The sequence below is a fragment of the Shimia sp. R11_0 genome (genome assembly GCF_017744035.1).
Lineage (GTDB): Bacteria > Pseudomonadota > Alphaproteobacteria > Rhodobacterales > Rhodobacteraceae > Shimia > Shimia marina.
Window position 1 is genome coordinate 56,297 of the sequence record NZ_JAGHQY010000003.1, and the last position, 54,873, is coordinate 111,169.

Below are 54,873 nucleotides of genomic sequence, written 5' to 3' on the forward strand. Positions count from 1 at the left end.
CAAGCCGGGTGCCGATGATGGTGGCGGCGCCGCAGATGCAGCCGGGGCTGGTGACAACGCCAGTGAGCAATATCGACGTTTGCCCCACGCTGTGTGATCTGGCGGGGGTGAGTATGGAGGAGGTCATGCCCTGGACCACGGGCGAGAGCCTTGTGCATCTGGGGCAGGGCGGCACGCGGGACACGCCGGTGGCGATGGAATATGCTGCGGAGGCTTCTTATGCGCCGATGGTCTCGCTGCGCTATGGCAAGTGGAAATACAATCGCTGTGCGCTGGACCCCGATCAGCTGTTTGATCTGGAGACCGATCCCCATGAGTTGACTAATCTGGCCGAAGTGGCGGACCATCAGGGCACGGTGCAGACGTTGCGTGCCAAATCAGAGGCACGCTGGGATCTGGCGGCGTTTGATGCGGCCGTGCGGGAAAGTCAGGCGCGGCGCTGGGTGGTTTATGAGGCGTTGCGGCAGGGGGGATATTACCCTTGGGATTATCAACCGCTGCAGAAAGCCTCTGAGCGCTACATGCGCAACCACATGGATCTGAATGTCGTGGAAGAAAACCAGCGGTTCCCGCGCGGAGAATAGCGCGACGGGCGACATCACCCAATCTTAAAGGGTTTGCGCTTAGGCTCCGACCGGCCTGTCAGAGGAGAGCGCAAAGATGGAGGAATTAGGTGTATGGATGGTGTCAGCCATGGCCGCTTGGGCGGGTGGGGCTGAGGCGCAGATGGTGATAGACAGTGGTATGCAGAGCGGGACCTATGGTGAGCCGCTGGAGGATGTGGTGCTGTTGCAGGGCTGTGTGTTTGAACAGGAGGTGCCCAGCTGTGAGCTTGCCAGCAATGGGTTTACCTATTGGGTGAGCTGGGATGACCCGACGCCGGGATATGTCCTTGAGGCCATGGCGGCGCTTTATGTGAATGCACCGCTTTGGATCCGTGCGGATATTGTCTCCATGGGGGATATGTCTGCGGAGATTGCAGTGCATGCGCTGCGCCATGATGCGGCGCTTGATCCTTTTGCTGAGATCCGGGCCAATTTGCAGGGTAGCTGGGTGTTTGATGCGGATCCGGCCTATACGTCGCGTGTCTGGGGAGATCGGGTCACTGAGGAGATCAACGGGGATTTTTCTGCGGAGTATACGATGCAGATTGCGGAGAGCTGTGAGGCGTCACAGGGGCAGGGGCCTGTGCTGATCGCCCATATGGATCCATGGAGCACGCCGCCCTGTATGATCCTTGAGGCAGTGACGCCACAAAAGCTGATTCTACAGATGGCGGGTGGGGATGGCACGCTGTTCAAATACCGGCGTCCGTAGCGCGCGTAGGTTCTGAAAGAATGGATCAGCTGGCGAGGCCTGTTTGCAGATGACAGCCATGGTTTTCCAGCATGAGAGCCGCCACATCGCGGGCCTCGGCACGGGCCTGCGCTGGGTTAAGTGGCGTGTCAGACTGCGCGGCTTCCAGCCAGACCCCATCCATGTAGCATTGCAGCGCTTCGCGGAGGGTCTCGCGCCGCTCTTCGGGCACAAGGGCGCGCAATTCAGCGCGGAAATGCGCATTCACGCGGGAGCGGTTGATGCGATGCAGGCGCTGCAGGCTTTGGGAATAAGGGGCATTGGCCCAGAACTGCATCCAGAGTGAGCATTGCTCATTGGTAAAGAGCCGGTCTGAAAAGTTGGCGTCGAGCACTGCAATCAACCGTTCATGTGGGGTTTTGGCGGTCGCGTAACGCTCCAGCATGGCGTCTTTGAGCAGGGACAGGAGACGGCGCATCGTCGCCTCCATCAGTTTTTCCTTGGAACCAAAGTAATAGTTGATCGAGGCAGCGGAAGCGCCTGCCTCGGCAGCGATTTCCGCCATGGTCACAACGGCATAGCCGCGCTTGTGCACCGCCGTGATGGTGGCGTTGATCAACTCTTCATGACGGATATCGCGGATACGTGTACGGCCCATGACGCCACTTTAACGTGCCCGGCGTCAGGAGCAATATCGTTGTTTCATGAAAAAAATGAAATGGTCATTTAAAAAATAATAAGCCAGTGCTAGTCTGCCTCTCAAATTGAGATTCCGTGCCTTGAGCGCGGGCGAAAAAAGGAACGCGCCATGCAATTGCAACCGACGGCCAGTCACTTCATCAACGGCGCCTATGTGGAAGACACCGCAGGGGCGCAAATTGACATCATCTACCCGGCCACAGGCGCGGTGATCGGCAAGGTGCATGCGGCAACGCCAGCGATTGTGGAGCAGGCTCTGGAAAGCGCCAGAGCAGGTCAGAAGATCTGGGCGGCGATGACGGGGCGGGAGCGTGGCCGCATCATGACCCGGGCGGCAGCCATGATCATGGAGCGCAACCATGAGCTTTCCGTGCTTGAGACCTATGACACCGGCAAGCCTTATCAGGAGACCAGCGTCGCGGATGCCACCAGCGGGGCTGACGCGCTGGAATATTTCGGCGGTCTTGCGGGCAGCCTGACCGGGGAACATATCCCGCTGGGCGAAGACTGGGTCTATACGGTGCGCGAGCCGCTGGGGGTTTGTGTGGGCATCGGGGCCTGGAATTACCCGACGCAGATTGCCTGCTGGAAAGGCGCGCCTGCGCTGGCGTGCGGCAATGCGATGGTGTTCAAACCTTCGGAAACCACACCGATGTGTGCCTTGAAAGTGGCGGAGATCCTGCATGAGGCCGGTGTGCCTGCCGGGGTCTACAATGTCATTCAGGGGATGGGAGACGTGGGGGCCGCGCTGGTCAATGATCCGCGTGTGGACAAGGTGAGCCTGACCGGATCTGTGCCCACCGGCAAAAAGGTCTATGCGGCGGCGGCGAGCCATATGAAACATGTGACCATGGAGCTTGGCGGGAAATCTCCGCTGATCATCTTTGACGATGCGGATGTGGAGAACGCCGTGGGCGGGGCCATTTTGGGCAATTTCTACAGCTCTGGTCAGATCTGCTCCAACGGCACACGGGTGTTTGTGCAAAAAGGCATTAAGGAAAAGTTCCTGGCGCGGTTGGCCGAACGTCTGGGCACGGCGGTGATTGGCGATCCGCTGGATGAGGCCACGAGCTTTGGACCGTTGGTCTCTGAGCGTCAGATGAACATCGTGCTGGGCTATATGGACAAAGGTGTGGAAGAGGGCGCGCGGCTGGTGTGCGGCGGCAAACGTGTGGCACGGGAGGGGTTCTATCTTGAGCCCACCGTCTTTGCAGATGTCACCGATGAGATGACCATTGCCCGTGAGGAGATTTTTGGCCCGATCATGTCGGTGCTGGATTTTGAGGACGAGGACGAGGTGATCGCCCGGGCCAATGACACGGAGTTTGGGCTTTCTGCTGGGGTGTTCACCGCCGATCTGTCGCGTGGTCATCGGGTGATTGGCAAGCTGGATGCAGGCAGCTGTTTCATCAACTCCTACAATGATGCGCCTGTGGAGGCCCCTTTTGGCGGGGTGAAAGCCTCCGGTGTGGGCCGCGAAAACAGCAAGGAAGCCATCAAGCACTACAGTCAGGTTAAGTCGGTCTATGTGCGCATGGGCGACGTGGAAGCGCCTTACTAACAACGCGCTTTTGCGGCGCTCCCGCCCACCCACCCCGCACCGCCAAAGCGCGTTGGGGTTGGGTGCTGGCGGCTCTGTCAGAGAAAGAAGATCATGCAGGCAGATTATGTGATTGTGGGCGCCGGTTCGGCCGGCTGCGCGATGGCCTATCGGTTGAGCGAGGCCGGGAAGTCGGTTTTGGTGATTGAGCATGGCGGCACGGATGCCGGCCCGCTCATTCAGATGCCTGCGGCGCTGAGCTATCCGATGAATATGCGCCTGTATGATTGGGGCTATAAATCTCAGCCGGAGCCGCATCTGGGTGGGCGGCGTCTGGTGTGTCCGCGCGGCAAGGTGATTGGCGGCTCCAGCTCCATTAACGGCATGGTCTATGTGCGCGGCCATGCGGGGGATTATGACCATTGGGCCGAGAGCGGCGCGGATGGCTGGTCTTATGCGGATGTGCTGCCCTATTTCAAGCGGATGGAGACCTGGCACGAAAGTGGTCAGGGGGGAGACCCGGATTGGCGTGGGAATGGTGGCCCGCTGCACATCTGCCGCGGCCCGCGCAACAACCCGCTGCATGCGGCATTTGTGGAGGCCGGACGTCAGGCAGGCTACCCTGTGACCGATGATTACAACGGGGAGCAGCAGGAGGGCTTTGGCCCAATGGAGATGACGGTCTACAAAGGCCGTCGCTGGTCTGCCGCAAATGCCTATCTCAAGCCCGCGCTCAAACGCCCCAATTGTACCCTGATCAAAGGTCTGGCCCGCAAGGTGGTGCTGGAAAATGGCCGTGCGGTGGGTGTGGAGATCGAACGCGGTGGCAAGGTGGAAGTGATCCGCGCCAACAGCGAGGTCATTCTGGCGGCCAGCTCGCTCAATTCGCCCAAGCTGCTCATGCTCTCTGGCATTGGGCCTGCGGCGCATTTGGCGGAACATGGCATTGAGGTGGTCGCAGATCGCAAAGGTGTGGGCCAGAACCTGCAGGATCACCTTGAGGTCTATATGCAGGTGGCCAGCAAACAGCCGATCACGCTGTACAAATACTGGAACCTTTTTGGCAAAGGCATGATTGGGGCGCAGTGGCTTTTCACCAAGAAAGGGCTTGGGGCCTCCAACCAGTTTGAAAGCGCCGCCTTTATCCGCTCCCGTCCGGGCATTTCTTATCCGGATATCCAGTATCACTTCCTGCCGATTGCCGTGCGCTATGATGGGCAGGCGGCTGCCGAAGGGCATGGGTTTCAGGCGCATGTGGGGCCGATGCGCTCGCCCTCACGGGGGGCGGTCACGCTGGCCTCCAACGATCCGAAAGCGGCCCCAAACATCTTCTTCAACTACATGTCCACTGAGCAGGACTGGGAAGATTTCCGCGCCTGTATCCGCCTGACGCGGGAGATCTTTGCGCAGGAGGCCTTTGCGCCTTATGTCAAGCATGAGATCCAGCCGGGCGCGGATTTGCAGAGCGATGATGAGATCGACAGCTTCATTCGCGAACATGCAGAGAGCGCCTATCACCCCTGTGGCACCTGTAAGATGGGGCGCGCGGATGACCCGATGGCGGTTGTGGACAGCGAATGTCGGGTGATCGGGGTTGAGGGCTTGCGGGTAGCGGACAGTTCGATCTTCCCGCGCATCACCAATGGCAACCTCAATGGGCCGTCGATCATGACCGGGGAAAAGGCCTCAGATCACATTCTGGGCCGTCGCCTGCCGTCGTCGAACGCGGCTCCGTGGTTTCATCCGGAGTGGGAAAATGCGCAGCGGTGATGCGCCTTTTATTCGGCGGATTTGATCGGAGTCAAAGTGGCGGCAAAACAGAGCGGGATAGGGTGTGTTCAAGCAAGACAAAAGGAGCGAACACATGTCCCATACCCCTCATGAGCTGGCCGAAGAATTCCCTGAATTCGTTGAGAAAATGAGCGAGCTGAAAGTCAGCGATGCACATTTTGCCAAGATGGCGGCAGAGTATCACGAGTTGAACCGCAAGGTGCACAATGCGGAGACCAATGTGGCCCCGCGCGAAGAGCTGGCGGAAGTGGATCTGCGCAAGCGGCGTGGCGTTCTCAAAGATGAGATCTACGCCTATCTGAAAGCCAATTAAGGCTTAGGGCACGCAAAAAACACGCCGCCAAGGGGACACTTGGCGGCGTGAAGTTGCATTTTCAGGCAGGCGGGGCGCTCAGGCCTGAAAACACCGAGGGAAAGACCCGGTCAGAGACCCGGACGTCTTAAAACTTGAAGCGCACCCCAAAATTCACAGATGTGTTGGAGATGTCGTCAGAGACACTTGCTGTGGTGCCATTGGGGGCGGTGCGGGTGCCGGTGACGTCAAAGCTGCGGGCGTAGCGCACATCCCCAAAGAGCGACGTGGTGTCGTTGAGCGCATAAGAGGTGCCCGCGATCAGCTGTGCGGTAAAGGCTTCGTCATCACCACGGATGGTGACGTTGTTGTTGGCGCCATAGACCACGTCTTGATCAATGAAGCCCACGCCGATACCGCCGCCCACATAGGGGGTGAATTTGCTGTTGGTTTCAAAATCCACGATGGCATTGGCCATCAGGAAGGTGGAGCTGATGTCGCCGCCCGGGTTGGCTTCGGCCCCTGCGCCATTGCCGGAGAAGTCCACGGCGTCGATGTCGTTGGAGCGATAGGAGAGTTCGATCTCACCGCGCAGGGAGGCACCGTTGCCGATGCTGCCAAAGCCGCGCCCAACGGAGATGCCGAGGTTCAGGTCTTCGTCAAAGTCGGTGGCAACAGTATTCGGGTTGCCGCCGATATTGCCTGCGAATGTGGCGTCATCGGCATAGGAATACCCAAGGAAGCCCTGCACGTACCAGTCTTCGGCAAAGGCAGGGGCGGCGAGGACGGCGGAGGCGATGAGTGTGGCGCTGAGGAGGGTGTGTTTCATGAGGGATGGCCTTGTGTGATAGGTTGCGTTTAATGTTGTTCGCAACCCACCACGCGGGCCGAGCGATGTCATTTCACAAGGACAAAAGACATCGTGTGGCCCTGTCAGTGAATAAAAAAGCACAGACAGGCGTTAGGATTTTAAGTTTTTGTTTTAATTCGATTTAATTTATCGTGCGCCCGTCAGATGGGCTCACATCGCGCGCAGGGGGGCTTATCTGTTGCAAAAAACCTCACGCAAAGCGGAGCGGGTGTGAGCCTAGCCAACATCATAGGGCAGCACGTCACGGGTGTTTTCATTAATGGTCAGGCGGCGTTCCAGGGGCGGCACGGAGCGTTGGTGGCAATGGGTGCGCTCGCAGATGCGGCAGGAGATGCCGATGGGTTCAAAGGCCTGCGGATTGTCCAGCTCCATATGGTCGGCATAAACCAGAGCGTCGGCATGGCGGATTTCGCAGCCCAGAGCGATCGCATAGCGGCGCACCGGGGCGCCGAAATGGCCGCCTGATTTGGACACATCTCGCGCGAGGGAAATATAGCGGACACCGTCCGGGGTTTCGGCCAGTTGGCGCAGGAAGCGGCCCGGCGTTTCAAAGGCGCGGTGCACGTTCCAGAGCGGGCAGGCCCCGCCAAAGCGGGCAAATTGCAGGCGGGTGGCAGAGTGACGTTTGGTGATGGTGCCGGCCTGATCTACGCGCACAAAGAAGAAGGGGATCCCTTTGTTGCCGGGGCGTTGCAGGGTGGACAGGCGGTGGGCGACCTGTTCGATGGAGGCCCCAAAGCGATTGGAGAGCAGCTCCAGATCATGACGGGTTTCCCGGGCCGCTTCCAGAAAGGTCATGTAAGGCATGAGCGCGGCGCCTGCGAAATAATTGGCGAGGCCAATTTTTGCGATGGCCCGCGCGGCATCAGATTGAAAGCGGGCGAAATCCAGTGTGGCTTCCAGGAGTTTGCCATGTTGCAGTAGAGCAACCTGCAGGAGGAGCTGAAAGGTCTGGGTTTCCGGCTGTGCATAGCGCGAGATTTGGAGGCGCTGGGTTTCGGCATCAAAGATGCGGAGTTGCTCGATGTCGGTGAAGGCCACGGCGATGCCCGTGTCATGCAGGCTGGCGACGGCGGCGGCGCGGATGCCGCCATGGTCGATGGCCTGCTGGGCAAAGCGCTCGGCGGCATGATCGACCGCGTCAATGTAGTTGTCACAATAGTGGAAGAAGTCGCGCACCTCGTCCCAGGGGCTGGCCTGCATCTGAACGTCTTGCCGCCCAAGCGCCTCGTCCAGCGATGCGAGCCGTTCATGTGTCTGGCGGTAGGCGCGGTGCAGCTCCAGAAAGGCGCGGGCCAGTGCCGGGGCATTGGAGGCCGTCAGGCGCAGATCGGCCAGCGGTGCGGAGGTGTCTGCCAAGACCGGATCGGCAAGGGCTTCGCGCATGTCAGAGACCAGACGCTCGCTGTCGCCGGTGCTCAGCTCTGTGACATCGAGGCCAAATTCCTGTGCCAAGGCGAGTACAACCGTGGTGGAGACCGGGCGGTTGTTGTTCTCCATCTGGTTCAGGTAGGGCAGGGAGACCCCGAGCTTTTGGGCAAAGTCTTTTTGCGTCAGTGTCAGCCGCGTGCGGATTTCGCGCAGCTTGGCGCCTGCGTAGAGTTTCTGCGTGGGCATGGCTGTCCTCTCGGTTGCATAGCTGCAAAGATAGCTTTGCAAACTGCTGGAGGCCAGAGCAAGAATGCGGGCCGGTGCGTTACAGGCCCAGCATCTTCTCGCGGCGGATCACCATGGCAATGGCCGTGACCCCCAAAACGGAGGTGGCCAGCATCAGCCAGAGCAGAGGGAAGGCCCCGGTTTCGGTGGTGAGCAATGCGCCGGCCAGTGCGGAGAGGGCCGCACCGCCGCCAATCATGATGGCACCAGAGAGTCCGGCAGCTGTGCCAGCGAGATGAGGGCGCACGGACAGGGCGCCGGCGGTGGCATTGGGGATGGCGAGGCCATTGCCTATGCCGACAAAAGTCATAAAGCCGAAGAAAATGTCTGCAGATCCGAGACCGGTTGCAAACAGGGAGAGGGATGCCGCAACGCCCAGCCCGCAGATGGTACAGCCGGTGAGCACCATATTGTTTACGCCAAATCGGGCAGAATAGCGCCCGGACAGGAAGTTGCCGATGAAGTATCCGACGGCGGGGGCGCCAAAGTAGACGCCCATTTTGGTTGCGCTCATGCCGAAAAATTCGGTGGCCACAAAGGGGGCGCCGCCGAGGTATGCAAAGAAGGCTCCGGAGGTGAAGCAATTGGCCAGAGAGTAACCCCAGAAGCGTGGGGAGGTCAGCAGCTCGGGGTATTCCCGAAACTGTTGCGGCAGTGTGAGGCCGGATGAGGTTTTTGTTTCGCCCAGATCGCGGTAGGTGATCCAGAAGATGGCGAGCCCCAGTAAAAAGAGCATCCAGAAGCTGGCCTGCCAGCCAAAGGTCGCATCCAGCAAGCCGCCAAGCGCGGGGCCGATCATGGGCACCACGGTCATGCCCATGGTGACATAGCCGATCATGGAGGCGGCCTGATCTGTGGGCACCATATCGCGCACCACGGCGCGTGACAGCACCATGGCGACGACCACGGCGGCCTGTAGCATGCGGAAGGTCAGAAAGATGGCGGCATTGGGCGCGTAGATGCAGCCAAGGGTCGCCAGCAGGAAAATCGCCATTCCGCTCAGGATCACCGGGCGGCGGCCAAATTTGTCAGAGATCGGGCCAACGACGATCTGAAGCACCGCATTCACAGCGAGATAAACCGCGATGGACAGCTGCATGACGCCATAGTCTGTGTCAAAGTAGGCCGTCATGGAGGGCAGGCTGGGCAGGAAAATATTCATGCATAACGCAGAGACCCCTGCCAGCAGGATCAATGTGAAGATATTTGGTGGCGACCGGCGGTCCAGAAACTGACCCCGTGGCGATGTTTGTGAGCTCATGGCGTAAGAGGTAGGAGGCGGCGGGCGGAATGTCCATCGACAAGATTAAACTGTGAAGTATTTGCTAATTTGCAATTCGCAACCCCTTTATTCTGTTCGGTTTGCAAATTTGCTTAATAAGTCTTTTGCCGAGTCGGTCTGGCCCCTATGATAATTCAAAATCCGCCTAATTCGGGGGCATTTGCGCCTTAGGTGGGGGAAGAGATCAACGAGAGATCATAGAGAGATCACGGGGAACCGCCATGAAAGACATTTTGGAACAGTTGGAAGAACGCCGCGAGATTGCCCGTTTGGGGGGTGGTCAGCGCCGCATTGACAGTCAGCACGCCAAGGGCAAGCTGACGGCGCGTGAGCGGATCGAGCTGTTGCTGGATGAAGGCAGCTTTGAAGAGTTTGACATGTTCAAAACACACCGCTGCACCGAATTCGGCATGGAGCAGGAGAAGCCTGCAGGTGATGGTGTGATCACGGGCTGGGGTACGATCAATGGTCGTGTTGTTTATGTGTTCTCTCAGGACTTTACCGTGTTTGGTGGCTCTCTGTCTGAGACCCACGCCCAGAAGATTTGCAAAATTCAGGACATGGCGATCCAGAACGGCGCGCCCATCATTGGTCTGAATGACTCCGGCGGTGCGCGTATTCAGGAGGGTGTGGACTCTCTGGCGGGTTATGCCGAAGTGTTCCAGCGCAACATCATGGCCTCGGGCGTGGTGCCGCAGATTTCCGTGATCATGGGCCCGTGCGCCGGTGGTGCGGTGTATTCGCCCGCGATGACCGACTTCATCTTTATGGTCAAAGACACCTCCTACATGTTTGTGACCGGTCCTGACGTTGTAAAAACCGTGACCAATGAGGTTGTGACCGCCGAGGAGTTGGGGGGGGCGTCTACGCATACCAAGAAGTCCTCTGTGGCAGATGGGGCGTTTGAAAACGATGTTGAGGCGCTGGCCGAAGTGCGCCGTCTGATCGACTTCCTGCCGCTCAGTAACCGTGAAAAGCCGCCCGTGCGCCCGTTCTTCGATGAGCCGGGCCGGATTGAGAAAAGCCTCGACACGCTGATCCCTGAGAACCCGAACACGCCTTATGACATGAAAGAGCTGATCACCAAGGTGGCAGACGAGGGCGATTTCTACGAAATTCAGGAAGATTACGCCAAGAACATCATCACCGGTTTCATCCGTCTGGAAGGGCAGACTGTGGGGGTTGTGGCCAACCAGCCGATGGTGCTGGCGGGCTGTCTGGATATCGACAGCTCCCGCAAAGCGGCACGGTTTGTGCGCTTCTGTGATTGTTTTGAAATTCCGATCCTGACGCTTGTGGATGTTCCGGGCTTCCTGCCGGGCACCTCACAAGAATATGGTGGCGTGATCAAACACGGTGCGAAGCTGCTGTTTGCCTATGGTGAAGCAACCGTGCCGAAGGTGACTGTGATCACCCGTAAGGCCTATGGTGGGGCCTATGACGTGATGGCCTCCAAGCACCTGCGCGGTGATTTCAACTACGCCTGGCCAACTGCGGAGATTGCGGTGATGGGCGCGAAAGGCGCAACCGAGATTATTCACCGTGCGGATCTGAATGATGCGGAGAAGATTGCGGCGCACACCAAAGATTATGAAGACCGGTTTGCAACGCCATTTGTGGCGGCAGAGCGGGGCTTTATCGACGAGGTGATCATGCCGCAGAGCACACGCAAACGCGTGAGCCGTGCCTTTGCGTCATTGCGCAACAAGAAGCTCGAAAACCCGTGGAAGAAGCACGACAACATTCCGCTGTGATGTCATAAGGTTGGATTCGTTAGGAATTCAACACAAGGAAAAGTTGAAATGCGTTTTGCTTCTCTCGCACTTTGCGCCATGATTGCGCTTCCGGCAGCGGCCCACAGCCAAAGTTGTCGTGGCGATAAGGCTTTTGATTTGGGCGGCGGTGTCAAAGGCTGCGTCGTCACCATTGAAAAAAGTGCGATTACAACAACGCTCTCGCGGGATGACGGGGCGAGCTCGTCATCCCGGCGCGTGGTGCAGCCTATGGCTGCTGCCGTCATGACTGGCCCAGTCCCGGCCAATCGCGGCCAAGTCAAAAAACAGATGATGGCGATGTGCAAATTTGTACAAGCGGATGTTGCTTCCACTTTTGCAGGCACCAAGTACAATCGTATCATTCTGGTGATGGATTGGCGTGAGGCCGGGGGTGAGCTGCAGAGCGGCTTCTCTTCCGCCAAATGCAAAGGGTTTCGGTTCTTTGGCACATCCTGACGTCATAGGTCTGATGCCATGGGTCGTGGCGGATACCACGTGGACGGAAGTGTCCACGTGAGCCGCAGCCGGTGGCATATCTTGCGTGAGGGCAATGCACTCATCATGACGCGGCGGTTGCCGGTGCGTTGGGATGTTGAGGCGGAGACCACGCTGCCGGATGGTGGCCTGTTGCGGACAGCGCAGCAGGTGCGCCAAGACATGTGGCGGGCCTTGCAGGATCTGCGCGGCTTTGCGCCGATTGTCGAGGTGCGCCGGTCTGGTGGGCAACTACATCTGCGCGCCGGAGGTGCGGTGGATGGGAAGCTGGCCCAAGCCCATGTGGAAACGGTGATTTCTGAGCTTCTGAGCTGTTCAGATCGGCGGGCACGCTGGTGCCGTCATGCGCAACACAGAAAGGTTGTGGCATGATGATGCAGCCTGAAAATGCGCGGTTTGATCAAAAAACTCCTGCTGAGTGCACAATTTTTGGAGCTTTTACGAAAAATCTGTGCAAGCCTGCGACTCACGTTGCAGTTTCCGCCGCGTTAGGAGGGGCCCTTTCGGGCGCGGCCACGGCTGGGGTTTTGGAGGAGACCCCGGCCGTGCCCTCGGGCAACGAGATCCATCTTCAGGAAATGCTGTTTGAAACCCGTGCCGATGACACACGTGTGGCGCGGTTCCGCTATGTGATGCCCCTCATGCGTCAGGGGATCGACTTTACCGAGATTGAGGAAGATTTCTTTCACCTGTGCATCGGCGTCGCAGTGCCTTATTTGGCTGTTTCTGAAGAAACAGTCGATCAGGTGATCATATCCATGGCGGACAGAGAAACAGACTTTGGTGTGACAACACATCTCGCAAAGCAATATTTTGAAGCATTCAGCGTGCAAGATGGCACCTGCATCTGGGAGGGTTTCTGATGACACCACTAGATGTTGTCTCCGCATGCGCACCCGCGGAGCGCAATGCGGCTTTGCAGTCACATCAGGTCAACTTGGGCCTGTATCTGTATCTTTTTGCAGAACAAACCCCTATCCTGCGCCCATGTCACAGTTCTGTGGCACAGAGGCAGGCAGGGTCAACGCGCCCTGCTTCACGTCAAAACAATAAGTGGAGAAACAGATGTCCAAGAGCATCAAGACATTCCTCGCGGTTGGCCTGGTGGCCGTGGTTGCCGCATGCGGTCAAAGCGCCCCAGTTGAAGAATACGTTGTGGTCGACCCAGAGCCGATCTCTTCCGAGCCAACCTACACCGGCAAATACAAGTAAGGCGCTTTGCCTCACTGGTTCTAAGACCGGCGGGCAGGCTTTGCGGCCTGTTCGCATTTCACACGGCGCAGCGCCCCTCCCAACCAACGAAGGAGGCGTGGCATGCTAAAGCACCGTGGCTTCCCCGGACGTCTTCCGGGCACAGATTTTCAATTCACCATTCGTCGCGCCAACCCCCGTGGGGTGACAGCGATCACGCGCCGTGAGCGGTTCAAGGATCGCAAGCCAGCGGATCGCCGGGCTGATATCGCCTTCATGCAGGCCCTGTGGGAGCATTTTGGAGATCAGCCTTTTGAGCGTGGCAATCTGGATGCCGGGCGGCTGAGCTGGCTCTTCGGGCGCGAAGTGATCGCAGCGGAAGAGGATTTTGATCCTGAAAGCTATGACGCGCTTCTGGTGATTGATGAAGCGGTGGCGCGGGCGTCCTTCCCGGATGCGTTCGAGGATTTCTGATGGTGCACACGGGCGCATATGACATGGCGACCGCCTTGGGCGTGGCCCCACCCGCAGAACTCTGCGGGCAGGGCCATGGCTTTGGTGCGTTGTGCGATGATCTGCGCCCGGCGTCAGAAGTTCAGCTGAACCGCCAGTTGAATGCGGTCGGCATCAAACGTCTGTCCGGTGTTCACATCGTTGCGTTCACCGATGAAGTATTCTGCGCTCAGCGTCAGATCGTCGGTGACTTTGTAGAACGCGTTGAGATGGAGCGATTCCAGATCCGTGAAGGCCAGGGCACCGGTGCTGGTGGCGAGGTCGTATTCCTCCCGACCATAGGCAATGCCGACGTTCCAGCGGTCGCCAATGTCCTGACGGAATTCCAGCGTGTAGCCGGTGACATCATTGGCGCGCCCACCAACAGCTGCGCTGCCCCCCCCGTTCAGGATGGAACCGAGCGCTTCACCGTCCACATAGGTGGCCTGAAACAAGCCGCCTTCCCACGGGCGCACGGCGCCGGAGAGGGTGAAGCCGCTCTGGTCGATGTCGGTGTTGCCGACAAGCACGCTTCCGGTGAGGGCCGCGACGCGCGCTGTGAAGAGATCGGTGTCATAAGACAGGGCCGAGGTGAAGGTCGGGTCATTGGACGCGGCGTTGTTTTCTTCGATCGAGGCGCTGAAGGTCAGGTTATCCCAGCTGTGGGTGTATCTGATCTGCGGGACGCGGGCGAAGGAGATGCCGACCGGGCCGGTGAATTCCACTGTGGTGGGGAACTGTCCGATGGGCATGAAGTTGGTCCAGTCCTGACCAATCAACCAGTGATCGCCAATCTGAACGCTGGCATGGCGCAGGCGCAGTTCCGCGGTGCCGTTGGAGCCAAACAGGTCCAGTTCGAGGCGACCGGAGACCGTGCCGATACCGGTTTCCGTGCTGGTGCGGAAGCCCAGTCGCGACTGGCGTGCGGTGGCGCCAAAGCTGCCATCGGTGGCATTGGTGGGTTCGCCAATGGCGCTGACGGAGGCAGAGTCGCCTTGGCGGAAGTCATTTTCATAGAAGAAGTCGGACTTCAGGTAGCCGTAGATGTCGACGCTGGTGCCACCGACATTAAAGTCGCCGCTGCCTGTGCTGCGCGGTTCGCTGCCGGCCTCAAGAGCTTCTACACGGGCGCGCAGAGCGTCCAGCTCGGCTTGCGCCCCTTGATCCTGTGCCTGCGCCACAGTGCCTGTGGCAGCTATGGCCAAAGTGGCGACAGTCAAGAGGTGATGTCTGGTTATACTCATTTGGCGGGTCCTTTCCGTGACGTGCTACACCTCATGGGTTTCACGGCTTTGCGCATTGGCGAAATGACGTCACCGAGAGGGCGCGTGAGCCAAAACGCCCTGCTTTGTGATTGGGATGTGAAATGGGGGTCTTGCGCGGGACTTACCTTGGGTAAGTCGTTGGAATTCCACGCCACGTATCTGTTTGATCAAAGTGATCATCAGGGTCTTGAAATTACACTTGTGTACCAATCGGTTCCTAATTTTCGCGGGTTTGTGATGGTCGGTGAGCGCCACGCGGCGCAGATCTGTCTGCGTACCGTCGGCAGGAAGTCGCCTTGGGTGGAACAGATTGGGCAAAATGCGGCCTATGGTGGCACCGCGCGGCAAATGCCGCTTTGGATTCAGCATTTTGATGGCAGTATCCAATTCATGGGGCTGTGCTTTTTACCTCGCGGTCCCCGTAACAGTGTATTCCGTTACCCTTCCCCTGACGGGCGGTTCCTGTGTGTCCCTATGGAACCGTCCGATTTTTTCCTGAAGTCCCGTTTTGTGGTGGCTGAGGTCTGTGGTACGGAATGCGCGGTAGCAACAGCGGACAAGAGATCCGCGTCATCATCGGAAACAGGCACATGCGTATCAAAGCAACACTCATCGGACTTTTTGCTCTCTCAACACTTGCCGCCTGCGGCGACACCTTTGGTGAGCAAGCGCTCATCGGTGCAGGTGCGGGCACCGCAACGGCAGCAGTCGTTGGCGGTAACCTCGCAGCGGGCGCCGTTGTCGGCAGCGCGGCCAATGTGGTCTACTGCAAAGAGTTCCCTGAAAAGTGCTAATTCTGTCGCGGCGCGCCCTCTGCATGCGGGCCTGCGTTGTGATCTAACCCCTCTGGCCGCAGCGCGTCCAGACCCGAAAACGAAGCCATCCCTCCGCGCGCGCGGACGGGTGGCTTTTTTATTGCCAAACCAGACCGCACTTGCGGCCTGACAAGACCAGAAGGACGAGACGATGTTCGATAAGATCCTGATTGCCAACCGGGGCGAGATTGCCTGTCGCGTGATCAAATCTGCCCGTAAGATGGGCATCAAGACGGTGGCGATTTACTCTGACGCCGACAAGCAGGCGCTGCATGTGCAGATGGCGGATGAAGCGGTGCATATTGGCCCGCCCCCTGCGAACCAATCCTACATCGTGATCGACAAAGTCATGGATGCCATCAAGAAGACCGGCGCGCAGGCGGTGCATCCGGGCTATGGTTTCCTGTCTGAAAACGCGAAATTTGCCGAAGCGCTGGAAGCGGCTGGCGTGGCCTTCATCGGCCCCCCTAAAGGCGCAATTGAGGCGATGGGGGACAAGATTACCTCCAAAAAGATCGCACAGGACGCCAATGTGTCTACCGTGCCGGGCTATATGGGCCTGATCGAGGACGCGGATGAGGCCGTGAAAATCTCCAACGAGATTGGCTATCCGGTGATGATCAAAGCCTCCGCTGGTGGCGGTGGTAAAGGCATGCGGATTGCGTGGAACGATGAAGAAGCACGTGAGGGTTTCCAATCGTCCAAGAACGAAGCGGCCAACAGCTTTGGTGACGACCGTATCTTCATCGAGAAATTCGTGACCCAGCCGCGTCACATTGAAATTCAGGTGCTGTGTGATGCGCATGGCAACGGTGTGTATCTGGGCGAGCGCGAATGCTCGATCCAGCGCCGGAACCAGAAAGTTGTGGAAGAGGCACCAAGCCCGTTCCTTGATGAAGCCACCCGTAAGGCGATGGGTGAGCAATCTGTCGCGCTGGCGAAGGCGGTGGGCTATGCCTCTGCCGGGACCGTGGAGTTCATCGTGGATGGCGAGAAGAACTTCTACTTCCTTGAGATGAACACCCGTCTGCAGGTGGAACACCCTGTGACCGAGCTGATCACCGGTGTTGATCTGGTGGAGCAGATGATCCGCGTCGCTAATGGCGAGCCGCTGAGCATCACGCAGGACGATGTGAAGCTTCAGGGCTGGGCGATTGAGAACCGTCTCTATGCGGAAGACCCTTATCGTAACTTCCTGCCCTCCATTGGCCGTCTGACCCGTTACCGCCCACCAGCGGAGACCAAAGCCTACACCCCAGGCACCCAACCCGGCGATGCGGGCGATGAGGTCGTGCGCAATGATACTGGCGTCTATGAAGGCGGCGAGATCAGCATGTATTATGACCCGATGATCGCCAAGCTCTGCACATGGGCGCCGACCCGTGATGCGGCGATTGAAGCGATGCGCGTGGCGCTGGACAGCTTTGAGGTGGAAGGCATTGGCCACAACCTGCCGTTCCTGTCGGCGGTGATGGATCACCCGATCTTCATCAAAGGCGATATGACCACAGCCTTCATTGAAGAGCAGTATCCGGAAGGCTTTGACGGTGTGGAGCTGCCAGAGGCGCAACTCAAGCGCGTGGCGGCTGCTGCGGCGGCGATGTACCGCGTGGCGGAGATCCGTCGCACCCGTGTGTCGGGCCGCATGGACAACCACGAGCGCCGTGTGGGCAAGAAATGGGTTGTCTCTCTGCAGGGGCAGGAATTTGCCGTGAAGGTGAAGGCCGATAAGGATGGCTCTACCGTCAAGTTTGAAGATGGCAGCAAGCTGCGTGTGGCCTCTGACTGGACACCGGGTGATCAGCTTGCTGAGGTCGATGTGGATGGCCGTCTGGTGCTGAAGGTTGGCAAAATCTCCGGGGGGTTCCGTTTGCGCACCCGTGGTGCAGATCTGAAAGTGCATGTGCGCACACCGCGTCAGGCTGAGCTTGCCAAGCTGATGCCAGAGAAGCTGCCGCCAGATACCTCCAAGATGCTGCTCTGCCCAATGCCGGGTCTGATCGTAAAGGTCGACGTGGAAGTTGGGGATGAGGTGCAGGAAGGTCAGGCGCTGTGTACGGTGGAAGCCATGAAGATGGAAAACATCCTGCGGGCCGAGAAAACCACTGTTGTGACCAAGATCAACGCAGCCGCGGGCGACAGTCTCGCCGTGGATGATGTGATCATGGAATTTGAGTGATCCTCTGATCACGACCAGACCCGGCGTACGCGCCGGGTCTGCGCCACGTGCTGTGGCGAGACAGTTTTAAGAAAGAAACAATGCGCGCCTCACTGACCCATATGACCCACGCTGTACTGGCAGCCCCATCCGGGAGGGGGCTGCGGGTCTGTGGTGCGTTTGATGGTGAGGGCCGTAGGGCTCAGGGCTGTCGTCGGTCGCGGATTTCCTGTTGGCGCAGTGGGTTTTTGTCGATGCTGGCGGAGATTTCGCGCACCGACCATGGGGCCGGTTTGCGCAGGTACACGACGCCGTCTTTGCCCATCAGCGCCAGCATGAAGCCACGCGGGCGTAGCTTTTTGCGCATGGCGGATTTGGCGGCAGGATCGGTGTCGGTGAGCACCACCACATCGCGTGTGCGCAGCGCATCGGGGAAGGCTTCGATCAGGTCCATCTGTTGCACAAAGCGCGGATCGCGCTCTGTGTCGGCAAACACGACCACAAGCCGGTTGCGCCAGAGATATTCATCTACGTCAACATTGAGACCAGATTGTATTAATTCGGACGTATTTTCCGGTGCTGCTGCGATGCTCTCAGAGGCCGGATTTGCCCCTGTATCGGGGGCGGTTTCGATGGTCTGCGCGAGGCTGCCTGAGGCGGCGAGAAAGGCTGTCAGAACAAGGGGTAAGCGGTGTTTCATCATCTCTCCTGTTGTGACCAATATAAGCCCCTTGTCAGACAATACGATCCCCTTTGGCAAAGTGGGTCAAATTTTAACGTCGGTTAACAGCATATCCATGGGTGTTAAGACATGATGGCGGCCTCTGCATATCCGGCCGCCCCTGCGGGTTTGGCCTTACGAAAGGTGCGCGCAGCCATGGACGTCATCCTACATGTCGGAAGCCATCTGTCTGGGGTTTCCACTCTCGCAAGCTATCTCAACCGCAATCGCAAGTTTCTGCGGTCGCGTGGGACGGCGGTCTGGACATCAGAGATCACCCGCAAGGGTCTGTTTGACGGGCTCACCCTGAAATCAGGTCTGGACGGTGTTGATCGGCGCCGTGCGCGTGGGGCAGGGCGGGTGCAATTGCGCTGTGCTTTGCTGGAGCGGGAGCGGGCCAAGGAGCTTCTGGTGCTGGATCCGGTGATGCTGGGCAGCATGGAGAACAATCTGGTCAGTGAGCGGCTCTACCCGGCGGCGGGGGAGCGCGTGGCGCGTATGGTGCATGCCTTTGGCGGGCGTGTGAAACGCGTCATTCTGGGCATTCGGGCGCTGGAAGACTATTGGGGCGGTGCCTTAGCGCATGGGCTGCAAAAAGGAGCGACCGTGCCTAGTGAGGCCACATTGGACCGTCTGGTCACCCAGCCGCGCAGTTGGCGCAAGGTGGTGATGGATGTGGCCTGTGCCGCGCCGGAGGCCGAAGTGCTGGTGGTGCCTTTTGAGCGCTTGGGGCACCGGCCGCAGTCCATTGTAGGCTATGCGGTGGGGGGGCGCTTTGCGCCGCCGACCAACTTCCGCTTGAGCGGGCTGGCGCAGGTTCCGAAACTGCCGGAATTGCGCGATGTGCTCTGCGACCGCGGCGAAACCACGGATGTTTTGCCGCAGGGTATGGACCGCTGGCATCCCTTTGGGGGCTTGCAGGTCGACATTTTAAGAGAGATTTACGTTGAGGATCTGGCTTGGCTGCGCGCCGGGGCGGATGGTTTGGCGTATCTGATAGAAGACAGCGCGTCAGAGCAACATGGCCCGGCCAGTCGGTTCGGCGCTTAGCAATACATGAGGATGACATCGATGACGGATACCAAGAAATGGGCCGAATTGGCGGAGAAAGAACTTCGTGGAAAGCCGCTGGACGATCTGAACTGGGACACGCTGGAAGGGATCAAGGTCAAGCCTCTCTATACGGCTGAGGACACACAGGATCTGCCGCATGTGGGCACAATTCCGGGGTTTGCACCGTTCACACGGGGCGTGAAGGCGACGATGTATGCCGGGCGTCCCTGGACCATTCGCCAATATGCCGGCTTCTCCACTGCGGAAGAATCCAACGCCTTTTACCGCAAGAACCTTGCCGCCGGTCAGCAGGGCGTCTCTGTGGCCTTCGATCTGGCGACGCACCGTGGTTATGACAGTGACCACGAACGTGTTGTGGGCGACGTAGGCAAGGCCGGTGTTGCGATCGACAGCGTTGAGGATATGAAAATCCTGTTTGACGGTATTCCGCTCGATAAGGTTTCTGTCTCAATGACCATGAACGGCGCGGTGATCCCGATCCTTGCGAGTTTCATCGTTGCGGGTGAGGAACAAGGCCATGACAAGGCGCTGCTGGCTGGCACCATTCAGAACGACATTCTGAAAGAATTCATGGTGCGCAACACCTATATCTATCCGCCAGAGCCGAGCATGCGGATCATTTCGGACATCATCGAATACACGTCGAATGAGATGCCGAAGTTCAACTCGATCTCGATCTCCGGCTACCACATGCAGGAAGCGGGCGCGAACCTCGTGCAGGAGCTGGCCTATACCATCGCGGATGGGCGTGAATATGTGCGTGCTGCGATCAACGCGGGCATGGACGTGGACAAATTTGCCGGTCGTCTGTCGTTCTTCTTTGCCATCGGCATGAACTTCTTCATGGAGGCAGCAAAACTGCGTGCAGCGCGGACGCTGTGGTTCCGTGTGATGGAAGAGTTTGGGGCAAAATCCGAGCGCTCCAAAATGCTGCGCACCCACTGTCAGACCTCTGGCGTGTCTTTGCAGGAACAAGATCCCTATAACAACGTGATCCGCACCGCCTATGAGGCGATGTCGGCCGTGTTGGGCGGCACGCAGTCGTTGCACACCAACGCGCTGGATGAGGCGATTGCGCTGCCCACCGAATTTTCGGCCCGTATCGCGCGTAACACGCAGATCATTTTGCAGGAAGAAACCGGTGTGACCAATGTGGTCGACCCGCTGGCAGGCTCCTATTACGTGGAAAGCCTGACCGAAGAGCTGATCGAAAAAGCCTGGGCGCTGATCCAAGAGGTTGAGGAAATGGGGGGCATGACCAAGGCTGTGGCCTCTGGCATGCCGAAACTGCGGATCGAGGAATCGGCGGCTAAACGTCAGGCGATGATCGACCGCGGCGAAGAGGTGATTGTGGGTGTGAACAAGCACCGCCTTGCGGAAGAAGACCCGATCGACATTTTGGATGTGGACAATGTGGCTGTACGTGAAAGCCAGATTGCCCGTCTGAAGCAGATCCGCGAAACACGGGATGAGGCGGCCTGCACAGCCGCATTGGAGGCACTGACCACAGGCGCCAAAGAAGGCGGCAACCTGCTGGCACTGGCGGTTGAAGCTGCCCGCGCCCGCGCAACCGTTGGGGAAATCAGCATGGCAATGGAGAAGGAATTCGGCCGTCACCGCGCCGAAGTGAAGACCCTCGCAGGCGTTTACGGCGCAGCCTATGAAGGCGACGAAGGCTTTGCCGCGATCCAGAAATCCATCGAAGACTTCGCCGAAGAGGAGGGCCGCCGCCCACGTCTTCTGGTGGTGAAGATGGGGCAGGATGGTCACGACCGTGGGGCCAAAGTGATCGCAACCGCCTTTGCCGACATCGGTTTTGATGTGGACGTTGGTCCGCTGTTCCAGACCCCAGCTGAGGCGGCGCAGGATGCGGTGGACAACGATGTACATGTCGTCGGTATCTCGTCTCAGGCGGCGGGACACAAGACGCTGGCGCCGCAGCTGATTGAGGCGCTCAAAGAGAAGGACGCGGAAGACATCATCGTGATCTGCGGTGGGGTGATCCCGCAGCAGGATTACGACTTCCTCAAAGAGGCAGGTGTGAAGGCGATCTTTGGTCCGGGCACCAATATTCCAGAAGCGGCGCAGAATATTCTGCAACTGATCCGCGAAGCACGCAGCTGAGGCATCTTGTGGTAAGGCTGGGGGCTGTCTGCCCCCATACCCCCGAGGATATTTCGATCAAGAGGAAGGGGCGCGCAGGCGTCCCTTTTGCGTTGCGCCGCTGAGGGCTTTGCGGTTTGCTGCCCAAAAACAGGAGAGCGCGATGTTGCAACTGGATCATTTGGCCGTAGCTGGCGAAACGCTGGCAGAGGCGGTGGCGCATGTCGAGGCGGCGCTGGGGGTGGCGATGGGCCCCGGTGGGGAACATGCGCATTTTGGCACGCATAACCAGTTGATTGGCCTTTCAGACGGGCTCTATCTGGAAGCCATTGCGATCAATCCGGCGGCGGAGGTTTTACCCTATCGACGGTGGTTCGATCTGGATCGATTGTCTGGCGCGCCGCGCCTTGGCAATTGGATTTGTCGCAGTGATGATCTGGAGGCGGATTTGGCCCGGCTGGATGTGGAGGCTGGACGGCCTGTCGCGCTGACGCGGGCAGATCTGAGGTGGCGCATGGCGGTGCCTGAGAGTGGGGTACTGCCCTATGACAATTGTTTCCCGGCGCTTATGCAGTGGGATGTGGCGGTGACGCCGGCAGAGCTTCTTGCATCCTCTGGGGTGACATTGAAACGCCTGGAGGTGGCCCATCCGGAGGCAGAGCAGCTGCGCGCGGCTGTGGGGCTGGGCGATGCCCGCGTGGCATTTGTCACCGGCGTGCCAGCCCTGCGGGCCAGTTTTGACACGCCACATGGCGTGCGGGTTCTGTGATGGATGTGCGGCTGGCCACGCCCGATGATGCCGAGGCCATTGCCGCCATTTGGAACGCAGAGATTCGCAGCGGTGTGAGCACTTTCACGACAGTGGAAAAAACGCCGCAAGATGTGGAGCGCGCCATAAAGAGCGCGGAGGTGTTTCTGGTGGCAGCGCAGGGCGCGGCTGTGCTTGGATTTGGCACCTATGGGGCGTTTCGCGGTGGGCCCGGATATAGCGCCACGGTGGAGCATACGGTGTACCTGACGAAGGGCGCGCGGGGATGCGGGCTGGGGCGTCGGCTGATGGAGCGGCTGGAGACGGTGGCGCGTGCGCAGGGACATCATGTGATGGTGGCCGCGGTGGGGAGTGAAAACGCCGCAGGGGTTGCCTTTCACAAAACGCTTGGTTTTCAGCAGGTTGGCTGTCTGCCGCAGGTGGGGCGCAAGTTTGATCGCTGGATGGATCTCATCTTGTTGCAAAAAATGCTGTGACGCAGCACTGGTCATTCTGGCGCGAGACGGTAATGTGAGCCCATGTCGATCTGGTCCCGCATATCTCAAGCGCTCTCTGCCCTCAGTCAGGGAGAGTCGCTGTCCACTGTTTTTGATCATCTGCGCGCGCCGCCGGAACGCTCTGTGGCTTTCACCATTGCGGTGATTGCGCTGGGTGCGAAGATGGCCAAGGCGGATGGTCTGGTGACGCGCGATGAGGTGACGGCCTTTCGGGAGGTGTTTCAGATTGCGCCGCGCGATGAGGCCAATGCCGCCAAAGTCTTCAATATGGCGCGTCAGGATGTGGCCGGATTTGAGGAATATGCCAGCCGGATTGCCGGGATGTTTGGCGCGGTGCATGGGCGGCCTGATGACCTTATGGAAGGGTTGTTTCACATTGCGGTGGCGGATGGGGAGTATCATCCCAACGAAGATGCGTTTCTGACCCGTGTGGCGGAAATCCTCGGCATGCATGAGCTGTGTTTCAAAGCCATGCGGGCGCGGTTTGTGGCCGATGCGGAGCCGGATCCTTACCGGGTGTTGGGCGTGGAGCCTGACACGCCAATTGACGAGATCCGCAAAGCCTGGCGGGCTTTGGTGCGAGAGACACACCCTGACAGCATGATTGCGCGCGGGGTGCCGGAAGAGGCGGTGAAATTGGCCGAAAAGCGCATGATTGATATCAACCGCGCCTGGGAACAGATCAACGAGGCGGCCTGAGCCATGCGGATTGCCACTTATAACGTGGAGTGGTTTTCCAGCCTGTTTGATGATGACAACGTGCTTTTGGAAGATGCGGGGCCTTCTGGTCGCAAGGGGGTGAGCCGTGCGCAGCAGAGCGCGGCGCTGGGCCATGTGTTTGGCGCGCTGGATGCGGATGCCATCATGGTGGTCGAGGCCCCAGATCAGGGGCGCAGGCGCGATACGGTTCTGGGGCTTGAGCGCTTTGCCCGCCGCTTTGGCCTGCGCGCCCACCGGGCCCTAATGGGATTTGCCAACAGCACGCAGCAGGAGATTGCCCTGCTGTATGATCCGGCGCTGCTGACCGTTGAGCATGACCCCGGTGGGGTGCCTTCTGGCCCGGACGGGGCCACGGGTGCGCCGAGGTTTGATGGTGTGCTGCGGATTGATCTGGATGTGGATGCCAAGGAAGATCATGTGGTGTTTTCCAAGCCACCGCTGGAGCTGTCCGTACAAACAGAGGCAGGGCGCAGGCTGCGCATGATTGGCGCGCATCTGAAATCCAAGGCACCACATGGCGCGCGCAGCCGGGATGATGTGATGCGGATTTCCATTGCCAACCGGCGCAAGCAACTGGCGCAGGCGATCTGGCTCCGGCGGCGCATTGAGGCGTCACTGGCAGCGGGTGAGGATGTCATGCTGCTGGGTGATCTCAATGACGGTCCGGGACTGGATGCGTTTGAAGATCTGTTTGGGCGCTCTTCTGTGGAAATTCTGATGGGCACCAATGGGGGCGCGCGCATGTATGATCCCCATGCGGAAGCGGCGTTGCGCCACAAGCTTGCGGCCCAGCCCACAACCGCGCGGTTTCATATCGAGAGTGAGGGGCGGTATCTGAATGCGTTGCTGGACTATGTGATGGTTTCTGACGGGCTGCGGTTGGCAAATCCACGCTGGCGCATTTGGCATCCGTTTGAGGATCAGGCATGTTGGCAGCAGGCGGATCTGAGGCAGGCCTTGTTGACGGCGTCAGATCATTTTCCGGTGGTTCTGGATATTGATATGTGACGTATGAGGATGCGGGAGGTGCCGTGATGCGACATTTGAACATTTTGGCTCTGATGGCGGCAGTTGCAATGCCGGTGACGGTGGCCACTGCACAGGAGAGTGCGGAGGGGCGCAGCCTGATGGAAGAGGGCATGCGCCTGTTCTTTGAGGGCTTACAGGAGGAAATGGCGCCGACGCTGGAAGGGTTGCAGGGGCTGATGCTGGAGATCGGGCCGGAGGTGCAGAGCTTTCTGGCGGAGATGGGCCCGAAACTTGGGGCGGTGATGTCCAAAGTGGACGACTGGAGCCAGTATCAGGCACCTGAGATTTTGCCCAATGGGGATATTCTGATCCGCAAAAAGCCGGAGGAGAGCGCCCCTGAGGCACCAGAGCAGGGGCCTCAGGACAGCCACAAAGACAGCGACGCCCCTAGCGTGGAGCTGTGAGCGGCGCTTAATCTTTGAGGCGTCAGTCTTTGACGCGCACAGAGGGGGTTGCGTTCAGCGCGGTTGCCAAGGCGTTGAAGCGGGCTTCGGCCACTTCCCCATAGAGCGCACCGGTGGAGGTGGGCAGTTTCAGGTGCAGTTCAGCCTTTTTGGGGTGATAGCGGAGCGTGCCCATGTTGTCGCTGTCTTCCTGCCAGAGCATGGCGCCAAAGCGCATGGCTTTGCCGATGACCTCGGCATGATGGCGGTCTTTGTCGCTGAGCAAGGCGGCGAGTTCCTCAAAGCGGGTGCCCTCGGCTTTGTTGCGGTAGCGGTGCAGCAGGGACAGGCCCAGAAACAGGCGCTCGCTGTGTTTGAGACCACCCAGATTGGCGCGGGTGGTGCTGTCAAACACGGTTTCGGCGCGGTAGTCTGGATGGGCGCGCCAGCTCACATCATGCAACAGGCAGGCGGCCTTGATCAGGCGCAGTTTCTCCGGGCGGGCGGATTTGAAGATTGGGAAGATGAACTTGTAGAGTGCCTTGCCAAAGCCCGGAATGCGGGCGTCTTTGGCCTCCATGAAGCGGCAGGCCTCAATCAGCGGGTCGCGCTCGCGGATGCGGTCTGACATCTGTTCATAAAGCACGCCTTCGCGGATGCCATAAGAGCTGATGGCGATGTCATGGGGTTTGAAGCGGCGCAGCACGCCTTTGAGCACCTCGATGGCGAGGGGCACCAGCGCCATACGGGAGCTTGAGACGCCGCAGCGGGCGCGCAGCTCATCGGGGTCCTGTTCCTGAATGTAGCGGGCGGTGTCACGCACGGAGGTGGCGGTCATGCGGTATTCATGCAGCACCTTGAGCGGGTAGCCGCGGCGCTCCATGTCGATGCGGGCAATGGCCCGCCAGCTGCCGCCCACAAGAAAGAGGCGGTTCCGCTGGCTGCCCATCTGTTGGTAGAGCGCATCCAGCGTGTCGTTGATGAAGGCGCGGCGGCCTTTCTTGCCGCCTTTGACGTCGCGCAGTTTCAGCGGCCCGAGGGGTGAGGTGACGCGCCGGCCGACCTGACCGTCGTTGATTTCGGCAAGCTCCATGGAGGCCCCGCCGATGTCACAGATCAGACCGTAGGCACCGGGCCAGCCGGTGAGCACGCCCTGTGCAGAGAGGCGGGCCTCTTCGGCACCGTCAATCACATGGATGGTGACGCCGGTCTCTTGCTGCACCTGCGCGCAGAACTCCGGGCCATCGGAGGCTTCGCGCACGGCGGCGGTGGCCACGGCGGTGAGCTCATTGACCTGCATGGTGCGGGCAATCTGCGCAAAGCGGGCAATGGCGGCAAAGGCACGTTCGCGACCCTTTGGGCTGAGCGTGCCGGTTTCGGCAATGCCCGCGCCAAGCGCACACATGATTTTTTCATTGTAGAAATAGGCCGGGCTGCGGGCGGCGCCATCAAACACCACAAGGCGTACGGAGTTGGAGCCCACATCCACCACGCCGACACGCGACAGTGCCCGTGCATCTGGATCTTCGAAAATCGGGTGATCAAACAGAGCGTGATCTTGCTGGGGGAAATCGGGCATGTCTCGTCAGTCGTTGCCAAAAGGACGCGTGGGTGCACAGAAAGAGTGCGCCACGCCTCCTTTTGGGTCAATCACTTACTGAGGTCAATCGTCTGTGTGGGTGAGTTTGGGCACATCGGACGCGCCAGCAGATCCACGCCCGGAAAGCGAGGGGTTTTCCATGAAGAACCGGTGGCAGTTGAAGGCAAAAGCCCCCTCCGGCACTGGGGTGCGCTCAAAGCTGCCATCGGGCTTCATGATCCAGCTCTGAGCCACATCGGCCATATTGGCGGCCATGACCTGTGACATGATCTGAGCTTTCACGGTGGCGTTTTTCACTTCCACAAGGGTTTCGACGCGGCGGTTGAGATTGCGGCCCATCCAATCGGCGGAGGACATGAAGATCCGGGCTTTCTTGTTGGGCAATTCCTGACCATTGGCAAAACAGACAAGGCGGGAATGTTCCAGAAAACGGCCCACAATGGATTTGACGCGGATGTTGTCTGACAGGCCTTCGATGCCGGGGCGCAGACAGCAGATGCCGCGCACCACCAGAGAGATTTTCACACCCGCCTGTGAGGCGGCATAGAGCGCGTCAATCACCTCTGCATCCACCAGTGAGTTCATCTTGGCCCAGATGGCGGCAGGTTTGCCTGCGCGGGCGTTGTCCGCCTCCTGTCCGATCAGTTCAAGCAGGCGTGGTTTCAGCGTGATCGGAGAGATCGCGAGGTTGTCGAGTTTTTCCGGCTCCACATAGCCTGAGAGGTAGTTAAAGACCTTGTTGGCATCCCGCCCCAGATCCGCATCACAGGTGAACAGGCTGACATCGGTGTAAATCTTGGCCGTGATCGGGTGGTAGTTGCCGGTGCCATAGTGGGTGTAGGTGACCAGTTGATCGCCTTCTCGGCGCACCACGGTGGAGATTTTGGCGTGGGTTTTCAGATCCAGAAACCCGTAGACCACATGTGCGCCCGCGCGTTCCAGGCGGCGGGATTGGCGAATGTTGGCGGCTTCGTCAAAGCGGGCTTTCAGTTCCACCAGCGCGGTCACGGATTTGCCGTCTTCGGCGGCCTCACAGAGTGCTTCGACGATGGGGGATTTCTTGGAGGTGCGGTAAAGTGTCTGTTTGATTGCCACCACATTGGGATCGCGCGCCGCCTGTTGCAGGAAGCGCACCACCATGTCGAAGGTCTCATAGGGGTGGTGCAGCAACATGTCTTTCTGACGGATGGCCGCAAACATATCGCCGTCAAAATCCTGCACCCGTTCTGGCACCCGTGGTGTGAAAGACGGCCAGAGCAGATCTGGTCGGCTGTCGACCACCAGTTCCTTGAGGTCGGCGAGACCGATCATACCGTCGATATCCACCACCTCGTCGCCGGTGACCTCCAGCTCTTGCATGATGAGTTTTTTCAGCGCACCGGGGGCATCGGCGGAAATTTTCAGGCGGACCACTTCGCCACGCCGCCGCCGTTTGAGCGCCACTTCGAATTCGCGCACGAGATCTTCGGCTTCGTCCTCAACCTCAAGATCGCTGTCGCGCAGGACGCGGAAGGCACAATGGCCTTTGGCTTTGTAGCCGGGGAACACGCTGTCCAGATGTACCAGAAGCAGTTCTTCGAGCGGCAGGGCGCGGATGATGCCCTGTGAGGCGGGCAGGAAGACAAAGCGGTCGATCTGATTTGGGATCGGCAGAAGCGCCTTGAGTGTGCGTTTGTCTTTCTTTCGCTCCAGCTGCAGGGCGAGCGAAAAGCCGGTGTTGGGGATGAAGGGGAAAGGGTGAGCCGGGTCGATGGCCAGCGGGGAGAGAATCGGAAACACCCGCGTCATGAAGACGTCGGCGAGAAAGGCGAGATCGTCTTCCGAGAGCGCAGTGCGATCCAGAATTTGAATGTTGTTGCCTTCAAGCTCCTCGCGCAGGTTGTTGAAGATGCGCTGCTGATCCTGAAGCAGATGGCGGGCGTCGGCGTTGATCAGCACCAGCTGTTCGGCGGGGGAGAGCCCATCCTGCGCCGGGGTGGTGTTGCCTTCGCGGACAAGCTCACGCAGGCCCGCGACGCGCACGGTGTAAAACTCATCAAGGTTGGTGGCAGAGATCGACAGGAAGCGCAGACGTTCCAGCAGGGGCACGCGGAGGTTTTCGCTTTCCTCCAGCACACGCCAGTTGAAGCCCAGCCAGCTGAGCTCGCGGTTGTGGAAACGATCAGGGCCCGTGAAGTCGGCATTAGGCAGCGCAACGGCGGGCGGGAAGGCGGAGGTCAGAAAGTCAGCTTGAGTCATGGGGCTCTCATGCCATTGGCAGGTAACGAGAAGATGACTGTAGGCGGGTTTATCTGTGGGGTCCAGAGCAGGTGCAAGCGCCCGTGCCGCGCCAGAGGTGCCTGCTTGTGTTATGAGTTGTCCGGATTGCCCAGAAGCTGTTTGACTAGGGCTTTGGTGATCGGACGTTTCTGTGCCATGGAGAGGTGATCAAGCGCAGCCACCACATGAATGGTATCCACAAAGCTGCGGTTCATGTTCTTGGCAATATAGGTCAGCACATCTGGCGGCGGGGTCAGTTGCCGGTCGACAAACTGTTTTGCCATGACGGCCATCAGCAGAATGTCGTCAGGCTGCTCCAATGTGGCGATGGTGGTGCCTTGCACGCGGGACAGCAGATCCGGCAGGGTCAGCCCCCATTGCAGAGGCGCGCCCACGCCGGTGAGCAGCAGGGTTTTGCCCTCGGCGAGGATCATGTTGTGCAGGTGAAACAGCGCGGTCTGGGCATCGGGATTGTCAGAGATCAGATGCACATCTTCCACGGCGACGGGCTTCTTGATCAGCGCGGGCACGACCTCTTTGGTCAGGCCGCTGGCGGTTACGATATGGGCATCGGCCATGGCTGCCCAGACATGGGTGAGGTGGGTTTTGCCTGCACCCTGTGGCCCGGACAGCACCAGTTTGCCCCCGGCCCAGTTTGGCCAGAGGTCCACAAGACCAAGGGCCATGGCGTTGGCGGGGCTGACGTAGAAATCATCACGCCCAAGGGCTGCCCTTACGGGCAGGTCAAAATTTAGCTGTTCAGCCATATGCTTTACGGGCGTCCTGCGCGCTTTTAGATCTCTGAGTCGCTCTCTTTTTCGCTGAGTCCGCGATAGAGCTTGGAGGACATGTATTGGCCGGTGACGAAACGTGCAAGCACACCGATGGCCGCAGCAACAGGAACCGCCACCAACATGCCGACAAATCCAAACAATGCGCCAAAGACGGAGAGGGCCAGCAGCAGCCAGACCGGATGCAGCCCAACGGATTTACCCACCAGTTTGGGGGTGAGGATGTTGCCCTCAACCATTTGACCAATCATGAAAATCGCCGCCACGAGTCCGATGTTGAACCATTCGCCCCAGAACTGAAACAGCGCCAGCCCAATCGCCAGCGCGCCGCCAATCAGGGCGCCGAGATAGGGAATGAAGGTGACAAGCCCGGCAATAAAACCAACCACCAGACCAAAATTCAGCCCCACAACCATGAGGGCAACCGCGTAATAGGTGCCCAGGATCAGGCAGACGGTGCCCATGCCGCGTACAAAGGAGGCGAGGGTTTTGTCGATGTCAGCGGCCAGACGGCGAATGATTGGGGCATGATCTCGGGGCAGCAGCCGGTCGATTTCTGCAATCATGCGATCCCAGTCGAGCAGGAGGTAAAAGGCCACCACGGGGGCAATCACAAGCAACATCAGCACATTGAGCAGCGACATGGCCGAGCTGAGGGCACCTTTCAGCACTTCCCCGCCACGTTCTTGGAGGAGTGTGCCAATTTGGTGCAGGGTCTGGCTCATCACCGAGTCTGGCTGTGTGAGACTGGGGAAGCGCTCGGAGACAAATGTGCGCAGCTGTGCAAAGACTTCTGGCAGCGTATCTACAAGCTCTGTGGCCTGGCTGATCAGCGACGGCACCACAGCGAGAATGCCAACCACAAAGATCAAGAGGCCCAGAACGGTGATCACAGCCGTTGAGGCAGCACGTGACAGGCCGCTGTCTTCGAGACGGTCGGCGAGTGGATCCAGAAAATAGGCAATAGCGCCCCCCAGAATGAAGGGCAAAAGCACATCCCCAAGCGCCCAGAGGATCAGGGCGAACACAACAATAAAAATACCCCAGAACTGAAACTGCTTATGGGCGGGTAGGGCCATGACTGCGGGCTCCGTCACATGAATGTCTGTTGCAAGTCATCGCCGAAGCGGCCTCAGGTTGCAAGTCATAGGGAGGAAGGCCCGCGGGTAGCGGCCAATCTATGCACGGGTTTCGCAAAAACTGAGCAAGTCGGCGCGGGTCAGAGGTTTGCTGAGGCAGTGGTCAAACCCGGATTGCAAATAGGCCTGTTGCTGGTGCGGCATGGCGTTTCCAGTCACGGCGACCAGCGCCATTTTGCGGGGCCGCAGGCAGCGTTCCATTTCTGCGCGCAGGGTTTGTGCCACGTCCTCGCCGCTCATGCCGGGCATGTGGATATCGAGAAACAGCATGTCAAAATTGCCGTCCTGCGCTTTGGTCAGCGCCTCCGTGCCATTTTCGGCATGTGTCACAGAGGCGCCGAGTGTTTCCAGTTGCTTGCCCAGCACAAGGCGGTTTGACGCGCAATCATCGGCCACCAGCACTTTGGTGTGCGCGAGCGGTTTGCAGGGTGTTGGCAGGGGTTCCCCTTCGGTTGCGGAGGCGGGTGCCTTGGGCATGGGAAGGGTGACAGTGAAGGCGCTGCCAACGTCGGGCGTGCTTTTGGCTGTAATCGTGCCGGACATGATCTTCACGAGTTTCTGCACAATGGACAGACCCAGCCCGGTCCCGCCCTTGCGGCGCGCGACAGAGATGTCTGCCTGTTGGTAGGGCTTGAAGATCGTGGAGAGCTGAGAGGGGGTCATGCCACAACCGGAGTCCAGAACGCTCACCTCAAGCAGATCGCCTTTGATGTCCAGGATGACTTCGACAAAGCCGTTTTCGGTGAACTTGAGCGCATTAGAAATCAGATTTGTGAGAATCTGCCGCAGCCGGAAGACATCGCCAAGGCGCAGTTGCGTTTCGGCTTCGGGCGGGCAGGAAAAACTGAGGTCTACGGCCTTGGTCTCAGCGCTGGCACGGTAGAGTGTGAGCACATCTGACAGGGCCCTCTGGGGGGAGAAAGGCAATACTTCCAGCTGTAGATGCCCCGCGTCAATCTTGCTGATGTCTAGGGTGTCGTTGAGTATGCGGATCAGCCCTTTGGCGGAAGCTTCGACCGTCACCAGGAGCTCGGGCCAGTCATCGCTGTCGGGATTGTCTGTCAACTGTGTTGAGATCAGATCCACCGCGCCGATGATGCCATTGAGGGGCGTGCGGATTTCATGGGTGACATGGGCCAGAAAATCTTCTCGGGCGCGGGCGGCGGCGTTGGCCTGTTCCTCAGCCTGCTGCGCAAGGCGCGCGGCATTTTTCAGGGCGATCTGCTCATTGGCGCATATGGCGATTTGTTGCAGAACCTGATGGTCTTCAGAGGACCAGTTGCGCGGTTTGTCATCGATCACACAAAGCGCGCCAATCGGGGTGCCATCTGGCAGGTGGATGGGCATGCCCAGATAGGAGATCACATTGATGTCTTTGACCGCGCCATTGTAGCGCAGCACCGGGTGTTGGCGGGAATCATCAACAGAGAGCGGCGCATCTGTGGCGCGCACATATTGACAGAAAGAATGGCTCAGCGGGGTCTGTCGCGCAGCGGCGACTGTCTCCGGAAGGCCCAGATGGCTTTTGAAATACTGACGGTCGTGGCGGGGCTGCACAATACTGATCAACGCCACAGGAGCATCGACAACACGGCGGGCCAGAGAGGTCAGATTGTCAAAGGTTTGTTCGGTGGGGGCGTCCACGAGACCGAGGTCGATCAGAACCTGATCGTCGGCGGGCGCCACGCCAAGATCTGCGTGAGCTGATTGTTTCATTCTGTTACTCGCAACTGAGCGGTGACCGCTACTCTTTACAAAAAAGCGGCTTATGGGCGGAGATATGGGATATTTGACCCCTCAGTGCCGCATTCTGCAGCCGCTGGGGATATCTGAGCGCAAAAGCGTTAAGCCTTCCTAAATTTTTGATCAGGGCGGTTGGCGTTATGTGTCAGATTTTTAAGCAAATGATAGCGTTCTGGTCTTGGCGAAGGGGCTGCCTGAGGCCGGGTTGCGTGGGGGATGACACTGTGCCGTGCTTTGCGGGAAGAGGGTGAAGGGCGCGTTCGTTTTGCGGGCTTGGCTTGCCACGCGCAGTTGATTGGGCTAGCCCATGGCGAAAGTCGATCCATGGTTGGTGGCCTTGCGGGCTTCTGACCCCATCCGAGAGAGTGAGTGCCGATGCGCCTGTCCCGCTATTTCTTGCCTGTGTTGAAGGAAACACCTGCTGATGCACAGATTGTCAGCCACCGTTTGATGCTGCGTGCTGGCATGATCAAACAATCCAGCGCCGGGATTTACTCCTGGTTGCCTCTGGGCTTCAAAGTGCTGCGCAAGATTGAGAATATCGTGCATGAAGAACAGATGCGCGCGGGCCATATTCCGATGCAGATGCCAACGCTGCAATCTGCGGATCTGTGGAAAGAAAGCGGGCGCTATGACGCTTATGGTGAAGAGATGCTGCGCATCAAAGACCGCCATGACCGCGACATGCTTTACACGCCAACCGCAGAAGAGCTCATCACCGATATTTTCCGCTCCAATGTGAGCTCTTACAAAGATCTGCCGCTGACCATGTATCAGATCCAGTGGAAGTTCCGGGATGAGATCCGCCCGCGTTTCGGCGTGATGCGCGGCCGCGAGTTCTACATGAAAGATGGCTATAACTTTGACCTCACCAAAGAGGATGCGCTGCACGCCTATAACCGCCATCTGGTGAGCTATCTGCGCACCTATGAGCGTATGGGCCTTCAGGCGATCCCGATGCGCGCGGATGGGGGGCCGATTGGCGGCGATTATACCCATGAATTCCTCGTGCTGGCGGAAACCGGTGAATCTGAGGTCTTCTATGACAGCGCGGTGACCGATCTGACCTTTGGGGATCGTGAGATTGATTATGACAGCGTCGCGCAATGTCAGGGTGTGCTGGAGGAGTTTACCTCCAAATATGCGCGCACGGATGAGACTCATGATGAGGCGCTGTTCAACGAGATCCCGGAAGAGCGCCGCCGTGTGGCGCGTGGCATCGAAGTGGGGCAGATTTTCTATTTCGGCACCAAGTATTCTGACGCGCTGGGCGCGCAGGTGCAGACCGCTGAGGGCGAAAAGGTTTCCGTGCATATGGGCAGCCATGGCATTGGTGTGAGCCGTCTGCTGGGTGCGATCATCGAAGCCAGCCATGACGACAAAGGCATCATCTGGCCGGAAGGTGTGACGCCATTTCATGCGGGCATCGTGAACCTCAAGCAGGGTGACGCAGAAGCGGATGCGGCCTGTGAGGCGATTGAAAAGGCGCTGGTCGCCGCTGGGCTTGAGCCGCTTTATGATGACCGTAAAGAGCGTGCGGGGGGCAAGTTTGCCACCATGGATCTGATTGGTCTGCCATGGCGCATCACAGTGGGGCCACGGGGCCTGAAGAATGGCGTCGTGGAACTGACCAGCCGCCGCACCGGGGAAAGCGAGGAGCTGGCACCGGAAGCGGCGGTGGCCAAGTTGATTGAGATCTACGCCAACCACCGTGTGGTTGGGCTGTAAGCTCTGCGAAAATAAGCGCCTTGCGGCGCGCTGATTTGAGAAAACCCCGCCTGTGGCGGGGTTTTTTGCCTCTGGCGGGGATATTTAGGGTCAAGCGAAGGCGGGCTGTTGCGCAAAGAGGGGGATCTGGCCTGCCGGTGCCTTGACCCGGTGGGGAGCCACTCCTAGGGTCGCGCCAAACAAGATATGGAGCAGATATGGCTGGGCAGACGGCACCGTTTTCACGGTTTGAATGGATGATTGCCTGGCGCTATTTGCGCGCGCGGCGGGCCGAAGGTGGCGTGAGCGTGATGACCTGGATCAGCCTGATCGGCATCACGCTGGCGGTGTTTGCCTTGATTGCCACTTTGGCCGTTAGGGCCGGGTTTCGGGCGGAGTTTGTGGACACCATTTTGGGTGCCAATGCCCATGCCACGGTCTATCAGAGTGGGGAGATGTCCGAAACGGGGCAGATCGACCGCACCATTCACGATTTTGACGCCATGGCGGCGCGACTGCGCGGTGTTGAGGGGGTGACACGGGCCGCACCACTGGTGAAGGGGCAGGTCATGGCCAGCCTGCGCAGCCGCAACGCAGGCGTTGAAGTCTTTGGCATGCGCGCAGAGGACCTTGCAGAGTTGCCGCGGATTGCCGACCCTGCGACCAGCGATGGCGATTTGGCGCGCTATGCAGAGGGCATTGCCATTGGCGCCGGGGTGGCGCGGGAGCTGGGGGCCTTGGTGGGGGATCGCATCAAGATCATTTCCCCCAATGGGGTGAAAACTGCTTTTGGCACCTCGCCACGTGTGAGCAGCTTTGAGGTGGTCTATATCTTCTCGGCGGGGCGCTATGACATTGATCGCACACGAGTTTACCTGCCGTTTGAGCAAGCGCAGCTGTTTTTTGAACGCGACGGTGTGGCTGACGAGATCGAAGTCATGGTGCAGGTGCCTGAAGAGGTGGACCAGATGGTGGTGCCTCTGATGCAGGCGGGTGGCGACCGGGCTTTGGTCTGGACCTGGAAGCAGGCCTCTGGCGGGTTTCTCAATGCATTGGAGGTGGAGGACAATGTGATGTTTGTGATCCTCTCCATTCTGGTGCTGATTGCCACCATGAACATTGTCTCCGGTCTGGTGATGCTGGTGAAAAACAAAGGGCGCGACATTGGGATTTTGCGCACCATGGGGCTGACAGAAGGCTCTGTGCTGCGGGTGTTTTTCATCTGTGGCGCTTTCACCGGTGTGATCGGCACGGCGATGGGGGTGCTGCTGGGCTGTCTGTTTGCGCTGTATATTGATCCGATTTTTGCCTTTGTGAATGTGCTGTTGGGCGGGGAAGCCTGGGATCCGTCGATCCGGGGGATCTACCATTTGCCAGCCAAACTGGCCTTTGGCGATGTTGTGAGCGCCGTGGCGCTGTCGCTTGGGCTGTCTTTTGTGGTCACGATTTTTCCGGCCCGGCGGGCGGCGCGGATGAACCCGGTGGAGGCGTTGCGCTATGAGTGAGATTGTGTTGCAGCTTGAGGGGGTCACGAAGCTCTATAACAAGGGGCTTGCCGGGGAAATTCAGGTGCTGCGTGGTGTGGATCTGCAGCTTAAGGCCGGGGAGATGGTAGCCCTTGTGGCCCCGTCAGGTGCCGGGAAATCCACGCTTCTGCATATGGCGGGATTGCTGGATACGCCGGACGCGGGGACGGTGGAAATTGGCGGGCAGCGGCTCTCTGGAAAGTCTGATCGGCAGCGCACCAAGGCGCGGCGGCAAGACATCGGCTTTGTCTATCAGTTTCATCATCTGCTGCCGGAATTCAGCGCGGAAGAAAACATCGCGCTGCCGCAGATGGCCAATGGCGTAAGCCGAGGGGCGGCTGTGGCGCGGGGACAGGCGCTTTTGGAGACCGTTGGGGTGGCGCATCGTGCGGGGCATCGGCCTGCGGAATTGTCGGGCGGGGAGCAGCAGCGGGTGGCCTTTTGTCGGGCGCTGGCCAATAAGCCACGGATTTTGCTGGCAGATGAGCCGACCGGCAACCTTGACCCCACCACCAGCGATCAGGTGTTTGATGCGCTGATGACCCTGGTGCGGGAGACCGGGCTGGCGGCGTTGGTGGCCACACACAACATGGAGCTGGCAGCGCGGATGGATCGGATCGTGAAGCTGGAAAACGGTGTGTTGGTGGCGGGATAAGCCGCGCCAACGGTCTCTTTGTGCTACCAGATGCGTGGGTCGTTCAGTGCCGCGACACAGCGGCAGTCGCCTTTGAGGGCCGTGAAGGGCGCTTCTGTGAGGGATTGGCCGATCCAGCCATGCGGATAGCTGAGGGGCAGGGGGGCTTTGGCCACATCGGTGCTGATCGGCTGATAGCCGGTTTTTGCGTAAAATGCCGGGTCGCCGTAGGTGATCGCGATCTCAACACCTGCCGCGCCAAGCGCCTGATGGGCCTGAGACAGCAGAGATTGCCCCAGCCTGCGGCCCTGATAGGCTGTCGCGATGGCCATGGGCGACAGGATGAAGACGCGGCGCGGATCCTTGGCATAGCGCAGGCGACTAAACAGCGCTGCGCCGATCACTGTGTCCCCCTCGGAGAGGGTAAAGACATATAGGTCGGCAGGCGCGGTGGTGGTGAGCAGGTTTTTTACCACCGCAGCGACCAATGCGCCTTCTTCCGCTGTGTCGGAAACGGTGAACGTCTCCGCGAAAAGGGCGATGAGCTCGGCGTGCTTGTGGGCGGACTTCGCTGAAAATTCCATATCTGAGGGCCTTTCTGTGTGAGGGGCGATCAGAGCTTGTCAGACGCTCATCGCCAGCACGCGGCTGATTTCGGTGAGGGAGCGCCCGGATTGATCCATCCAGATATTGAAAGCTCCCTGCACCTTTTTCATCGCGCCCTTGGAGGTGGGCTGTTTGTCCACCACGCCTTCGGCAATCAGGCGGGCCACCACATCGCGGGAGAGGATGAAGCTGTCTTTGCCCAAGAAGCGCAGCGCATATTGACCGGTGTTGCCGCCGATGCGGGAGCCACCTTTTTTCATGAACTCTAGTTGACTGATGTAGTCCGTTGACGCCCAGCCGCCAAGCACGACACCTGCGCCGCCTTGGTCACGCAGGGATTGGATGAAGTGGGCGTTCTCAATCACGGTGCGGATTTTGGGTCCGTTGCGCACGATGGCGGTGTCGCTCATCAGGCGGTCCATGTCCTCATCATGCAAAAAGGCGCAGCGATCCACATCAAAACCGTGGAAGGCGGCCTCAAAGCCCTCCCATTTGTTTTCGATCACCTGCCAGTTGAAGCCTGCTTGGAAGACACCTTTGGTGAATTGCGCCAGCCAGCGGTCTTCTGGGATTTGGGCGAGTTCGGCGGCGGATTTGGGTTTGGTCAGCTGGGCGTTGAGGGCATCGGCGCCGCCTTTGCGGTCGGCGGCGATGGCAAAGATCTCGTCGAAGGTGCGCATGGGGTGGTCCTATTTAGACATATTGAAAGTTAGCTAGGCAATCATAAGATGCAAGGAACATCGGGTCGGGGAAGCTGATTTCTGGAGACGGCCCATGCTTTTCGGAGACTAAAATGAGTTTAAGTGAAGATAGTACTATCTCTTCAAAAGCTATGATCGCCATCGTCTGTTGGCCAGTGTTTGTTTGGCTTATTGGGGGGATTATCGCCTTTTTGGCAAGCTTGGGTGGGTGCCAGATCTCCTCTCAGGGGCCTCAACCTTGCGAAATCTTGGGGCTTGATTTGGGTGCTGTGCTCTATCCTTTGTGGGGTTTAGGATTTTATTTGTTGTACGTGTTCCTCTGGATTCCAATCGGTTTGGTGATTGTTGGTTTGATCCGAGCGTTTCGAAACGTCTAATGGTAAGCCTGCTGAGGATAACTCCAAGACCAGTGTTTGCCGACACCGCGCACGAACCGAGGGGCAAAAAAAGCGAAAGCGTTCGGGTTTTGCCGGATGCAAACCTTTGGTTTCACGGGGCAGGTCACCTTTGAGAAGCATGCTGCGCAAGCTCATGTCGGTTGAGAGGTCTCTGTAGTAAATTGATTTGACAAGTGGGAGTGCAATCCCAGGTAGCGAGGTGCTATAAGGGTTTGTTTCCATTGGTTGGGCAGCGCACGTGAATAGGTCGAGCAAAATGAAAGATCGTCTAAAGCTTATCGCGATCCTTGTTTTTCTATTGCCGACAATGTTGGTTGCGGAAGAAGTCATTCAGGTGGGTCGCGAGGATTTTCGCGCTTACTTGCATGACATCGTAGACTTCCAAGAGACGGCAGCGAAGCCCTTTCCGGGGACGACATACTCCGCGAGGATACCCTTTTCTGGGTTATCGGTGCACGACCGTTTTCGTGGCCAAATTCCGGTTTTGCGATTGCACGGCAATCGCACGTTTGGAGTGAATTACGGGGCACCTAGCAACCCTTTGGAGGTGGGGGCCAAGAGGTCTGGGAAGTCAACGCTGCAAACAGTTTTGTCGGACGATGAGGGGGGTGACATTTTCCTGACTTCTCGTGTGTTTGAACCAACCATCATGGCCCGAGATCGCGCAGTTGGGTTTGGCACTATTGTGGTTAGATTTGTGAACAGGCAGTTTGTTTTTGGCTTTGATCTTCAACCGCTCAATGACAAGGAAGGGGCCGAACCAGTTGCGGTTGTGAGCTTCTTTGGAGAGGATGGTGCGCCTATCGGTACCCCAATTCGACTGACCCGGTTTGGCCGCTACACATTTGCAACAAGGGATTTGGAAAGAAAGGTCAAAGGTATCGAGTTCATCAATACAGGTGGCGCTCCAATCGGCATTGACGACGTTGTCTTTGAGTTGCCCCTTCATCTGGGGTGAGGAAACGGCGTTAACAGAGTTGGCAAATGGAGCGCCAAAGCCCGTGGGCCATTCAGATTTGATCCCTCAAGCCCCGCCTCTTTACCTCCCCTTAACCCAAAAATCCTTAGGTGGCCTTGCAGCCCCTCAAACCCAATACTAAGACTCTCTTGGTAGGGTCCGACGGGCGGGCCGCAACGTGATCAACAGGCAGGCGTTATGAAAGACCCTTTTGAAACCTATATGAATACACTTGTGCCCATGGTTGTGGAGCAAACCAGCCGGGGCGAACGCGCGTATGACATCTTCTCGCGCCTGCTCAAAGAGCGCATCATCTTCCTCAACGGCCCGGTGCATGACGGCATGTCGTCCCTGATCGTGGCGCAGCTTTTGCATCTTGAGGCGGAAAACCCCTCCAAAGAGATCAGCATGTACATCAACAGCCCCGGCGGCGTGGTGACCTCTGGTCTGTCGATCTATGACACCATGCAGTACATCAAGCCGAAGGTCTCCACGCTGGTGATTGGTCAGGCGGCCTCCATGGGCTCTCTGCTGCTGACCGCGGGTGAGGCGGGCATGCGTTTCTCGCTGCCCAACTCGCGCGTGATGGTGCACCAGCCTTCTGGGGGCTATCAGGGGCAGGCGACGGACATCATGATCCACGCCGAAGAGACGCTGAAGCTGAAAAAACGTCTCAACGAAATCTATGTGAAGCACACCGGCCGCACCTATGAAGAGGTGGAGAGCGGGCTTGAGCGCGACAACTTCATGAGCCCGGAAGAGGCCAAGGAGTGGGGTCTCATTGATGAGATCGTGGAAAATCGCGCCAAGGGTGACGACGCAGAAAGCTGACAATAAAGGCGCCCGGTCACGTGAGAGCGAGATCGGGCACTTTCGCATTGTGCCCACTTTCCGGCTGTCTTAAGCTGGCGGGAACGTGGGATGCCCCTTCCAAATGGGGGCAGACTTTTGGCCTGAAAGGTAAGACATGTCGAACACGTCCGGTGGTGACAGCAAGAACACTCTCTATTGTAGCTTCTGCGGCAAGAGCCAGCATGAGGTGCGCAAACTGATTGCGGGCCCCACCGTATTCATCTGTGATGAATGTGTTGAACTCTGCATGGACATCATCCGGGAAGAGACCAAAGCCAGCGGGCTGAAGTCTTCGGAAGGGGTGCCAACCCCGCGTGAAATCTGCGATGTGCTGGATGACTATGTGATTGGTCAGGCCATGGCCAAGCGGGTGCTCTCTGTGGCGGTGCACAACCACTACAAGCGCCTGAACCATTCTGAAAAGAGCGGTGATATTGAACTGAGCAAATCCAACATTCTGCTGATTGGCCCCACGGGCTGCGGTAAGACCCTGCTGGCGCAGACGCTGGCGCGGATTCTGGATGTGCCGTTTACCATGGCGGATGCCACCACGCTGACCGAAGCGGGCTATGTGGGCGAAGATGTGGAGAACATCATCCTCAAGCTGCTGCAGGCTTCTGAGTATAATGTGGAGCGCGCACAGCGCGGCATCGTCTATATTGACGAGGTCGATAAGATCACGCGCAAGTCTGAGAACCCGTCGATCACCCGCGATGTGTCAGGCGAAGGGGTGCAGCAGGCGCTGCTGAAACTGATGGAAGGCACCGTGGCCTCCGTGCCGCCCCAAGGTGGCCGCAAGCATCCGCAGCAGGAATTCCTGCAGGTGGACACGACCAATATCCTGTTCATCTGTGGTGGGGCCTTTGCGGGTCTGGACCGCATCATCAAGCAGCGCGGCAAGGGCAGCGCGATGGGCTTTGGCGCAGATGTGCGTGATGAAAGCGAAGCGGGCATTGGGGAGACCTTCAAAAACCTTGAGCCGGAAGATCTGCTCAAATTTGGTCTGATTCCGGAATTTGTTGGCCGTCTGCCGGTTCTGGCAACGCTGGAAGATCTGGATGAAGACGCGCTGGTGATCATTCTGACACAGCCTAAGAACGCGCTGGTGAAACAGTATCAGCGTCTGTTTGAGCTGGAAGAGGTGCAGCTGACCTTCACCGATGATGCGCTGAGTGCGATTGCACGCCGCGCGATTGAACGCAAAACCGGTGCGCGCGGCCTGCGCTCCATCCTCGAAGAGATCCTGCTGGACACCATGTTTGAGCTGCCCGGTCAGGAGAGCGTGACCGAGGTTGTGGTGAATGAAGAAGCGGCCACCGGTCAGGCAGCCCCTCTGATGATCCACGGCGAAGGTGAGAAAGAGCCTGCTGAGGCGGGGTGATTTGAGCTGAGATCAAATCATGTGGTTTTTTAAGGGATTGGCCAATGTTGGGATGACATTGGCCTTTTTCTATTTTTGCGGCTGGTGGCTATTTGTGGGGTGGCCAGAGAAGATCAGGCGCGAAGAGGATCCGATCTATGCGATGCGATTGTTTGAAGACCTGGTTCCGGTTGCCGAGGTGCTCGCCACGCGCCGGTATCACCACCGCGGAGCGGAGGCATGGGATTGTAGTTTTGCGGTCGTTCGGATAGCGGACGGTGCACCAGAGGTGCCGCCGAGTCGTGCATGGGACTCTGGAATGGGGTGGCAGTTTGCTTTTGGCGGAGACTGGAAGCCCACTCCGTCGCCCGCACTTGGGAACAGCACGCGCAACGCGCTTGGGTTTTGTTCGCATGATTTCTCCAAAGAGCTGGTTGCGGAGCTACAACGGATCATGACGACCACCGGAGCTTGGTATAGCCGGGACCGGGTTGGAGAGACGCTTTACATCTATGCACCGGAGCCTCGGCTGGCAGCGCGCATACGGTTTGGTGATTGACTGACACGGTTGTGGCACGGGGGCGAGATAAAGCTTACCGTGACGGGGTGCGTTCTGCCCGTAGAGATGTGTAAGGCGCCCTAGTTGCGGGGCGCGCATTCACCCGAGGATATTTTGGGAAAAGAAAGCGGAGGCCCACGCAAATGTGAGCGGGGATGCATTGTTTGTTTCGGTCGGGTTTCCGATATCGGGCAGCAGACAATAAAGGATCGTTTTGAATGCCCAAAGCCGTACTCTATCGCATGGATTTGCCCAATTATACCTGTGGCTATGGCACCGCTGCGCGGGATCTGCTCAAGCGGGAGAAGTTTGAGATTGAAGAACATGTGCTGCGCACGCGGCGGGAGACCGATGCCTTCAAAGACAAGCATCACATCACCACCACACCGTTGATTTTTATCGATGGGGTGAAGATTGGTGGGTTTACTGATCTGAAGAAGCATCTGAACGCGCAGAAGCCGCAGAAAAAGCGGTTCTGGCAGCGCTGACAGCAGGTCGATTTGTGGGCGCATGGCGAGGGCCATTGACAGTCGCTGCGTGGCAGAGGATGTCTTCTGTGACCATAATTTCAGGAGGCTGTCATGTCTGTACGTCACATTTCCACCGGATCCCCCTTTGAAGAAAAAATCGGGTATTCCCGGGCGGTTGTGGCCGATGGCTGGGTCTTTGTCTCCGGCACCACGGGCTATGATTATGAGACCATGACATTGCCGGAAGATGTGGTGGATCAGTGCCGCAACACGCTTGCGACCATCGGCAAAGCGCTTGAGGAGGCAGGCAGCAGCCTCGATGATGTGGTGCGGGTGACCTATATTCTGCCCGACGGCAGCGATTTTGAGAAATGCTGGCCGGTGACCAGCGAAGTCTTTGCCAAGGCCAAGCCAGCGGCGACCATGGTGATTGCACAGCTGATGGAAGAGGCGATGAAAATCGAGATTGAAGTGACCGCGCGCGTGTCGCGGTAAGAGGACCATGAGCGCCCATATCGCCACAGACCGTGCCGCCAACCGGCTTGGCAGTCTTTTTATGATTGCCGCCATGGCGGGATTTGCCGTTGAGGATGCTTTTCTCAAGGCGGCGGCGCGGGATTTGCCAATTGCGCAGGTCATGGTGCTTTTTGGCGGTGGGGGCGCAATGGTTTTTGCCCTTTGGCTGCGGGCCAAGGGGCAGGCGCTGGCACCGAAGGCGGTGCTGTCGCGGCCGATGCAGGTGCGGGTGTTTTTTGAGATCATCGGGCGGTTGTTTTTCACGCTATCGCTGGCGCTGACGCCGTTGAGCTCCACAACGGTGATCTTGCAGGCCACGCCGCTGGTGGTGGTGGCCTTTGCGGCGCTGGTGCTGGGTGAACGGGTGGGCTGGCGGCGCTGGCTGGCGATTGTAATCGGGCTTGCGGGCGTTGTGCTTGTGGTGCGTCCGGGGGGCGACAGTTTCTCTGTGATGTCTTTGCTGGCGGTGATTGGCATGCTGGGCTTTGCCGGGCGGGATCTGGCCAGTCGCGCGGCGCCAGCTAGCCTGAGTACGGCTGTTTTGGGCCTCTATGGCTTTCTGGCGATTGTTTTGGCTGGCGCACTTTATGGGGGGCTGTGGGAGCGGCAGAGTTTTCATACGCCGCCACCGATGGCTTTGCTGGCGGTTCTGGCAGCCGTGGCCTGTGGTGTCTTTGCCTATAGCGCCTTGATGAAAGCGATGCGCACCGGTGAGGTTTCTGCGGTAACGCCGTTTCGCTACAGCCGCTTGCTGTTTGGCGTGGGGCTGGGGGTTGTGGTGTTTGGCGAGGCGCTTGATCAGATGATGATCCTGGGCAGTGTTTTGATTGTGATGTCCGGCTTTGTGATTCTGTGGCGAGGGCGGTCTGCGCAGGGGTGAGGCGCAAATGCGCCCGCTGCGCCAATTTGCGCGCAACTGTCTGTTTCGCGGACTGGACCTTTGGCCCTAAATCGGTCATATGAAGGGAGAATTTGCGGAGACACCCATGGGCATTCTGAGCACGATCAACAATGTTTTTACCTGGTGGAATGGCGCCACGCTGAACACCAAGCTGTTCACGGCCCGCAAAGGCGTGAAGGTTGGCGAAGATGCGGAGGGCAATGTCTATTACCGTACGGCCAATGATTCCAAGCGCTGGGTGATGTTCAACGGCGAGGCGGAGGCCAGCCGTGTGAGCGCAGATTGGCATGGGTGGCTGCATCGCACCTTTGATGAGGTGCCAAGCGAAAAGCCGCTGACCCACAAAGACTGGGAACTGCCCCATCAGGAAAACGTGACCGGCACGGCCTTGGCCTATGCGCCGGCAGGATCGATCCGTGCGGCCAAGGCGCCTGCGGAGCGGTCTGACTATGAGGCGTGGAGCCCCGAGTAAGCCCCATGTCGGCCGTTCGTACAGAGACCATCGTCGGCGCTGCGGTCGTGGCCGCAGCTGTTGGTTTTTTGCTTTACAGTGCACAGTTTGCCAATGTCAGTCGCGAGGCCGGAGGCTATGGGCTGACCGCGTCGTTCCGCTCTGTTGAGGGGGTGAGCGTGGGCACGGATGTGCGCCTTGCCGGTGTTAAGATTGGCACGGTGACAGATATCACGCTGGACCCGCAGACATTTCGAGCGCTGACCACATTGAGCGTGGCGCAGGGTATTGCGCTGCCAGATGACAGTGCGGTGGTGATCTCATCAGAGGGCCTGTTGGGAGGGAACTTTGTTGAAATTCTTCCCGGTGGCTCGCCTTTCAACTTTGAAGCGGGGGATGAGATTGAGGACACACAAAGCTCTGTGAGCCTGATTTCTCTCTTGCTGAAGTTTGTCAGTGGCAGTGGGGATGAGTGACGTGATGCGTGTTGGCAGATTTATGGCCATGGGGGCGGCGCTTGCCCTGCCTGTGCTGGCCGCTGCACAGGATATTCAGATTGAAATGTTGGATATCGAACCCTTGAAATATGAGCCGCTGGAGGTGCCTCTTGGGGATGTCACCAGTGAAACCGTGGTCGCGGCCACTGTGGGCGAAGGCGCAATGCTGCGGGGGCTGGATAAGCTCACCGGGCAGGTTGTGGATTTTGAGCTGGCCAATGGCTACTCGGTGAATTTTGGCACGTTGCGCGTGGATATGGCGCAGTGTCGCCATCCGAGCGAGAACCCAGCCGGGGAGGCCTACGCGTTTCTGTCGGTCTATGAAGATCGCGGCGCAGGCAGCAATCTGTTTCAGGGGTGGATGATTGCCAGTTCGCCCGCGTTGAGCGCGCTGGATCATGCGCGTTATGACGTTTGGGTGTTGCGCTGTCAGCTGGGCGCTCAGGCGCAGGCAGAGAGCACCTCTGAGGGGGAAGGCAGCGACTGAGCCCGTATGTCTGCGGTTTGGCGCAGCGCCCATGTCAGCAGCTTTTGATAGTCGGCGCGCGGAATTTCGATGGCGCCCAAAGAAGCGAGGTGATCGGTCAGGAACTGGGTGTCAAACAGGGTGAAGCCGCTGCGTCGCAGATGAGCGATCAGAAAGGCGAGCGCGATTTTTGAGCCATCTGTTTGTCGTGAAAACATGCTTTCGCCAAAAAACGCTGCGCCCAGCGTGACTCCATAAACCCCTCCGATCAAATTGGTGCCGTCCCAGACTTCCAGAGAATGTGCTTCTCCACGCTCAAAAAGCGTGACGTAGAGGTCATGGATGGTGTCGTTGATCCAGGTCTCTTCCCGATCTGCGCAGGCGCGCAGCACCCCCTCAAAATCCGCGTTCAGGGTAATGCGAAAGCCACCGCGTCGGATGCGGCGGGCGAGGCTGCGGGAGATATGGAAGCTATCAAGGGGAAAGACACCGCGCCGGATGGGATCGACCCAGAAGATCTCGTCGGTGTCGCGGTTTTCGGACATGGGGAAGACCCCCATGCCATAGGCGCGCATCAAGAGGTTTGCGGTGACCTCAGTCATGATGCGCGCCCATGTGGGTTCAGCCCTCAACCAGGTTGGTTTCGAGCCATTTTTCCAGCCAGTGAATGTTATACTCACCGGTGTGGATATCTTCTTCCTGAAGCAGCGCGTCAAACAGCGGTGTCGTGGTGTCGATACCGTCGATGATCAGCTCGCCCAAGGCGCGGTTCAGACGCGCAAGCGCCTCGGCGCGGTCCCGGCCATGTACGATCAACTTGCCAATCAAGCTGTCGTAGTAGGGGGGGATGGAGTAGCCATCATAAAGCGCACTGTCCATACGTACGCCAAGGCCGCCGGGCGCATGGAAGGCTGTGATCTTGCCGGGACGCGGGGCGAAATCCGGCAGTTTCTCAGCGTTGATGCGGACCTCAATCGCGTGGCCGTTGATGCTCAGATCGTCTTGACCAAAGGACATTGGCTGACCTGCGGCCACGCGGATTTGCTCGCGCACCAGATCCACACCAAAGATGGCCTCGGTCACCGGGTGTTCCACCTGAAGGCGGGTGTTCATTTCGATGAAATAGAACTCGCCATTCTCATAGAGGAACTCGATGGTGCCCGCGCCGATGTAGTTGATTTTCGCAACCGCGTCCGCACAGATTTTACCGATGCGCGCACGCTCTTCCGGGGTGATGGAGGGGCCGGGGGCCTCTTCAAATACTTTCTGGTGACGGCGCTGCAAAGAGCAGTCCCGCTCACCCAGATGTACCGCATTGCCCTTGCCGTCGCCAAACACCTGTATTTCGATGTGGCGCGGGGTGGTGAGGTACTTCTCGATATAGACTTCATCGTTGCCAAAAGCGGCTTTGCCTTCGGCGCGCGCGGTCATGAAGGCGCTTTCCATTTCAGCGGCGGTCTGCGCCACTTTCATGCCACGCCCGCCGCCACCGGCGGTGGCTTTAATAATGACCGGATACCCCATCTCTTCGCCAAGTTTCTTGGCGGCAGCAAGATCAGGCACGCCCCCGTCAGAGCCCGGTACGCAGGGCACGCCAAGTTTGATCATCGTGTCTTTGGCGGTGATCTTGTCGCCCATGATGCGGATGTGTTCCGCAGTGGGGCCGATGAAAGTGAGATCGTGGTCTTCCACAATCTGTACGAAGTTGGCGTTTTCCGACAGGAAGCCATAGCCCGGGTGGATCGCCTGCGCGCCAGTGACTTCGCAAGCGGCAATGAGGGAGGCCATGTTCAGGTAGCTGTCGGTGCCCGGTGCAGGGCCGATGCAGATGGCTTCGTCCGCCATACGCACGTGCATCGCATCCGCATCGGCGGTGGAATGTACCGCAACCGATTTGATGCCCATTTCGCGGCACGCGCGGATCACGCGCAAGGCGATTTCTCCGCGGTTGGCGATCAGGATTTTGTCAAACATGATCGAACCCTTATTCGATGATCACCAGCGGTGCACCGTATTCCACGGTGTCACCATCACCCACCAGAATGCGCTTCACAGTGCCCGCTTTGGGTGCCGGAATGTGGTTCATGGTTTTCATGGCTTCCACGATCAGCAGCGTGTCCCCTTCGGAGACAGTTTGGCCAACGCTCACAAAGGAAGCGGCACCGGGCTCTGGCTGCAGATAAATGGTGCCGACCATTGGGGAGGTCACAGCGCCCGGATGGCTGGCTGGATCGTCCTCAGAAGTGGCTGCTGGCGCTGGCGCTGCTGCTGGAGCCGCAGCAGGTGCAGCGACAGGGGCTGCAGCAGGTGCGGCAACGGCCATAGGGGCCGCCGCGGCGGCGATCATCTGTGTCTGGCGGCTGACACGCACATTCAGGCTGTCGTCCTCGCCATATTCGCGCATCACTTCCAGTTCAGTCAGGTCGTTGTCACGCAGCAGCTCCGCCAGTGCTGCGATAAAGGCCACGTCAGAATCGTGATTTTTGTTGCTCATTTTCTGTTTCTATCCCCTGCGCGCCTTGCGCGGTTGAGTCTTGTTGGTTTCCCCTGCGGCGCTTATAGAGAAAAAGCTGCCCCTAGGAAAGCTGAACTGGACTGTCAGATGGGGGGAAATCGCGCAAAATTCCAGTGTCAAAGCGCATGCGATTGCCCAAGAGTGGGATTTGTTCTTGTCGCGGTCTGCGCCACCAGAAACGACTTTCAATAGGCGGCCTGCGCGCTTGAAAGAGGGATGTCGGGATGAAATGGCCGGGGTATCCATGATTTCAGCGATCAGGTCGCTTAGCTCAAAAGCATTGCACCAGGCTGTCTACGTACATGGAAAGGGGCGATACATGTTGAGTTTGGTCTTTGCCTCTCATAAAACAACACTGCATTTGAATAAGGCTATGCCAGTGGTTTTGCCGACCCCCAAGCACAGCATTTAGACCAAAGAGAGTAACGTCCCAATGCGGATTGACTACACCAGAAAGATTGTTTTTCTCGCCAACACGAAAGTGGCTTCCACATCTTTAGAAGCAGCGCTTATGCGAGTTGGGTCGACATTGGGGCGCATCGATGGGCACTCAACGCTCAAGCACATCAATTACAGAGGTTACGAGCAAATCCAAAACACGATTGGCACAAAAGGGTTCAAGACGATTTGTGTTATTCGCCACCCGTTGAGCAAAGCGATGAGCTGGTACAAGTATCGCTCGCGGCCTGAATTGGATGGTCAGCCGCGTTCAACCAAAGGGAAAACCTTTGCTGAGTTTGTCTCGAGCGTGAACCTCAATGAAATAGATGACCGCCTGTTTATCAATGGTGCAGATGGTCAGCCCGGCGTGGACTATGTGTTCAAATATGAGCGCCTTGGTGTGTTGGAGGATTGGTTGAAATCTATTTATGGCGATGCGTTTGCGATGCCAGAATCCAATGTTTCACCGTCACTCTCTTTTGACGTGGATACTTCCAGCTTCATAAAACGTTTTGGTGATGTGGTTGATTGGTATGAGAGCGTGCCCGATACGCCTGTGGATATCGGCTAAGCTACAGATTTTTAAAATTTTTACAGTGGCATGCCGGAGAGTTTTGCCACCAGTTCCGCCAGTTTGCGGGCACCAAACTTGCGCAGCAGGCGCGCGCGGTACTCTTCGACCGTGCGATAGGAGAGGTCCAGCTCTAAACCAATTTCCTTGGATGTCATGCCACGACAGGTGAGAATGGCGACTTCGCGTTCGCGGGGGGTCAGCTCAACAACGGGTCGATCTTCGGAGAGATCCGCAAAGGACCAGACACTTTTGTGAAAGGGGCTATCCGGGGATGTGGACTGACCACGCACCCGGCACCAAAAAAGGCTGCCGTCGGCGCGGCACATGACGCGTTCGTCGCTGTAACGGCCGGTATCGCCCATGGCGGTATAGACCCGCTCGCCGAGCTTTATGAACTCTTCCGGCGTCGCGTAGAATTCCGCGATGGATTTATGGGTGCAAGAGGCCGCATCCACTTGAAACATTTCACCAAAACGGACGTTTGCCCGCTGAATGATGCGATTTTCCAAGATACAAAGCCCAACCGGGGCGTGATCAAATGCCAAAGCGTGCAGTTCCATGGTGCGCAGTGATGGCACAGCGACGCCGAAAGGGGAAGGCGCAAAGACACTCCCGGCCACAAAGAGAAAGGGCTGAGAAGAGGGAAGGGCGCCCCACCGAGATGGAGCGCCAGGCAACGTTTGACGTTTTAGGAGCCAAGACCGCCGTTGAAACGATCTCGCGCTGCGCGACCGTTGTCACTGTTTTCGAAGCAGACCAGCAAATCATGTGTCGCCAGAGGCGCCTCATGGAAGGCGAGCGCATCTGCATGTTTTGCCAGGCGGGGCTCGGAGGAGAGCATGTGTTCAAAGACGTTACGGTCAATCACTGCCGCATCCATGCGGCCAGCTGCGACTTTTTCGACGTTGGAAGCATCGGTTGGGCCCGCATCTACCTTGAGGGATCCATCCGCCACCATGGCATCAAACCGGGTTTCATTGACGTAGCCTTGGACAACGCCAATTTTGTATTTGGCGAGATCCTCATGGGTGGACCAGTCAAAGGCGCTGTCTTTGCGATAGATGAAGCCGACCGGGCTGGTGCCAAACGAGGCTGAATAGATGCAGCGATCGCCGCCATTTTCCGCATCGGCGGAGGCATCATAGTATTCTGGATAGACGCCAAGCCATGCAGGGTCTTTCGCGGCCAGATTGACAGCGCGATTCCATGGCAGCACTTCGGCGACAACCTCATCACCCGCAGCGGCAAAGGCGGCGGAAACCGCCTCGGTGCTGGTGCCTGAGGCATCAGCATTCACATAGGGTGGCCACTCCAGAGTGGTCAGTTGGACAGTTTCAGCCTGTGCGACAGCAGCGGTCAGAGCTGCGGCGGCGGCAAGAAAGCAGGTGGATTTCAGCATTTTGGTTCCAATATTGAAATGGGCAGTCTACTGGCGCTGAAATCACCACGAGACTCCTAATGTTTTCTTACTTTCTGCGCAGCCTGATGGGGGGAAGTGCGCCGAGTTTTAATGATGTTTTACCAGCTGCCAGCGACCGAGAGAGCGGCACAATTGTGGGATGTTTTGTTGCTGAGTGAGGCATGGTCGGGGGCTAAAAACGGATGGCGAGCAAGCCAACAGAGCGAACCGTTCGCTCGCCGAGTTTTCGTCACCTATTGTATGGCGCTTTTGAAGGTCTGGGTCAGACGTTCATTGAGGGCGTGGTGAGAGCGATCAGAGCTGCCGTAATGCAGCATCGCAAAGGCCGCGATGTCATTGTATAGCACATGCACCTGACCTGCGCGATCTTCATATACGAGCAGCTTTTGGCAGAATGCGTCTAGGCCAATCGCGGGATGGGCGCGCATGGCAATGCCGCCGGGGGCGGGGCCACCAAACAAAAGCACGATAGCATTGGGCAAGGTGATCCCCTCTGAGTGAGCATCCTTGGTGAAATCAATCTCTGCAAACCACAGGGTGTCTTGCTGCGCCGTCACGACGTCGCGCAGGTTTTGGACGGTGGTTTCAAAATCATGCGCTGAGAAGAGGGAGAGAATGCCGTGGTCTTTGGCCATTTGAGCGGTGGGAGCAGGCGCAGAAGGCAAGGTGACCTCGGACACAAGTGCCTCAAGAGTGGCGTTGAAGCGTGGCGCAAATTCTGCGCTGAGGCCATGACGGCGTTTGATAAAGTCAAAATCGGTATAGATGAGGCGGGCCTCTCCCGATTGATCATAGGCCAAAACGCGGAAGGGCAGATCCAGCCCCGCGCGTATGTTCTCTTTCAGGATTTGACTGTTGAGCTCTGCATCTGAGAGTAAGAGTACCCGTGCGGCGGGCATGGGTTGCCCGGCCTGTGTGGCGAGGCGGGCGTGATCAATGTCTGCAATGGTGTCGAGCTGCTCGACCTGTGCCTTTTTCTTGAGCGCCAGGATGGCGTCATCAACCTTGTTTTGGGTCGCGGGTGCAGCGCACAAAACACCAGCAAACAAGCACAGGCAAGCCGTCGCAAGAGCAGATCGTTGAGGTTTCATCGGGCACGTTGCTGGAGCGCGCGCCAGGCAAGGGTCGCGAAACCGAGCTCTGCAAGCAAATAGAACAGGAGAAGAGGGCTTGGCACACCGTCCATCACAAGGCTCAGCACGCGTCCAGCGGCCAATCCGCCCATGAACAGAAGCATGACCCAGAGAGCCGGGCGTATCAGTTCAGGCTTGCGTGCCGCGATCAACCAGAAAGCGGCATTTGTCAGATAGAGCCCCATAATGGCGCGGAAAACATGGGTATGGTTGGTGCCCTGCACCTCAAAACCGAGAAGAAAATGTAGTGTCTGGGCAGGGCTGACGCCATAGGAGAGGGCGATGGGAAACAGGCCAACGGCCCCAAGTATCAAAACAACAGGTGCTCTCATGGTCGCACTCCCGACAGTGTGAAGCGTAAATTCACTTTTTACGGGTGTCAGGATCGCAGGAAATACCCTTTGGTGAAAGTGCTGTTTGACTGACCTGTGCGGAGCCATAGAAAAGCCCTGCCAGATCGGATCCGGCAGGGCTTGATGTTTTGAACAGCGATGTCACGCTTAGTTGACGATGGTGGCCTCGGTGGCAGCGCGCAGTTCTGCTTCGCTCACACCCTCTGCGCATTCGACGATTTTCAAGCCGCCTTCCACCACATCCAGCACGCCAAGGTTTGTGATGATCCGATCCACCACCCCTTTGCCGGTGAGCGGCAGCGTGCATTCCTTGAGCACTTTGGATTGGCCGTGTTTGTTGGCGTGATCCATCACGACCACCACGCGGCCGACGCCTGCCACCAGATCCATCGCGCCGCCCATGCCTTTGACCAACTTGCCGGGGATCATCCAGTTTGCCAGATCGCCATTTTCAGCCACTTCCATCGCGCCCAGAATGGCCATGGCGATTTTGCCGCCGCGGATCATCGCAAAGCTTTGCGCGCTGTCAAAATAGGCGGTTTGGGGCAGCTCGGTGATGGTTTGTTTGCCTGCGTTGATCAGATCGGCGTCTTCCTCCCCTGCGATGGGAAACGGCCCCATGCCGAGCATGCCGTTTTCCGACTGTAGCGTCACTTCGACACCTTCGGGGATGTAGTTGGACACCAGCGTCGGGATGCCGATGCCGAGGTTCACATACCAGCCGTCCTGCAGTTCCTGTGCGGCACGCGCCGCCATTTGATTGCGATCCCAAGCCATGATTATGCCTCCCGCACTGTGCGCTGTTCGATGCGTTTTTCGTGGTCGCCCTGAATGATGCGGTGCACATAGATGCCGGGCAAGTGGATCGCGTCCGGATCTAGCGAGCCGGTGGGCACGATTTCCTCAACCTCGGCGATGCAGATCTTGCCGCAGGTCGCCGCGGGCGCGTTGAAATTGCGGGCGGTTTTGCGGAACACGAGGTTGCCGGTTTCATCGGCTTTCCACGCCTTCACAATGGCCAGATCGGCAAAGATGCCCTCTTCCATGATGTAGTCTTCCATCGCGCCATCCGGCCCGGTGGGGAACTGTTTTTCCAGTTTACCTTCGGCAATTACGGTGCCCACGCCGGTCTTGGTGAAGAAGCCCGGAATGCCCGCGCCACCGGCGCGCATGCGCTCGGCCAATGTGCCCTGTGGGTTGAACTCCAGTTCCAGCTCCCCGGAGAGATACTGGCGCATGAATTCCGCATTTTCGCCCACATAGGAGCTGATCATTTTTTTGACCTGTTTGGTCTGCAGCAGGATACCGATGCCAAAATCATCAACGCCCGCGTTGTTGGAGGCGAAGGTCAGATCCTTGACACCGCTGTCTTTGATGGCGTCCAGCAGAAGCTCCGGGATGCCGCAGAGGCCAAAGCCGCCGGAGGCAATGAACATGCCGTCACTCAGAACGCCCTCAAGCGCCTCAGTGGCATTTGCATATACCTTTTTCATGGATGTCTCTCTCCCTAGGGTCAGACGTGGGTCGGAAATTGGGAAGAGTTGTGCCGGGGTGCCCTGAGGGAGTCAACGTTTGCAGGGGGTGGGCGTATTACTACGGGAGCCTGAGCGATGTGTTGTGATCTGTTCAGGGGGGAGGGGCCAGCCCCTCTGGAGCGCGCTGCGCTCCATTCACCCCCGGGATATTTAGGGCCAAGTGAAGCGCGCTCAGATGATGCGCACCTGAGTGCCCACCGGGCTGATTTCAAAGAGTTCCGCAATCATCTGATTGTACAGGCCGATACAGCCGTTGGAGCTGCGCCGCCCGATCTTGCGGGTGTCATGGGTGCCGTGGATCAGATAGGCAGGCCATTCCAGATACATGGCATGGCTGCCCAGCGGGTTGTCTGGGCCCGGAGCCATATAGGTGAGGCTGGGGTCGCGTTCCAGCATGGAGGGCGTTGGTGTCCAGTCCGGGCCGACGCGTTTGCGCACGATTTTGGTGTAGCCGCGTTTGGTGAGCTCTTCGGACATGGGCACGGAGGTGGGGTAGACCCGATAATCGCTGCCATCGCCTGACCAGTAGTGCAGGGCGCGCGATGTGGTGTCGGCGACAATCGTGGCCACACCCAAGGCATCAAAATGATTGCGCCAGTCCTGACGGCTGAAGCTTGAGATATTGCGAGCGGCGGTTTCAGGCGGTTCTGCTGGAACTGAAGGATCTGCGTCTTGGGCAAAGGCGGTGCGCGCCTGAAGCAGCACCGCGGGGCCCGCGAGCAAAAACGATCGACGTGAAAAAGGAAACTGGGACATAGGGAACTCCGGGGTACTGCTCTTTTGAACGTAAGCTGAGACAGGTGGCCGTCGGTGGCAATTCACAAGCGCTTGAGGCGTGCAGCAAAAAGGGGACCTGCGGTGCAGATCCCCTGAAAGTGGCCTTGAAAGTGGCAAGGTTTTGCTGATCAGCCGTCGGTTTTCTTCTTGGTGGCCGCTTTGGTTGTGGTCTTCTTGGCGGTTGTTTTTTTTGCGGCGGCTTTCTTGGGGGCGGCTTTCTTTTTGGCGGGCTTCTTCTTGCCGCCGCCTTTTTCCGCAATCCAGGCCACGGCCTGTTCCATGGTCACATCTTTGACGTCGATCTCTTTGGGGATGGTGGCGTTGACCTTCTCCCATTTCACATAAGGGCCATAGCGCCCGTCCATGATGTTGACCGGACCACCGGCCTCGGGATGTTCGCCCAGTTCACGCAGCGCCTTGGCGGCGGCGCGGCGGCCACGACCCGGATTGTTGCGCTTTTCTGTGATCATTTCGACCGCGCGGTTCATGCCGATTTCAAAGACATCCAGTGTTTCTTTGAGGTTGGCGTAGATGGGTTTTTCCTCATCCGGCAGCTGGTGCATGATGTAGGGGCCAAAACGGCCCAGATTGGAAGAGATCATGCCGCCCTCAGGATGCATGCCAATCTCACGGGGCAGGGTCAGCAGGGTGACAGCCTGTTCCAAAGTGATTTCATTTGGGCCCCAGCCGGGCAGGAACTCTTTGCCCTGTTTGGGCAGGGAGGAGCGCGGTGGCTTTTTGTTTTCCGGGGTGACTTCACCGCGTTGCACGTAGGGGCCAAAGCGGCCGGATTTCAGGTGGATTTCATCACCTGCATCCTCACCCAGTACTTTTTCGTAGCCTTCCGCGCCTTCGCCGGAGATGGGCCGCGTGTAGTTACATTCCGGATAGTTGCCACAGCCCACAAAGCCACCGGTGCGGGAGGTTTTCAGGTGCAGCTGGCCCGCGCCACATTTTGGGCAGACACGGGGGTCTGTGCCATCTTCGCGCGGTGGGTAGAGTTGTGGTGCGAGCGCATCGTCAAGAATGTCGAGCACTTCGGAAATACGCAGATCGCTGGTTTCGGCGATGGCGGCA

59 protein-coding genes (2 of these 59 only partly in view) are annotated in these 54,873 nt (G+C 58.4%); 35 read left to right on the top strand and 24 right to left on the bottom strand.

The features are described 5' to 3' along the window. Nucleotides 1-584, top strand: partial view of a choline-sulfatase gene (gene betC / locus J7382_RS07220; protein ID WP_209068410.1) — the 3' end only. It extends 925 nt beyond the left edge of the window; the window shows 584 of its 1,509 coding nt (coding positions 926-1,509); the start codon falls outside the window, past its left edge; it ends in the stop codon at nt 582-584. A 76-nt stretch (nt 585-660) separates the two neighbouring features. Continuing rightward, nucleotides 661-1,317, top strand: a complete 657-nt coding sequence (locus J7382_RS07225) for a hypothetical protein (protein WP_209068411.1) — start codon at nt 661-663, stop codon at nt 1,315-1,317. A 25-nt stretch (nt 1,318-1,342) separates the two neighbouring features. Here the strand turns inward: J7382_RS07225 and betI are convergent, their stop codons facing one another. After that, nucleotides 1,343-1,954, bottom strand: a complete 612-nt coding sequence (gene betI, locus J7382_RS07230) for a transcriptional regulator BetI (RefSeq protein WP_209068412.1) — start codon at nt 1,952-1,954, stop codon at nt 1,343-1,345. Nucleotides 1,955-2,104: 150 nt separating this feature from the next. Here betI and betB point away from each other — a divergent pair, with 150 nt between their 5' ends. The 3 genes from betB (at nt 2,105) to J7382_RS07245 (ending at nt 5,639) form a co-directional block, all read left to right on the top strand. Beyond that, entirely contained in the window at nt 2,105-3,556 is a 1,452-nt protein-coding gene (gene betB / locus J7382_RS07235) for a betaine-aldehyde dehydrogenase (RefSeq protein ID WP_209068413.1), read from the top strand. Between the two features lie 93 nt (nt 3,557-3,649). Next, complete coding sequence (gene betA / locus J7382_RS07240; protein ID WP_209068415.1) at nt 3,650-5,305, top strand: choline dehydrogenase; 1,656 nt, start codon at nt 3,650-3,652, stop codon at nt 5,303-5,305. Nucleotides 5,306-5,399: 94 nt separating this feature from the next. Next, nucleotides 5,400-5,639: a DUF465 domain-containing protein gene (locus J7382_RS07245; protein ID WP_209068418.1), complete on the top strand. Its 240-nt coding sequence runs from the start codon at nt 5,400-5,402 to the stop codon at nt 5,637-5,639. Between the two features lie 127 nt (nt 5,640-5,766). Here the strand turns inward: J7382_RS07245 and J7382_RS07250 are convergent, their stop codons facing one another. The 3 genes from J7382_RS07250 to J7382_RS07260 all read right to left on the bottom strand — a co-directional run bounded on the left by J7382_RS07250 (nt 5,767) and on the right by J7382_RS07260 (nt 9,406). Further along, entirely contained in the window at nt 5,767-6,447 is a 681-nt protein-coding gene (locus J7382_RS07250) for an outer membrane beta-barrel protein (RefSeq protein ID WP_209068419.1), read from the bottom strand. A gap of 258 nt (nt 6,448-6,705) precedes the next feature. Next, nucleotides 6,706-8,106: a helix-turn-helix transcriptional regulator gene (locus J7382_RS07255; RefSeq protein ID WP_058240006.1), complete on the bottom strand. Its 1,401-nt coding sequence runs from the start codon at nt 8,104-8,106 to the stop codon at nt 6,706-6,708. A gap of 79 nt (nt 8,107-8,185) precedes the next feature. After that, nucleotides 8,186-9,406: a multidrug effflux MFS transporter gene (locus tag J7382_RS07260; protein ID WP_209068421.1), complete on the bottom strand. Its 1,221-nt coding sequence runs from the start codon at nt 9,404-9,406 to the stop codon at nt 8,186-8,188. Nucleotides 9,407-9,648: 242 nt separating this feature from the next. Between J7382_RS07260 and J7382_RS07265 the strand changes: the two genes are divergently transcribed. From J7382_RS07265 to J7382_RS07290, 6 genes are all read left to right on the top strand, one after another. Further along, nucleotides 9,649-11,181 carry an acyl-CoA carboxylase subunit beta gene (locus J7382_RS07265; protein ID WP_209068423.1) on the top strand — a complete coding sequence of 511 codons (1,533 nt, stop codon included), beginning with the start codon at nt 9,649-9,651 and terminating at the stop codon, nt 11,179-11,181. A 48-nt stretch (nt 11,182-11,229) separates the two neighbouring features. Further along, entirely contained in the window at nt 11,230-11,658 is a 429-nt protein-coding gene (locus tag J7382_RS07270; protein ID WP_209068424.1) for a hypothetical protein, read from the top strand. A gap of 57 nt (nt 11,659-11,715) precedes the next feature. Then, the gene (locus J7382_RS07275; protein WP_209068425.1) at nt 11,716-12,069 is read left to right on the top strand and encodes a hypothetical protein; all 354 of its coding nucleotides are present in this window, start codon (nt 11,716-11,718) and stop codon (nt 12,067-12,069) included. A 2-nt stretch (nt 12,070-12,071) separates the two neighbouring features. Then, the gene (locus J7382_RS20095) at nt 12,072-12,560 is read left to right on the top strand and encodes a DUF6497 family protein (protein ID WP_280638113.1); all 489 of its coding nucleotides are present in this window, start codon (nt 12,072-12,074) and stop codon (nt 12,558-12,560) included. 202 nt (nt 12,561-12,762) lie between these two features. After that, entirely contained in the window at nt 12,763-12,909 is a 147-nt protein-coding gene (locus J7382_RS07285; RefSeq protein ID WP_188128106.1) for a hypothetical protein, read from the top strand. Nucleotides 12,910-13,011: 102 nt separating this feature from the next. Next, on the top strand, nt 13,012-13,362 hold the full coding sequence (locus J7382_RS07290; protein ID WP_209068428.1) for a hypothetical protein: 351 nt from the start codon (nt 13,012-13,014) through the stop codon (nt 13,360-13,362). 113 nt (nt 13,363-13,475) lie between these two features. Here J7382_RS07290 and J7382_RS07295 read toward each other — a convergent pair whose 3' ends face one another. After that, nucleotides 13,476-14,624: a DcaP family trimeric outer membrane transporter gene (locus tag J7382_RS07295; RefSeq protein WP_209068429.1), complete on the bottom strand. Its 1,149-nt coding sequence runs from the start codon at nt 14,622-14,624 to the stop codon at nt 13,476-13,478. Between the two features lie 611 nt (nt 14,625-15,235). Between J7382_RS07295 and J7382_RS07300 the strand changes: the two genes are divergently transcribed. Together J7382_RS07300 and J7382_RS07305 are read left to right on the top strand one after the other, a co-directional pair. Next, nucleotides 15,236-15,439 carry a hypothetical protein gene (locus J7382_RS07300; protein WP_209068430.1) on the top strand — a complete coding sequence of 68 codons (204 nt, stop codon included), beginning with the start codon at nt 15,236-15,238 and terminating at the stop codon, nt 15,437-15,439. Nucleotides 15,440-15,611: 172 nt separating this feature from the next. Then, entirely contained in the window at nt 15,612-17,639 is a 2,028-nt protein-coding gene (locus J7382_RS07305; protein ID WP_209068431.1) for an acetyl/propionyl/methylcrotonyl-CoA carboxylase subunit alpha, read from the top strand. A gap of 181 nt (nt 17,640-17,820) precedes the next feature. Here the strand turns inward: J7382_RS07305 and J7382_RS07310 are convergent, their stop codons facing one another. Then, nucleotides 17,821-18,318 carry a DUF4174 domain-containing protein gene (locus J7382_RS07310; RefSeq protein ID WP_209068432.1) on the bottom strand — a complete coding sequence of 166 codons (498 nt, stop codon included), beginning with the start codon at nt 18,316-18,318 and terminating at the stop codon, nt 17,821-17,823. Between the two features lie 177 nt (nt 18,319-18,495). Between J7382_RS07310 and J7382_RS07315 the strand changes: the two genes are divergently transcribed. From J7382_RS07315 to J7382_RS07345, 7 genes are all read left to right on the top strand, one after another. After that, nucleotides 18,496-19,389, top strand: coding sequence for a hypothetical protein (locus tag J7382_RS07315; protein ID WP_209068433.1), 894 nt, complete (start codon nt 18,496-18,498; stop codon nt 19,387-19,389). Between the two features lie 12 nt (nt 19,390-19,401). Further along, complete coding sequence (scpA, locus tag J7382_RS07320; RefSeq protein ID WP_058240018.1) at nt 19,402-21,537, top strand: methylmalonyl-CoA mutase; 2,136 nt, start codon at nt 19,402-19,404, stop codon at nt 21,535-21,537. A 142-nt stretch (nt 21,538-21,679) separates the two neighbouring features. Further along, nucleotides 21,680-22,285, top strand: a complete 606-nt coding sequence (locus J7382_RS07325; RefSeq protein ID WP_209068434.1) for a VOC family protein — start codon at nt 21,680-21,682, stop codon at nt 22,283-22,285. Beyond that, the gene (locus tag J7382_RS07330) at nt 22,285-22,761 is read left to right on the top strand and encodes a GNAT family N-acetyltransferase (protein ID WP_209068435.1); all 477 of its coding nucleotides are present in this window, start codon (nt 22,285-22,287) and stop codon (nt 22,759-22,761) included. The genes J7382_RS07325 and J7382_RS07330 overlap by 1 nt, the downstream gene beginning before the upstream one ends. A gap of 42 nt (nt 22,762-22,803) precedes the next feature. After that, nucleotides 22,804-23,481 carry a TerB family tellurite resistance protein gene (locus J7382_RS07335; RefSeq protein WP_058240020.1) on the top strand — a complete coding sequence of 226 codons (678 nt, stop codon included), beginning with the start codon at nt 22,804-22,806 and terminating at the stop codon, nt 23,479-23,481. A 3-nt stretch (nt 23,482-23,484) separates the two neighbouring features. After that, entirely contained in the window at nt 23,485-24,510 is a 1,026-nt protein-coding gene (locus tag J7382_RS07340; protein WP_209068436.1) for an endonuclease/exonuclease/phosphatase family protein, read from the top strand. A gap of 26 nt (nt 24,511-24,536) precedes the next feature. Next, complete coding sequence (locus J7382_RS07345; RefSeq protein WP_209068437.1) at nt 24,537-24,935, top strand: hypothetical protein; 399 nt, start codon at nt 24,537-24,539, stop codon at nt 24,933-24,935. A gap of 22 nt (nt 24,936-24,957) precedes the next feature. On the opposite strand, the gene J7382_RS07350 is transcribed toward J7382_RS07345, so the two are convergent. The 5 genes from J7382_RS07350 to J7382_RS07370 form a co-directional block, all read right to left on the bottom strand. Then, nucleotides 24,958-26,493, bottom strand: coding sequence for a Ppx/GppA family phosphatase (locus tag J7382_RS07350; RefSeq protein ID WP_209068438.1), 1,536 nt, complete (start codon nt 26,491-26,493; stop codon nt 24,958-24,960). A gap of 84 nt (nt 26,494-26,577) precedes the next feature. Beyond that, nucleotides 26,578-28,752, bottom strand: coding sequence for an RNA degradosome polyphosphate kinase (locus J7382_RS07355; protein WP_209068439.1), 2,175 nt, complete (start codon nt 28,750-28,752; stop codon nt 26,578-26,580). 110 nt (nt 28,753-28,862) lie between these two features. After that, complete coding sequence (locus tag J7382_RS07360) at nt 28,863-29,540, bottom strand: DnaA/Hda family protein (RefSeq protein ID WP_058240024.1); 678 nt, start codon at nt 29,538-29,540, stop codon at nt 28,863-28,865. A gap of 26 nt (nt 29,541-29,566) precedes the next feature. Further along, a complete protein-coding gene (locus tag J7382_RS07365; RefSeq protein WP_209068440.1) occupies nt 29,567-30,643 on the bottom strand; it encodes an AI-2E family transporter in 1,077 nt (358 codons plus the stop codon). Between the two features lie 99 nt (nt 30,644-30,742). Next, nucleotides 30,743-32,419 (bottom strand): GAF domain-containing hybrid sensor histidine kinase/response regulator, encoded by a 1,677-nt coding sequence (locus tag J7382_RS07370; RefSeq protein WP_209068441.1) that lies wholly within the window; start codon nt 32,417-32,419, stop codon nt 30,743-30,745. Between the two features lie 402 nt (nt 32,420-32,821). On the opposite strand from J7382_RS07370, the gene proS reads away from it, so the two are divergent. From proS to J7382_RS07385, 3 genes are all read left to right on the top strand, one after another. Further along, nucleotides 32,822-34,174 (top strand): proline--tRNA ligase, encoded by a 1,353-nt coding sequence (proS, locus tag J7382_RS07375; protein ID WP_209068442.1) that lies wholly within the window; start codon nt 32,822-32,824, stop codon nt 34,172-34,174. 197 nt (nt 34,175-34,371) lie between these two features. After that, nucleotides 34,372-35,658, top strand: coding sequence for a lipoprotein-releasing ABC transporter permease subunit (locus J7382_RS07380; RefSeq protein WP_247744901.1), 1,287 nt, complete (start codon nt 34,372-34,374; stop codon nt 35,656-35,658). Then, nucleotides 35,651-36,334, top strand: a complete 684-nt coding sequence (locus tag J7382_RS07385; protein ID WP_209068443.1) for an ABC transporter ATP-binding protein — start codon at nt 35,651-35,653, stop codon at nt 36,332-36,334. Before J7382_RS07380 ends, J7382_RS07385 begins: the two co-directional genes overlap by 8 nt. A 23-nt stretch (nt 36,335-36,357) precedes the next feature. On the opposite strand, the gene J7382_RS07390 is transcribed toward J7382_RS07385, so the two are convergent. Both J7382_RS07390 and J7382_RS07395 read right to left on the bottom strand, forming a co-directional pair. Further along, nucleotides 36,358-36,897: an N-acetyltransferase gene (locus J7382_RS07390; protein WP_209068444.1), complete on the bottom strand. Its 540-nt coding sequence runs from the start codon at nt 36,895-36,897 to the stop codon at nt 36,358-36,360. Nucleotides 36,898-36,936: 39 nt separating this feature from the next. Beyond that, nucleotides 36,937-37,599, bottom strand: coding sequence for a DNA-3-methyladenine glycosylase I (locus J7382_RS07395; RefSeq protein ID WP_209068445.1), 663 nt, complete (start codon nt 37,597-37,599; stop codon nt 36,937-36,939). A 113-nt stretch (nt 37,600-37,712) separates the two neighbouring features. Between J7382_RS07395 and J7382_RS07400 the strand changes: the two genes are divergently transcribed. The 11 genes from J7382_RS07400 to J7382_RS07450 all read left to right on the top strand — a co-directional run bounded on the left by J7382_RS07400 (nt 37,713) and on the right by J7382_RS07450 (nt 45,069). Further along, complete coding sequence (locus tag J7382_RS07400) at nt 37,713-37,997, top strand: hypothetical protein (RefSeq protein ID WP_209068446.1); 285 nt, start codon at nt 37,713-37,715, stop codon at nt 37,995-37,997. Between the two features lie 277 nt (nt 37,998-38,274). Then, nucleotides 38,275-38,976, top strand: a complete 702-nt coding sequence (locus J7382_RS07405) for a hypothetical protein (RefSeq protein WP_209068447.1) — start codon at nt 38,275-38,277, stop codon at nt 38,974-38,976. A 198-nt stretch (nt 38,977-39,174) separates the two neighbouring features. Next, a complete protein-coding gene (locus J7382_RS07410; RefSeq protein ID WP_058240032.1) occupies nt 39,175-39,807 on the top strand; it encodes an ATP-dependent Clp protease proteolytic subunit in 633 nt (210 codons plus the stop codon). Between the two features lie 136 nt (nt 39,808-39,943). After that, a complete protein-coding gene (gene clpX / locus J7382_RS07415; protein WP_209068448.1) occupies nt 39,944-41,209 on the top strand; it encodes an ATP-dependent Clp protease ATP-binding subunit ClpX in 1,266 nt (421 codons plus the stop codon). A 19-nt stretch (nt 41,210-41,228) separates the two neighbouring features. Continuing rightward, the gene (locus J7382_RS07420) at nt 41,229-41,747 is read left to right on the top strand and encodes a hypothetical protein (RefSeq protein ID WP_209068449.1); all 519 of its coding nucleotides are present in this window, start codon (nt 41,229-41,231) and stop codon (nt 41,745-41,747) included. 218 nt (nt 41,748-41,965) lie between these two features. Beyond that, entirely contained in the window at nt 41,966-42,235 is a 270-nt protein-coding gene (locus J7382_RS07425) for a glutaredoxin (RefSeq protein ID WP_209068450.1), read from the top strand. A gap of 93 nt (nt 42,236-42,328) precedes the next feature. Next, nucleotides 42,329-42,712 carry a RidA family protein gene (locus J7382_RS07430; protein ID WP_209068451.1) on the top strand — a complete coding sequence of 128 codons (384 nt, stop codon included), beginning with the start codon at nt 42,329-42,331 and terminating at the stop codon, nt 42,710-42,712. Nucleotides 42,713-42,719: 7 nt separating this feature from the next. After that, entirely contained in the window at nt 42,720-43,613 is an 894-nt protein-coding gene (locus tag J7382_RS07435; RefSeq protein ID WP_209068452.1) for a DMT family transporter, read from the top strand. Between the two features lie 106 nt (nt 43,614-43,719). Next, nucleotides 43,720-44,106, top strand: coding sequence for an NADH:ubiquinone oxidoreductase subunit NDUFA12 (locus J7382_RS07440; protein ID WP_209068453.1), 387 nt, complete (start codon nt 43,720-43,722; stop codon nt 44,104-44,106). A 5-nt stretch (nt 44,107-44,111) separates the two neighbouring features. Further along, nucleotides 44,112-44,561, top strand: a complete 450-nt coding sequence (mlaD, locus tag J7382_RS07445) for an outer membrane lipid asymmetry maintenance protein MlaD (RefSeq protein WP_058240038.1) — start codon at nt 44,112-44,114, stop codon at nt 44,559-44,561. A gap of 4 nt (nt 44,562-44,565) precedes the next feature. Further along, the gene (locus J7382_RS07450; protein ID WP_247744902.1) at nt 44,566-45,069 is read left to right on the top strand and encodes a DUF2155 domain-containing protein; all 504 of its coding nucleotides are present in this window, start codon (nt 44,566-44,568) and stop codon (nt 45,067-45,069) included. Here the strand turns inward: J7382_RS07450 and aat are convergent. From aat to accB, 3 genes are read right to left on the bottom strand one after another with little or no spacing between them, the layout of a single operon-like run. After that, a complete protein-coding gene (gene aat / locus J7382_RS07455) occupies nt 45,024-45,650 on the bottom strand; it encodes a leucyl/phenylalanyl-tRNA--protein transferase (RefSeq protein WP_209068454.1) in 627 nt (208 codons plus the stop codon). The two genes, J7382_RS07450 and aat, sit on opposite strands and share 46 nt — an antisense overlap. Before the next feature lie 19 nt (nt 45,651-45,669). After that, complete coding sequence (gene accC, locus J7382_RS07460) at nt 45,670-47,022, bottom strand: acetyl-CoA carboxylase biotin carboxylase subunit (RefSeq protein WP_209068455.1); 1,353 nt, start codon at nt 47,020-47,022, stop codon at nt 45,670-45,672. A gap of 10 nt (nt 47,023-47,032) precedes the next feature. Next, nucleotides 47,033-47,542, bottom strand: a complete 510-nt coding sequence (gene accB / locus J7382_RS07465) for an acetyl-CoA carboxylase biotin carboxyl carrier protein (protein WP_209068456.1) — start codon at nt 47,540-47,542, stop codon at nt 47,033-47,035. Nucleotides 47,543-47,996: 454 nt separating this feature from the next. On the opposite strand from accB, the gene J7382_RS07470 reads away from it, so the two are divergent. Then, nucleotides 47,997-48,575, top strand: coding sequence for a hypothetical protein (locus tag J7382_RS07470; protein ID WP_209068457.1), 579 nt, complete (start codon nt 47,997-47,999; stop codon nt 48,573-48,575). 20 nt (nt 48,576-48,595) lie between these two features. Here the strand turns inward: J7382_RS07470 and J7382_RS07475 are convergent, their stop codons facing one another. The 8 genes from J7382_RS07475 to topA all read right to left on the bottom strand — a co-directional run. Continuing rightward, a complete protein-coding gene (locus J7382_RS07475) occupies nt 48,596-49,138 on the bottom strand; it encodes a LuxR C-terminal-related transcriptional regulator (protein WP_058240239.1) in 543 nt (180 codons plus the stop codon). A 128-nt stretch (nt 49,139-49,266) separates the two neighbouring features. Further along, nucleotides 49,267-49,977 (bottom strand): ABC transporter substrate-binding protein, encoded by a 711-nt coding sequence (locus J7382_RS07480; protein ID WP_209068458.1) that lies wholly within the window; start codon nt 49,975-49,977, stop codon nt 49,267-49,269. Between the two features lie 254 nt (nt 49,978-50,231). Further along, a complete protein-coding gene (locus tag J7382_RS07485; RefSeq protein WP_209068459.1) occupies nt 50,232-51,089 on the bottom strand; it encodes a DUF302 domain-containing protein in 858 nt (285 codons plus the stop codon). After that, the gene (locus J7382_RS07490; protein ID WP_209068460.1) at nt 51,086-51,463 is read right to left on the bottom strand and encodes a DUF4345 domain-containing protein; all 378 of its coding nucleotides are present in this window, start codon (nt 51,461-51,463) and stop codon (nt 51,086-51,088) included. The genes J7382_RS07485 and J7382_RS07490 overlap by 4 nt, the downstream gene beginning before the upstream one ends. 168 nt (nt 51,464-51,631) lie before the next feature. Next, entirely contained in the window at nt 51,632-52,261 is a 630-nt protein-coding gene (locus tag J7382_RS07495; protein ID WP_058240045.1) for a 3-oxoacid CoA-transferase subunit B, read from the bottom strand. Between the two features lie 2 nt (nt 52,262-52,263). Then, entirely contained in the window at nt 52,264-52,977 is a 714-nt protein-coding gene (locus J7382_RS07500) for a CoA transferase subunit A (RefSeq protein WP_058240047.1), read from the bottom strand. A 213-nt stretch (nt 52,978-53,190) separates the two neighbouring features. Continuing rightward, nucleotides 53,191-53,775: a L,D-transpeptidase gene (locus tag J7382_RS07505; RefSeq protein ID WP_209068461.1), complete on the bottom strand. Its 585-nt coding sequence runs from the start codon at nt 53,773-53,775 to the stop codon at nt 53,191-53,193. Between the two features lie 149 nt (nt 53,776-53,924). Next, nucleotides 53,925-54,873 carry the final stretch of a type I DNA topoisomerase gene (gene topA, locus J7382_RS07510; protein ID WP_209068462.1) on the bottom strand. 1,667 nt of this gene lie beyond the right edge of the window, so 949 of the gene's 2,616 nt are visible here — the last part of the coding sequence; the start codon falls outside the window, past its right edge; it ends in the stop codon at nt 53,925-53,927.

What these genes read in the sequence shown, in the direction of transcription:
- J7382_RS07225 (WP_209068411.1), top strand. Translation starts at nt 661, where the DNA reads ATGGAGGAATTAGGTGTATGGATGGTGTCAGCCATGGCCGCTTGGGCG.
- betI (WP_209068412.1), bottom strand. Translation starts at nt 1,954, where the DNA reads ATGGGCCGTACACGTATCCGCGATATCCGTCATGAAGAGTTGATCAAC.
- betB (WP_209068413.1), top strand. Translation starts at nt 2,105, where the DNA reads ATGCAATTGCAACCGACGGCCAGTCACTTCATCAACGGCGCCTATGTG.
- betA (WP_209068415.1), top strand. Translation starts at nt 3,650, where the DNA reads ATGCAGGCAGATTATGTGATTGTGGGCGCCGGTTCGGCCGGCTGCGCG.
- J7382_RS07245 (WP_209068418.1), top strand. Translation starts at nt 5,400, where the DNA reads ATGTCCCATACCCCTCATGAGCTGGCCGAAGAATTCCCTGAATTCGTT.
- J7382_RS07250 (WP_209068419.1), bottom strand. Translation starts at nt 6,447, where the DNA reads ATGAAACACACCCTCCTCAGCGCCACACTCATCGCCTCCGCCGTCCTC.
- J7382_RS07255 (WP_058240006.1), bottom strand. Translation starts at nt 8,106, where the DNA reads ATGCCCACGCAGAAACTCTACGCAGGCGCCAAGCTGCGCGAAATCCGC.
- J7382_RS07260 (WP_209068421.1), bottom strand. Translation starts at nt 9,406, where the DNA reads ATGAGCTCACAAACATCGCCACGGGGTCAGTTTCTGGACCGCCGGTCG.
- J7382_RS07265 (WP_209068423.1), top strand. Translation starts at nt 9,649, where the DNA reads ATGAAAGACATTTTGGAACAGTTGGAAGAACGCCGCGAGATTGCCCGT.
- J7382_RS07270 (WP_209068424.1), top strand. Translation starts at nt 11,230, where the DNA reads ATGCGTTTTGCTTCTCTCGCACTTTGCGCCATGATTGCGCTTCCGGCA.
- J7382_RS20095 (WP_280638113.1), top strand. Translation starts at nt 12,072, where the DNA reads ATGCAGCCTGAAAATGCGCGGTTTGATCAAAAAACTCCTGCTGAGTGC.
- J7382_RS07285 (WP_188128106.1), top strand. Translation starts at nt 12,763, where the DNA reads ATGTCCAAGAGCATCAAGACATTCCTCGCGGTTGGCCTGGTGGCCGTG.
- J7382_RS07290 (WP_209068428.1), top strand. Translation starts at nt 13,012, where the DNA reads ATGCTAAAGCACCGTGGCTTCCCCGGACGTCTTCCGGGCACAGATTTT.
- J7382_RS07295 (WP_209068429.1), bottom strand. Translation starts at nt 14,624, where the DNA reads ATGAGTATAACCAGACATCACCTCTTGACTGTCGCCACTTTGGCCATA.
- J7382_RS07300 (WP_209068430.1), top strand. Translation starts at nt 15,236, where the DNA reads ATGCGTATCAAAGCAACACTCATCGGACTTTTTGCTCTCTCAACACTT.
- J7382_RS07305 (WP_209068431.1), top strand. Translation starts at nt 15,612, where the DNA reads ATGTTCGATAAGATCCTGATTGCCAACCGGGGCGAGATTGCCTGTCGC.
- J7382_RS07310 (WP_209068432.1), bottom strand. Translation starts at nt 18,318, where the DNA reads ATGAAACACCGCTTACCCCTTGTTCTGACAGCCTTTCTCGCCGCCTCA.
- J7382_RS07315 (WP_209068433.1), top strand. Translation starts at nt 18,496, where the DNA reads ATGGACGTCATCCTACATGTCGGAAGCCATCTGTCTGGGGTTTCCACT.
- scpA (WP_058240018.1), top strand. Translation starts at nt 19,402, where the DNA reads ATGACATCGATGACGGATACCAAGAAATGGGCCGAATTGGCGGAGAAA.
- J7382_RS07325 (WP_209068434.1), top strand. Translation starts at nt 21,680, where the DNA reads ATGTTGCAACTGGATCATTTGGCCGTAGCTGGCGAAACGCTGGCAGAG.
- J7382_RS07330 (WP_209068435.1), top strand. Translation starts at nt 22,285, where the DNA reads ATGGATGTGCGGCTGGCCACGCCCGATGATGCCGAGGCCATTGCCGCC.
- J7382_RS07335 (WP_058240020.1), top strand. Translation starts at nt 22,804, where the DNA reads ATGTCGATCTGGTCCCGCATATCTCAAGCGCTCTCTGCCCTCAGTCAG.
- J7382_RS07340 (WP_209068436.1), top strand. Translation starts at nt 23,485, where the DNA reads ATGCGGATTGCCACTTATAACGTGGAGTGGTTTTCCAGCCTGTTTGAT.
- J7382_RS07345 (WP_209068437.1), top strand. Translation starts at nt 24,537, where the DNA reads ATGCGACATTTGAACATTTTGGCTCTGATGGCGGCAGTTGCAATGCCG.
- J7382_RS07350 (WP_209068438.1), bottom strand. Translation starts at nt 26,493, where the DNA reads ATGCCCGATTTCCCCCAGCAAGATCACGCTCTGTTTGATCACCCGATT.
- J7382_RS07355 (WP_209068439.1), bottom strand. Translation starts at nt 28,752, where the DNA reads ATGACTCAAGCTGACTTTCTGACCTCCGCCTTCCCGCCCGCCGTTGCG.
- J7382_RS07360 (WP_058240024.1), bottom strand. Translation starts at nt 29,540, where the DNA reads ATGGCTGAACAGCTAAATTTTGACCTGCCCGTAAGGGCAGCCCTTGGG.
- J7382_RS07365 (WP_209068440.1), bottom strand. Translation starts at nt 30,643, where the DNA reads ATGGCCCTACCCGCCCATAAGCAGTTTCAGTTCTGGGGTATTTTTATT.
- J7382_RS07370 (WP_209068441.1), bottom strand. Translation starts at nt 32,419, where the DNA reads ATGAAACAATCAGCTCACGCAGATCTTGGCGTGGCGCCCGCCGACGAT.
- proS (WP_209068442.1), top strand. Translation starts at nt 32,822, where the DNA reads ATGCGCCTGTCCCGCTATTTCTTGCCTGTGTTGAAGGAAACACCTGCT.
- J7382_RS07380 (WP_247744901.1), top strand. Translation starts at nt 34,372, where the DNA reads ATGGCTGGGCAGACGGCACCGTTTTCACGGTTTGAATGGATGATTGCC.
- J7382_RS07385 (WP_209068443.1), top strand. Translation starts at nt 35,651, where the DNA reads ATGAGTGAGATTGTGTTGCAGCTTGAGGGGGTCACGAAGCTCTATAAC.
- J7382_RS07390 (WP_209068444.1), bottom strand. Translation starts at nt 36,897, where the DNA reads ATGGAATTTTCAGCGAAGTCCGCCCACAAGCACGCCGAGCTCATCGCC.
- J7382_RS07395 (WP_209068445.1), bottom strand. Translation starts at nt 37,599, where the DNA reads ATGCGCACCTTCGACGAGATCTTTGCCATCGCCGCCGACCGCAAAGGC.
- J7382_RS07400 (WP_209068446.1), top strand. Translation starts at nt 37,713, where the DNA reads ATGAGTTTAAGTGAAGATAGTACTATCTCTTCAAAAGCTATGATCGCC.
- J7382_RS07405 (WP_209068447.1), top strand. Translation starts at nt 38,275, where the DNA reads ATGAAAGATCGTCTAAAGCTTATCGCGATCCTTGTTTTTCTATTGCCG.
- J7382_RS07410 (WP_058240032.1), top strand. Translation starts at nt 39,175, where the DNA reads ATGAAAGACCCTTTTGAAACCTATATGAATACACTTGTGCCCATGGTT.
- clpX (WP_209068448.1), top strand. Translation starts at nt 39,944, where the DNA reads ATGTCGAACACGTCCGGTGGTGACAGCAAGAACACTCTCTATTGTAGC.
- J7382_RS07420 (WP_209068449.1), top strand. Translation starts at nt 41,229, where the DNA reads ATGTGGTTTTTTAAGGGATTGGCCAATGTTGGGATGACATTGGCCTTT.
- J7382_RS07425 (WP_209068450.1), top strand. Translation starts at nt 41,966, where the DNA reads ATGCCCAAAGCCGTACTCTATCGCATGGATTTGCCCAATTATACCTGT.
- J7382_RS07430 (WP_209068451.1), top strand. Translation starts at nt 42,329, where the DNA reads ATGTCTGTACGTCACATTTCCACCGGATCCCCCTTTGAAGAAAAAATC.
- J7382_RS07435 (WP_209068452.1), top strand. Translation starts at nt 42,720, where the DNA reads ATGAGCGCCCATATCGCCACAGACCGTGCCGCCAACCGGCTTGGCAGT.
- J7382_RS07440 (WP_209068453.1), top strand. Translation starts at nt 43,720, where the DNA reads ATGGGCATTCTGAGCACGATCAACAATGTTTTTACCTGGTGGAATGGC.
- mlaD (WP_058240038.1), top strand. Translation starts at nt 44,112, where the DNA reads ATGTCGGCCGTTCGTACAGAGACCATCGTCGGCGCTGCGGTCGTGGCC.
- J7382_RS07450 (WP_247744902.1), top strand. Translation starts at nt 44,566, where the DNA reads ATGCGTGTTGGCAGATTTATGGCCATGGGGGCGGCGCTTGCCCTGCCT.
- aat (WP_209068454.1), bottom strand. Translation starts at nt 45,650, where the DNA reads ATGACTGAGGTCACCGCAAACCTCTTGATGCGCGCCTATGGCATGGGG.
- accC (WP_209068455.1), bottom strand. Translation starts at nt 47,022, where the DNA reads ATGTTTGACAAAATCCTGATCGCCAACCGCGGAGAAATCGCCTTGCGC.
- accB (WP_209068456.1), bottom strand. Translation starts at nt 47,542, where the DNA reads ATGAGCAACAAAAATCACGATTCTGACGTGGCCTTTATCGCAGCACTG.
- J7382_RS07470 (WP_209068457.1), top strand. Translation starts at nt 47,997, where the DNA reads ATGCGGATTGACTACACCAGAAAGATTGTTTTTCTCGCCAACACGAAA.
- J7382_RS07475 (WP_058240239.1), bottom strand. Translation starts at nt 49,138, where the DNA reads ATGGAACTGCACGCTTTGGCATTTGATCACGCCCCGGTTGGGCTTTGT.
- J7382_RS07480 (WP_209068458.1), bottom strand. Translation starts at nt 49,977, where the DNA reads ATGCTGAAATCCACCTGCTTTCTTGCCGCCGCCGCAGCTCTGACCGCT.
- J7382_RS07485 (WP_209068459.1), bottom strand. Translation starts at nt 51,089, where the DNA reads ATGAAACCTCAACGATCTGCTCTTGCGACGGCTTGCCTGTGCTTGTTT.
- J7382_RS07490 (WP_209068460.1), bottom strand. Translation starts at nt 51,463, where the DNA reads ATGAGAGCACCTGTTGTTTTGATACTTGGGGCCGTTGGCCTGTTTCCC.
- J7382_RS07495 (WP_058240045.1), bottom strand. Translation starts at nt 52,261, where the DNA reads ATGGCTTGGGATCGCAATCAAATGGCGGCGCGTGCCGCACAGGAACTG.
- J7382_RS07500 (WP_058240047.1), bottom strand. Translation starts at nt 52,977, where the DNA reads ATGAAAAAGGTATATGCAAATGCCACTGAGGCGCTTGAGGGCGTTCTG.
- J7382_RS07505 (WP_209068461.1), bottom strand. Translation starts at nt 53,775, where the DNA reads ATGTCCCAGTTTCCTTTTTCACGTCGATCGTTTTTGCTCGCGGGCCCC.